Origin of the sequence: Aquisphaera insulae (assembly GCF_011064615.1) — a bacterium.
Taxonomy (GTDB): Bacteria; Planctomycetota; Planctomycetia; order Isosphaerales; family Isosphaeraceae; genus Aquisphaera; species Aquisphaera insulae.
Map to the genome: position 1 here is coordinate 1 of NZ_JAALJH010000063.1, position 55,380 is coordinate 55,380.

4 protein-coding genes are annotated in these 55,380 nt (G+C 70.6%); 1 reads left to right on the plus strand and 3 read right to left on the minus strand.

Annotation, left to right across the window (positions count from 1 at the left end):
• From G6O54_RS26135 to G6O54_RS26145, 3 genes are all read right to left on the minus strand, one after another.
• A partial coding sequence (locus tag G6O54_RS26135) for a hypothetical protein (protein ID WP_165229868.1) occupies window positions 1–14,145 on the minus strand: 14,145 nt, incomplete at its 3' end.
• Between the two features lie 1,007 nt (window positions 14,146–15,152).
• On the minus strand, window positions 15,153–19,307 hold the full coding sequence (locus G6O54_RS26140) for a protein kinase domain-containing protein (RefSeq protein WP_165229870.1): 4,155 nt from the start codon (window positions 19,305–19,307) through the stop codon (window positions 15,153–15,155).
• Window positions 19,308–19,932: 625 nt separating this feature from the next.
• Complete coding sequence (locus tag G6O54_RS26145) at window positions 19,933–20,592, minus strand: RNA polymerase sigma factor (protein WP_165229873.1); 660 nt, start codon at window positions 20,590–20,592, stop codon at window positions 19,933–19,935.
• A 1,229-nt stretch (window positions 20,593–21,821) separates the two neighbouring features.
• Between G6O54_RS26145 and G6O54_RS26150 the strand changes: the two genes are divergently transcribed.
• Window positions 21,822–55,112 carry a CARDB domain-containing protein gene (locus G6O54_RS26150; protein WP_165229876.1) on the plus strand — a complete coding sequence of 11,097 codons (33,291 nt, stop codon included), beginning with the start codon at window positions 21,822–21,824 and terminating at the stop codon, window positions 55,110–55,112.
• Window positions 55,113–55,380 lie beyond the last annotated feature (268 nt).

The window sequence follows — 55,380 nt, forward strand, 5'->3', positions numbered from 1 at the left end:
GGTGTTGACGGCCAGCGAGATCCCCACCGCCGCGGCCACGCCCGGATTGCTGGAGGTGTTGACGCCGAACGCGATGGCGCCCGAGCCCGCCGTGATCGTCGAGGTGTCCTTCGCGGTCAGCGAGACGCCCTTGCCGCTCGTCAGGGCGCCGCCGGTCGCGGGCCGGCCGGCGGTCACGGACGAGCCGCCCTCGATCAGGGCCGCCGTGTGCGAGGTGATCGTGTTGCCCGACCCCGAGCCGACGCCCGCGAGGGAGTACTTGCCCGTCATCCCGCCGGTGAGCGAGCCGGCGAGGCCGGCCGCGTAGGCGTCGATCTCCTCGTCGGAGGTCGCGGCGAGCGAGACCTTGCCGCCGGCGACGGCCGTCGCGTCGCCGATCTGCGCCTCGACGGTGCTGGTGATGCTGTTCTGGGCCGCGGCGGCCCCGACGGTGACCGCGTTGTTGTTCGTGCCGCCCGTGGCCGCCGCCAGCGACAGGCCGTTGGCATCCGCCGTGATCGACGCCGTCGACTCGGCGGAGAGCTTGAGGTCGCCGCCCGTGGCCTCGACGTCGCTGCCGCCGTCGATCGCCGCCGAGACGGTGCTGGTGATGTCGTTCTCCGACCCCGCCCCGGCCCCCGCGATCGACGTGCCGACCGAGCCCTTGCCGGACGAGTCGGAGCCCGCGCCGGCGATCGTGTACGTCGCGATCGTGCCGGAGGAGATGGCCTTCAGCTCGATCCCGCCGCCGGAGACGGCCCACGAGGCGTCGATGGACGCGGAGACGGTGTTGGTCACCTCGTTGACGGCCACGGCCACGCCGAACGACGAGGTGCTGGAGCTGGCCTTGTTGACGCTGTTGCCGCTGCTGAGGCTCAGCGAGCCCGAGACCGCGAGGATCGAGGCGCGGTCGGTCGCGTGCAGGCTCATCCCCGCGCCGCCCGCGGTGACCTGGTTCGTCTGCGCGACGACGGGGTCCGCGCCGCCGCTGTTGGTGATCGTCGCCGAGACGGTCGTATCCACCGTGTTGCCGGAGCCCGATCCGGCCCCGGCGAGGATCTTCGTCCCCTTCATGTCGGAGGTGGTCACGCCCAGCGCGGCGCTGAAGGAGTAGGCGACGATCGTCTCGCCGGCCTGGCTGGAATCGTCCTTGTCGGCCGTGGTGGCCGTCAGGCTGAGGGCGCCGCCCGAGGTCACGGAGGAGCTGTCAATGTTGGCGACGACCGAGTTCTTGATCACGTTGACGGCGGCCGCCGCGCCGATCGGCGTGCTCGAGCCGGCCGACGAGCTGAAGCCCAGGATCGCCAGCGAGAACCCGCCGGCATCGGCCGTGATCGAGGAGTTGTCGACCGCCGACAGGGACAGGGCCTGATCCGTCCCGGTCTGCACCGAGCTATCCAGGTCGATCACCGCCCGCGTGTCGCGGTAGATGTCGTTCTCCGACCCCGCGCCGGCGCCGGCGATCCCGGAGATGCCGGAGTTGGAGCCGCCGGAATTCCCCGTCGAGGACCGGGCGAAGGCGCCGGCCACGGTGACGGCGTCGATCGTCGAGAGCGAGGTCGCCTTGAGCGCGACGCCGCCGGCGGAATAGACCGCCGCGTCCCGGATCGCCGCGACCGTGGCGCCGTGGTTCGTCTCGGAGCCGATCTGATTGATCGCCACCGAGATCCCGACGGCGGGCGGGGTGGAGTTGGAGCCTCCCCCCGAGGCGAGCACCAGCGAGCCGGCGCCGGCCGTGATCGACGCGTGGTCGAGGGCGGTCAGCGTCACCCCGCCACCGGCGACGACCGAGGCGATGGCGTGGGAGGTGGCGGCCGAGTCGGCCTGGGACCCGGTGATGGTCGCCTCGACCGTCGTGAAGATGGCGTTGGAGCTGCCCGAGCCCGCCCCGGTGAACTGCGCGGGGGAGGTGGAGGACGCGGCGGAGGTCAGCGACCCCGCGACGCCGAAGGCCACGGCGTAGATCGTCTGGCCGGCCTTGCTCGAGTCGCTCCGGTCGGCCGTGCTGGCGGTCAGGCTGACCGCCCCCGCGGAGGTCACCGCGGACCGGTCGATGTTGGCCTCGACCGTGCCGGTGATCTGATTCACGGCGGCGGCGGCCCCGGCCGTGATGCTGGCGCCCTCCGGGTCCGAGACGCCCGCGATGCCCAGGGTCACCGCGCCGGCGTCGGCGGTGATCGCCGCGTTGTCGTAGGCCGAGAGGGTCACCCCACCTCCGTGGCCCGTGACGACCTGACTGTTGCCCCGAATCAGCGCCAGCGTGTCGCCGTAGATGAAGTTCCCGGAGCCGGCCCCGGCGCCGGCGATCCCCACGGTCTCGCCCGTCTGGCCGCTGCCGACCGAGCCGCTGCCCGTGTACGTGTAGCTCTTGATCGTCGCCTTCGAGGTCGCCTCCAGGTCGAGCGCCCCGTCGGAGGTCACCTTCGAGTTGTCGATCTCGGCCACCACCCGGTCGCGGTCATCCGCCGTGCCGATGTTGTTCACGGCGACGGACGCCCCGACCACGATCGTATTGCTCGATGCGCCGGTCGGGAAGGCCAGCGAGAGGACCCCGGCGCCCGCCGTGATCTTCGACGTATCCGAGGCGGTCAGCGAGATCGCGCCCTGGTGCCCGCTCGAGACCTCCAGGGCCAGGCCGCCGGAGGACGTGCCCGAGCAGTCGGTGATGGTGGCCTCGGTGGCCTGCGCGATCGAGTTGCCGGACCCCGAGCCGGCGCCGGCCCAGGAGAAGCCGCCGCTCGACCCCTTGAGCACGCCGCCGATCCCCACCGTCACGGCCGTGATCGTCTCCGAGGACGAGGCCGAGAGCGAGACGGCGCCGTCGCTCGCGACCGACGAGCCGTCGATGTTCGCCAGGACGGTCGAGTCGATGGTGTTGAGGGCCGCCGCGGCCCCGTTCGACACGGTGGCCCCGCCGTTGGCGGCGCCGCCGGTACCGGCCAGCGAGAGCGCATTGCCGACGGCCTCGATGTCCGCCGTGCTGTCGGCCGACAGGGAGACGCCCCGGCTGTTGCCCGAGCTGACCAGGCTCGCGTCGGCGATGAGCGCCTTCGTCTGGTAGTGGACCTCGTTGCCGGAGCCGGCACCCGCCCCGTTGAGGCCCACCCCCCCCTGGGTCGCGCCGCTGCCGGTGCCGGCGATCGTGATCGCCGTGATGTCCGGGTCGGAGCTGGCGGAGATGCTCACGGCCCCGCCCGAGTTGACGGCCGAGCCCCCCTCGATCGCGGCGACCGCCCGATTGGGCGATCCGGACGTGCCCATCTGGTTGACGGCGATCGAGAGGCCCACCGCGGCCCTCGTGCTCGGGTTGCCCCCGTAATTGGCCCCGACGGCCAGGGCGCCGGAGCCGGCGGAGATGGTGGCCTTGTCGGTCGCCGTGAGGGTGACGCCCTGGTCGTCGAGCGCGGAGCCGCTGGCGGGCACGCCGGAGGTGACGGAGCTGGCGTGGCGGACGCCGTCGACGTCCGGGCCGTCGCCGATGAGGGCCTCGGTGGAGGAGGAGATCGAGTTGCTGGAGGCGGAGCCCACGCCGGCGAGCGAGAAGCTCATGGCGCTGCCGCCGCTGAGGGAGCCGGCGATGCCGGCGGCGTAGGCGTCGATCTCGTCGGTGGAGGTGGCGGTGAGGGACACGGCGCCGGCGGCGGCGACCGTGGAGCCCTTGATGTCGGCGGCGACGTCGGTGGTGATGGTGTTGACCGCGGCGGCGGCGCCGACGGCGACGGCGGAGCCGCCGTTGGCGCCGCCGCTGATGGAGATCGAGAGGCCGCCGGCGTCGGCCTTGATGGTGGCCTTGTCGGTGGCGGAGAGGCTGACCGCCCCGCCGTTCTGGGTGGAGACGCGGCTGTGGCCGTCCACCACGGCCTGGGTCGACTGGGCGATCTGGTTGCCGGAGCCGGCCCCCGCGCCGTCGAGGCCCGGTGCGCCCTGGCTCGAGCCGCTGCCGACGCCGGCGATGGTGACCGCCGTGATCGTCTGCTCCGAGCTGGCGGCGATGGTGACCGGGCCGCCGGCGTCCACCACCGACCCGTCGCGGATCGCGGCGATGACGGAATCCGGCGACGACGACGTGCCGATCGTGTTGACGGCCAGCGAGATCCCCATGGCCGCGGCCACGCCCGGGGATGAGGACACGTTCACGCCCACGGCCAGGGCACCGGAACCGGCCGTGATCGTCGAGTCGTCCTTCGCCGAGAGCGTGACCGCCGCGTTCGGCCGGGGAGTCCCGCTCGCGGCGTGGCCGGAGGTGACCGTGCTCGTGTGATTCGTCCCCGAGGCATCTTCGCCGTCCCGGATCAGGGCCTCGGTCGTCGCGGTGATCGTGTTGCTCGAGCCCGAGCCGACGCCCGTCAGGGAGAGCAGCCCGGTCTGGCCGCCGGTCAGGGAGCCGCCCAGGCCGGCGGCCACGGCCGTGATCGTGGTCTTGGACTCGGCCGAGAGGGAGACGGCGCCGGTGGCGGTCACCGTCGACCCCTCGACGTCGGCCGCGACCCTGGAGGTGACGTCGTTCACCGAGGCGGCCGCCCCCAGGGAGATGGAGTTGTCGGTGTTCGCGGCGCCCGTGGCCCTCGCGAGCGTGAGGCCATTGGCGTCGGCGAGGATGGTCGACGTGTCCTTGGCCGTCAGCGTCACGTCGCCGCCGGCGACGACCGTGCTGGACTCGTCAATCAGGGCGGAGGTCGTGCCGGTGACGGAATTCTCCGAGCCGGCCCCGGCCCCCGAGAACGCGAACCCGTTCTCGCCTTTCCCTCCCGAACTCGCTCCGGAGCCGGCGACGGTCACGGACAGGATATCCCCGTTCGAACTGGCGGCGAGGCCGACGGGCCCGGTCGAGGAGATGTTCGAGGCGTCGATCGACGCCCTGGTCGTGTTCGTGAGGTCGTTGTCCGCGACCGCGAAGCCGAACGAGGAGGCGATGGCGAACCCGGTGTTGGCGTACCCGTGCTCGGCCGACACGAACATGCCGCGGGGAACATTGCCGGCCGTCGTGATGCTGACGGCCAGGCTGCCCGTGATCGCCCGGATGTAGGACTGGTCGATGGCGGTGACCGTGACCCCTCCGGCGCCCGCCGAGACGGAGAGGGGATGGCCGCTTGCGTCGGTCCCCTCGCAGCCGGTGATTGTCGCCGCCACCCGGCTCGTCAGCGTGTTCAGTCCGACCGACCCGACGCCGGAGCCCGAGAGCGAGAAGACCGTCCCCTCCTGCAGGCCCGCCCCGACGCTGATGGCGACGGCGATGATCCTCTCGCCGGGCTTGCTCGCGTCGCTCGAGTCCGCCGTCGAGGCGCTCACGTCGACGGCCCCGCCGGAATGGACGGCCGAGGAGTCGATGCTCGCGTCCGTGATGGTGTCGATCGTGTTCAGGGCCACGGCCGCCCCGATCTGGATGGAGAGGCCCGTGGTGCTCTTGTAGCCGACCAGGGTCAATGCGACCCCTACCGCATCGGCCACGATGTTCGCGTTGTTCAGCGCCGCGACGCGGACCGCTTCGCCGTCGCCCGTGCTGACCGAGCTGCCCAGGTCGATCAACGCCCGGGTCGTCTCGTAGATGGTATTCGCGGAGCCCGAGCCGGCGCCCGCGATCCCCGGAGAGAACTTACCGCCGGACCGGCCGCTGAAGCCGGCATCGATGGCCCCGGCGACGGTCACCGCGAGGATGCTGGATTCCGAGGTCGCCTCGATGGAGAGCGATCCGCGGGCGACGACGGTGGCGTCCTCGACGGCGGCGGTGACGGTGTTGCGGTCGTCGGATGTGCCCAGGCTATTGGTCGCGGCCGACACCCCGACGGCATAGTTGTGCTGCGTGCTCCCGTACTGCCCGCCGAAGGCCGCGGAGAGCACGGCCGACCCGGCGACTGCCGTGATCGACGCGTCGTCGGTGGCCGAGAGGGTGACGTCCGAGCCGGTGACGACGGTGGGGTAGGACGTCGTGGCTCCCTGGTCGGCCCGCGGGCCGGTGATCGTGGCCTCGACGTTGCTATAGATCCAGTTCCCGGCCCCGGAGCCGGCCGCCGCGAAGTTGATCGTGCGATTGTCGTCGGAGAATCCCTGGGAGGTGGACAGGGAGCCGGCGATGCCGAGCGCGGTGGCCAGGATGGTCAGCCCGGCCTTCGAGGGATCATCCTTGTCGGCGGTCGACGCCGTCAGGCTGACATCCCCCGACGCGGTCACCGTCGACTGGTCGATGTTGGCGACGACCGAGCTGGTGATCTGGTTGAGCGCGAGGGCCGCCCCGGCGGTGACCGTCGTGTTGCTGGTGTCCGCCCCGATCCCGATCGTCACGCCGCCGGCGTCGGCGGTGATGTCCGCGTTGTCGATGGCGGACAGGCTGACGTCGCCCTGGTGGCTCGTCACCACGCTGCCCCCCTCGATCAGGGCCAGCACGTCCTGGTAAATCACGTTCTCCGACCCCGCGCCGGCACCGAAGAGGCCGATGCGCCCCGAGCTGTTGTAGCTGCCGGTCCCCGCGTAGGTGTGGCTACCGATGCTCGGCTTGGCCGTCGCGCTGAGGGAGACGCCGCCGTCGGCATCCACGAGCGAGGCCTCGATCGCGGCTCGCACGACGTCACGCTTGTCCCTGCTCCCGATCATATTGCTCGCACCCGATGCACCGTCGGCGAACACCGGATGTGTCGAGTTCTCGCTGGAGTAGACGAGGTCCAGGACGCCGGCGGCGGCGACGATGTCGGCGTCGTCCACGGCGGTGAGGGCCACCGAGCCGCCGTTCGCGGTACGGACCGTGCTGCCCTTGATCAGGGCCTCGGTCGTGGCCGAGATGGTGTTGCCCGCCCCGGACCCCACATCATCGACCTGCCACAGGTATTCGCTGGGCACCGAACCGCTCACGCCCAGGGCGATCGCCAGGATCGACTCGCTCGAGTCGGCGGTGATCCGGACGGGGCCGCTCGAGTCGACCGTCGATGCGTCGACGTAGGCCGACACCGTGCTCGTGATGTCGTTGAACGCGATGGCCGCCCCGACCGACGAGCCGTGGGTGACGAGGGTCACCTGGCCGGCCCCGGTCTGGATCGTCGAGGAGTCGGTCGCCGAGATGCTGAGGCCCGTCGCATCCGAGACGGTTGAGCCCTGGGCCACGTCGGCTCGCGTGCTGCTGGTGACCTTGTTGTAGACCACGGCCCCGCCGAGGGCGAAGTCGCTCGCGCCGGTGCCGCCGGCCGCGCCCGACGTGATCGTCAGGTCCGATTCGGCCAGCACGTCCACCTCGCCCGTGATGGCCTTCGCCCTCGAATCCTCGATGTAGGCGCGGACCGTGTTCGCGAGGGTGCTCGTGATCACGGCGGCCCCGATCGCCACGCTGCCCGACGCGACGGCGAACTCCACCTGGCCGGCGCCCGCCGAAACCTCGGACGTATCCTCGCTCGACACCACGACATCGACATTGCCGGTCACCGTCGATCCGTCGCCGATGTGCGCGTCGACGCCGTTGTCGATCGTGTCCACCACGATCGACCCGCCCAGGGCGAAATTGTTCGCCTTGTCGCCCCCGGCGGCGTAGTCGTACTCCTTCGCCGTCTCCTGGCTCACGACCGAGACGCCGCCGGCGGTCGACGTGACGACCGAGCCCTCGATGTAGGCCATGATGTCGTTGGCGATGTCGCCGGTCGCGGCCGCCGCGCCCACGGAGGCCGTCTGCTTGGACACGGCCACCGCGCCGGCGAACGAGCCGATCGTCGAGGAGTCCAGCGCGGTGACCTCGACGTCCCCGCTCGCGGTCACCCGGCTGTTGCCCGACACGTAGGCGTGGATCGTCTCGCGGACGAAGCTCAACGACAGCGAGCCGCCCAGGCTGAAGTTGTTGGCGTTGGCCCCGCCCAGGGCGACGGAGACGAGCATCGTGTCGACCGAGACCGGGACGCTGATGCTCGTGGGGCCGTCGCTCTTGTCGTCGAAGCTGATCGACGTCGTACCGAGCGGAGACGCCGGCACGTACCCCGCGGAGACCTGGAGTCGCCCGCCGGAGACCATGGTGGACGACTCGATGTAGGCCGTCGTCGTGCTGCCGTTGGGCGTCGAGGTGCTGACCGTGGCGGGGTTGGCCGGGTCGAACGACTGCCCGACGTAGTTGTAGGCGACCGCGGCGCCGACGGCGCTCCCCGTCGAGCCGCCGCCGGGCGCGGCGACCCCGACGCCCCCCGCGACGGCCACCGTCGTCGCCGATTCCGTCGCCGTCACGCTCATGTCGCCGGACGACGAGGCCGACGAGCTCGCGATGTGGGCATCGACCCCGTTCGTGATCGCGTTGACGGCGACCGATCCGCCCATCGCGAACGAATCGGCGCCCGCGCCGCCCGCCGCCAGCGTGATCATCGTGGGGGTCGACTTGGCGGAGACGTCCAGGTCGCCGCCGCCGGCGCCCACCGTCGAGGAATCCACGTAGGCGGAGAGCGAATTGGCGATCAGGTTGTAGGCGACCGCCGCCCCGAGGCCCTTCGAGGAGGTACCGCTGGCGAGCGCCAGGGCGCCCGAGACGACGGCCGACGTGGACGTGTCCTCGGCGTGGACCGTGACGCCGCCCACCGCCGCGATCGAGGACCCTTGCGAGATGTGGGCGTCCAGCGTCATCTCGATCTGGTTGACGACCGCGTTCCCGGCGCCCGCGAAGCCCCCCTTGGACGGGTCGGACGTGGCCGTGCTGCTCCCCCCCGAGATCCCGACCCCGACGAGCGTCGTGGTGGCCTTCGCCTCGACGTCCAGGTTGGAGCCGATCGAAAGGGAGGTCTTCTCGAGGTAGGCCGCGACGGTGTGCGTGATCGAATTGAAGCCGACCGCGGCGCCGATGCCCGTGTTGTTGCCCCGACCGTAGGCCCCGTCGATGCTGATGAAGACGGACTCGTCCTCCGCGGTGACGCCAACCGCGCCGCCCACGGCGCCGCGGACGTCGCTGAGGTAGGCCCTGGTGTCGCCGCCGAACACGTTGTAGGAGACCGAGCCCGCGATCGCCGACGCGGAGCCGCTCGGGTTGTTCTGGTCGACGGCGGCCCCCGCGCCCCCGGCCGAGAGGGCGCCGGCGTAATTGTCGCGCCGGGCCGAGACGTCGACGTCGCCGGAGGTCACGACGGTCGCGTGCCGGATGAAGGCGGCCGTCCCGCCGTGGAGGTCGATCTCGGAGTACGAGCCCGCCAGGCCGTAATTGCCCGAGGTGGATTGCTGGGCCGCCACGGCGAACGCCCCGGTCGCGTTGACCAGCACGGTCGATTCCTCGGCCTTCACGGTCAAGGACGCCGCGGTGATGCCCCCGGCGTCGTTGATGTACGCCTTCGTGTCGTCGGTCACCAGGCTCAGCGCCGTGTCCCCGGAGACCCCGAAGCCATAGCGCGACGACGCGGCCTGCGAGGCTGCGTTCGACGCGGCGCCCGAGTCGCCGCTCTCGTTGCCGAGCTGGACCACCGACGCTTCGGCCCCGCCGCCCGCCGGCTTCGCGGGGACGGCGACCGTCGCGGCCAGGCTGAAGGCGAAGATGTTGCCGCGGTTGGTGGCCTCGACCTCGATGTCACCGCCCACGTTATACGTGGACGAGCCCGGCGAGGTCGTGCCGGCGTCGTCGCCCAGGATCGCCTCGGTCGTCCGGGTGACGTCGTTCACGGCGCCGCTGAATCCCATCCCGGTCCGGCTGGCGGACTCGAACGCCCCCGCCAGGGTGATCAGGTCGGAGGAATCCGCGGCGACGACGCGGACATCGCCCGTCGTCGCCGGGTCGCTCCGGATCACGGCGCCGCTCTGGATCGCCGCGCGCGTCGTGTTGACGTCGTTGAGGTAGGTGAACATCCCGTCGATGCCGAGCGACGCCTGCCCCTGCTTGGCGATGCTGCCGGTCGCGCCGAGCATGAGATTGAAGCCCGTCAGGTCGGCGTCGACGACGAGCCCGCCGTCCCCGAAGTTGACCTTGGCCCCGCCCTCGATGATCGCCTCGGTGTTGTTGTTCAGCACCTCGATGTTGGCCGCGGCCCCGAAGTTGTTCGCCGGGGCGTAGGTGGTGAAGTTCGCCGTCCCCGCATATCGGGCCCGCTCGATGACCCACTCGGCGAACCCCACCGGCTGGAACTTGGCGTCGCCCGCGTCGCTGACCCGTTCGAAATCCGTCGTCGCCTTCACGGCGACGCCCTGTCCCGGGCCCTGGGTCGGCACGCCCTGATTGATGAGGGCCCCGGCCCGGATCTTGGCCTCGGAGTCGTTCGTCACCTGGGTGTAGGTGACCGACCCGGTCAGCCCGATCTTGATGTCCTTGGTCAGGAATTCCTGGGAGACCGAGGACGTGTTGTCGAGGAGCAGCGCCGTGATGGCCCCTTCGGGATCGGCCAGGACCTGGTCCACGAAATTCTGCGGCTCCTCCGCCAGGGCGAGCGGATTGGCGATCTTCGTCAGCTCGACGTGCGATTCCACGTTGATCTGGCCGGCCGCGTCGACCCGGGCGCCGCCGTCCACGTACGCCTTGGCCCGGTTCGTGACGAGATCCACGGCGACGGCCATGGCCACGGCGAGGCTGTTGCTGCTCTGCTTGAGCTGCGTCACGCCGGCCTTGTCGAAGACCCGCGAATGCTCGACGACGGTGGCGTCGACGTCGATGCCGGCTCCCGAGACGAGCACGGCGTCGGGCCCCACCTCGGCGATGGCCGTATTGGTGATGGTGCTCGAGGCGAACGAGCCGCTGAGCTCGAAATTGGCGAGCTTGGCCCGGCTCTGGACCTGGGTCTGCTGCCCGGAGTTCCCGTTCCCGCCCATCTGGGAGCCGACCCCGCGGGCGATCAGGTACGAGGCGAACTGGCCCGGGTGCTGGAGCCCCCGCAGCGCCTGCAGCGCCAGCGAGTCGCTCGTCCCGAGGGCCGTCTTGCCCGTGCTGGCGTCCGAGCCCATGATCTGCGCCGTGATGCTGATCGCCTTGGTGGCGATCGGCGTCAGGGAGTGCGACGATCCGGACATGTAGGTCTGATCGAGGCTGACCAGGTCGACCGGGCCCCGGAGGTCGAGCGTCTGCCCGCCGTCGCCGGGGGCGTCCTTCAACTGGATCAGGATCGCGTCGGAGTCGCCCTGGTCCACGACGTGGGCGTAGTAGGCCCGTCCGCTCACGAGCCCCCTGGTCACGCCCGCGATCGTCCCCGAGAACACGAACGGGGTGCCCTCGGCGATCGGGCCCGCCCCGCTACCCGCCGGCGCGGAGAGCGTGAGCACGCCGCGATAGGGGTCGCTCGCGACGATCGTGTAGACCTGGCCGTTCCCCTCGAGGGTCTCGTCGGTCCCCAGCGAGACGGGACTCCCCGCGAGGTCGGTGAAGTGGACGATCTGCGGGTGGGCGGAGTCGACCACGGCGAGATACTCCTGGCCGTCCGCCAGGCCGACCACCGCGTTGCCCCCGAGGCCGGCGTGGTAGGTGACCCGCTGCCCGTTGGCGATCGACGGATTGCTGCCGAAGGCCACGGCATTGCTGAGCGGATCGACGCCGTCCGTGGAGGCGTCCGGGACCGCCAGCCCCGACGTCGGATCGATCAGTTGGATCTCGATATGCCCGGGATCGGACTGGTCGATGATGTGGACCTTGTAAGCCTGGCCGTCCTGGAGCGTGGTGCTGTCCCCGACGGCGCCGTAGTACTGCACCTCCTCGCCCTCGGTGAAGGCCGTGCCCGCGGCGCCGCCCTGGTTCGAGACGACCAGGATCTGGGTGGCCGGGTCGCTGCTGACGATCGAGAAGGAATGCGTGATCGTGGTCCCCGAGATCGACTCGCGCAGCGTGGGATCGACCTGGGTGAAGGCGGCGGAATGCGAAGTGCCGCCGCCGTCGGTCCAGGTGAACGAGGGGTAGCTCCCGGCGAGTTCCGGGGCCGCGGCCTGGGCGTCGTTGAGGCTGAGGGCGAGCTGGATCCTGGGCGGGTTGGCGGGGTCGATGTTCGAAAAGTCGGCCGGGTTGGAGATCGCGTAGTACGTCGTCCCGTCGGTCAGGCCGGCCACGCGGGCGGACAGGCCGGCCGAATAGGTGAGCGTGTCGCCGTTGTCCAGCGTGAGGCCGGCCAGGTCGGCCGGGTTGAGGGTGATCGTGCCGGCGTCGGTGTCGAACGATCGGATCCGGACGACCTTCCCGGAGCCGGTCCTGAGGGCGGGGCTGTCGTCCAGGCGGACGACGGACGTCGTGTCGCTCGGATTGGTCAGCAACTGGAAGAGGAAGCGGCTCGACGCGTTGACGACCGTACTGATCAGGTGGACGTAGTACGTCCCGGCGGGCAGGAGGCCGAGGTAGTTGCCGTCGGCGTCGTCGTACCCGATCGCGTTGCCCGCCTTCGGGGTGATGGTGACGGCGTCTCCCTCCTTGAGGCCGGGGTCGAAGTCATAGGCGATCGTCCAGCGGGCCGAGTCCCCGTCGGGACCGGCCGAGTTGAGGGTCGTGATCGGGATCGACAGCGTACCGTCGGTCTTCTGGAGCGTCGGATAGGGGTCGAAGGACACGTAGCTTCCGAGGCTGGCGTCGGCGAGCGTCCGCGCCAGCCGGATGAAGTACGACCCGTCGGAATGGCTGGGGATGGCGTAGTAGGTCGTCCCGTCGACGAGCCCCGGGATGGGCCCGCCGCCGCCGGTGCTGTAGGTCAGGGGCTCGCCGAGGGTGTAGCCGGGATCGTTGGCGAACACGAACCGGCTGCTGGGGAGGTCCACCGAGCTGGAGAAGGGGTTCAGGGACTGGCCGGGGCTCGGGTCCGCGGCGGCGTGGATGGTCCCGTCGACGTAGGCCTTCACGTCCGCGTCGGAGTCGGTATAGGAGCCGCTGAGCGAGACGAGGCCGTCGAGGTTGACGCGGCTCTCCGCCACCCCGGTGGTCGTCTCCTCGGCGACGGCGTTGACCTGGACGTGGCCGTGATTGGAGGCCAGGACGGCGCCCTTCTCGACGGTGGCATGGGAGACGGCGCGGAGGCGGGCATAGGAGGCGGCCAGCCCGACGGCGTTCCGCGAGGCGGTGGAGTTCGTGAGGTTCTTGGCGACGGCTGCGGTCGCGTAGGCGGTCGTGGTGGTCGAGGAGCCGACCTGGATCGACGAATCCGCCGAGATCGTCGCGTCGGACTCGACGCTCGTCTTGGCCGTGGCCTCGGCGTCCGAGTAGGCGAAGCTGATCCCGCCGCCGGAGATCGGCAGGAAGAAGGTCGCGGAGCCGCTGGCGTTGGCGGTGGCGTCGGTCGCCAGCGTCACGGCCCCGCTGCTGACGATGCTCGCCGAGCCCCCCAGGTCGACCGTGCTGGTCACGTCCCGGATCACGACGGAGACCGGCAGGGACAGGAGGTCGTTGCTGACCCTCGCCGCCAGGTCGAGCCCGACCTCGGAGAGCAGGCCCTCCCACATCTTCCCCGGCGTCTTGATCGACGACACGTTGCCGGCCGTCGCCGTGATGGAGACGTCGCCGCCCCGGACCTGGGAGCCCGCCCCGACGGTGATCGAGGCGTTCAGGGTCTCCTTGAAGCCGCTCGTCAGCAGGTTCGCCAGGAAGAAGAAGTAGTCATCGACCGTGTCCTTCGCCGTCAGCGAGATGGCTCCGTCCCGGGACGAGCCGCCGCCCGATCCCTGGGCGAGGAGCTGGACATGGCTCCCGACCGTGATCGAGGGGGCCTTGAGCGTCAGGGAGCCGGCGGCCCCGCCGGCCGAGGACGTCGAGACGACGACCGGCTGGGTGGAGGTGCCGTCGTCAACCGTGACGCGGCTGCCTTCGATCGCGAGGTCGCCGCCGAGCGTCGCGAGGTTCCCCGTCACCTCGACCGCGAGATGGCCCTCCAGGCCCCCGAGAGGCTGGAGCCTGCCGACGTTCCGATAGGTCCCCCCGCCCGAGTCCATCCCCGCCAGGTACATCGTGCCCGCGATCTCGGCCGTGACGACCGAGTGGGAGTCCGCCTTGAATCCGGTGCTCGTATAGCCGGCCGACGTGTCCGTGGTGTAGGACACCGTGCCCTGGTTGTCGAGCTTGAGATAGAGGTTGTCGCTGTTGTTGTCGCTGGCGAAATCGAGCGTGCCGTTCGAGCTCGAGTAGGTGATGGACAGCAGGGTCCGGTCCTCGAGCAGCTCCACGAGCGGCCTGGGACGTTTACGATCCCTCCGCCGCGGTCCCGTGTGAGGCGAGGACGACGGCTTCCCAGCCGGGCGACCGTTGCGCCTCCGGCGGAGGTAATCGCTGAACGAAAACATGATGTTTCTCCGGGTGCTGTCCGGTCTCGTGCGTCCTTACGACCGTCGCGGCTCGGCTCGGGTCGGACGGAGATGGGCTATTGGGCTGCGTCGTCGGGGCCTGGTCGAGATCGATGCGGGCAACGGGTCCGAGATCGGCGGTCCGCGCGCGGCTCGATCGCCCGCCCCCCGGCAACGGGGGGCGGCGGAACGTCAACGGGTTCAGATGGAGTCGATTCGAAGATGCGGGAGCGTGCCGACAGGGCCGCGGTGCGGGTCTCGAAGGGGGCGTGACCGTGGGGCGGGCAGGCCTTTGGCCCCGCGACCCGGCATCGGGCGCATCGAGACCCGGCGCCGCAAGCGGCGGAGCGTCCACGCGGCCCTCACCGGGCGCCCCGGATCCGGAGACGCGGCGAGGTCGCGGTCCACGCCATGCAGCGGGCCTATCGGGGAGTTCGGGAAAAGTGGCTCCGAGTCGGTGTCAAGAGCTGAGGACCGCGCCGTACGATGGCATGCGGCCCGGCATTCCTCCCTGGCGCCCGCCCGGCTGGGGCGGCCGCCACGACGTGGGAGACACGTTCTCGCGGGCACCGCCGCGGGGCCGGGACACGCCCCAGGGTGAACATGGCGGTGCGGGGAGATTCCAGCGCGCCCGACCACTGGGGGATGAGCCTCCCGGCGACCCTTCCATGAGACGCGCCTCGGCGGACCTCGCCATCGACGAGGGGGCTCTGAAGGCGGACTCTCGGGGCCGAGGCCTCAAGGCCGAGACGCGCTGTGTCTTCACAATGGTAGTACTGCCCCACCGGGGCGAACATTTCCGCAGCTCCCGCAAAAATACAGAAATGATGAAGATGACATCATGAATGCAGCGGGGCCGCCTCGAGGATATCGAGGCCCCTGGATGGTCATGGCGGCGTCCGCGATCCCCGGCCGGTCGACGAGGTCGTCCTCGCGGGCGTGGCACCCCGGGGGGCGCGCCCACCACGCCTCGCCCGACGGATTCCTTCGGAGTGCCCTCTTCGGCGTCAGTGCCGTGATCGGGCGTCCTCTCGTCCCCGGAGGACGGTCTCCGCCTCCCGGAGCAGGACGACGGCCTGCGCCCACCTCTGCCAGCCGACCGATGCGGGGATCACCGCCATGGCCCGGTCCTTCGTCGCGCCCCCGAGCTCGGCGGCCCATTCCTCCACCCGTCGATACCACCTGCGACCCTCGTCGCTGCGGCCGAGCCGCGCGTGGCACATCGCCAGGAAGGCCCATGCCGGCCGGGATTCGTCGCTGGCGGGTGCGACCGCCTCCAGCGAGCGGATCGCTTCTTCGAACCGCCCGAGCCGGTAGAGGACGGCACCCCGGTGGAGGGCCTTCTCCGGCTGGTTCGGTGTGTCCCTACCCGCCACGTCGGACAGGTGGAGCAGGCGGGAGGCGTTCTCGATCGGGTCCGGGGCGAGGACGACGTTGCGGACCAGGTCGTTCGCGATCGGCGGCTCGTCCGTCGTCCCGAAGCGGTCGATCAGGTCGCGACAGAGGCGTCGCCACTCGCCAACATCCCCCGCCTGGAGGAGCACGAGGGCGTACTCGTAGGCCCGCCCCGGGGTCCCCGCCGGCCGGCGGGCATAGGACTGGGCCACTCCCCGCGCCGCCTCCTCCCGGCGCCCCACGCAGGCGTACAGGAGCGAGCGCTCGAACGCGAGCTCCTCGCTCGGGGGCGGGAGGGCCGCGAGGGAACTGAGGTGGAACTCCGCCGCCTGCCGCAACTCGGGCTCCCAGATCGCGACCTGGGCGTGGCCGAGGTGCCAGGCGAAGGCCCGCCCTTCGGCCCCCTCCCGCCGATCCGAGACCGTCTCTCCTTCCCCGCCGAACCAGGCCGTGACGCGCTTATCGTGGTTCGATGACGCGAGCATGCGACCGTCCCGGCTCCACGCCACTCGAGGATTGAAGCCGTCGTCGCCCCGACGCGGAGACGCCCCGCGGAGCGAGAGGAGGCGATGCCCCAGGGCGACGTGCCAGACCTGCACCTCCTCGCGATCGACCGCGGCGAGGCGACGGCCATCCGGGCTGAAGGCGAGCATCCCCATGGCGACGCCGGGGCCCGCGATCGGACGTTGGTGCAACGGCCGGCCGGTCGTCAGGTCGTGGATGACCACCCGGCCGTCGAGGGTGCCCGAGGCGAGCAGGCGGCCGTCAGGGCTGAAGGCCAGGGCGTGGATCGGATCCTCGCCGGCCGGCATGGACTGCCGCCCTTGCCCGGTGGAGACGTCGCACAGCGTGATGCGGACGGCCCCATCCTCCCCGTAATCGTCCAGGGCGACCCGCCCGCCGGTCGCGTCCAGCGCGGCCACCCCGTAGAGGCCGGCGAACCGCGATCTCGCGAGCCAGCCCGGCCGGAACTCGGCCAGGGCGGAGGCCCGCTCGACGTCCCAGACCTTGACCTCCCGGAGGCGGCCGGTCTGCTTCCAGTCGAGGCCGGAGGTCGCGAGTCGCCGACCGTCCCCGCTCCAGGCGACGTGATAGATCGGCTGCGCGGCCTGGAGCTGGGCCAGCTCCTTCTCCGATTCGGTGTCCCAGACCTGGACGACGTTCGGGGCCGACCGGGACACGGCCGCGAGTCGGCGTGCATCGGGGGCGAACGCCGCGACCGTCGCCGGCACCAGCCATTTGCCCATCACCGGGAAGGCCCGGAGCGGGCCGGACCTGGGGCCGCCGAGGGCGTCTTCCTCGCGGGAAATCCCGTCGTGACGGACCTCGAGCAGGCGTCGGCTGTCGTCGCTGAAGGAGAGCGCGAGCACGACCCGGGGCACGACGAGCGACCTGGTCGAGCGCGGGACCGGCGGCAGCCCTCGAGCCGTCCGGTACTCCGGGTGCTGCGTCAGGTCCCAGAGCTTCACATGACCGCCCTGGCGGTCGCACGAGGCCACCGACCGCCCCGTCGGGTGGAAGGCGACGGATTCCACCCCGTCCCCGTGGCCCCGGAAGGTCAGCTCCTCGGAGCCCGTCCGCGCGTCCCAGATGCGGACCGTGCGGTCGGCGGACGCGGTCGCGACGTGCATCCCGTCGGGGCAGAACGCGGACTCCGCGACCTCCCCGGTGTGGCCGGTCAGCGTGGCAAGGACGTGCCCCGATTCCAGGTCGACGATCCGGGCCTCGGCCCCGCCCCATAGGACCAGGTGACGGCCGTCATGGCTGACGTCGAAGCCGGCCGCGGAGATGCGGAGGTCCCGGAGCCGCCGGCCGTCGGTCGCGTCCCAGACGGTGATCCCGGATTCCGAGGGCAATTCCGACGGCCCGCCCGAGACGACCCGCCGTCCGTCGCCGACGAACTTCACCCGCCTGCCCACGAGGCGGAACAGGGGGCGGCCGTCTCGGGTGTCCCAGACCGTGACGCGCCCGTCCCGGTCGGCGGACGCCAGCCGGCCGCCGTCGGGGCTCAGCGACAGGTCCGTGATCATCGCCCCGTGACGCCCGAGCTCCCGCGACCCCTGTTCGCCCCGCGGCCTCCACAGCCGGACCGCCCCGTCCTTCAGCCCGAAGGCCACCAGGCCGCCGTCGCGGCTCGTCGCCAGGGCGGTCACGAATTCGGGGCCTTCGCGCAGGCTCGCGACGAGCCGCGGCTGCCGCCCCGACGTCCACGATCCCAGGTCCCACACGTTCAACCGGCCCTCGGCCTTCGGCCGGGCATAGAGCAGCCCTCCCCCCGCGACGAGATACCGCCCGTCGCCGCTCATCCGGACCCGAGACGCCTGCAACTCGCCCCCCTCGCCGAGGCCCAGCGTCGCCAGCTCGGCGCGGAGGAGGCTCTTCAGGTGATGCCACTCCCAGCCGCGACGGTCCGCCCCCCCCGGCTCGGGCTCGCATCGCTCCAGCAGCGTCATGGCGGCCGTCGGGTTGTTCCGCTGCCACTCCAATTGCGCCTGGGCGACCAGGCTCACGTAGCGATTCTCCTCCGCGAGCTCCCGCAGCACCGCGGCCCGCTCGGCGTTGCCCCGGGCGAGGCGGCGATCCCCCTCGGCCTGCCTCCTGAGCTCGCTCAGCACGGCCGCCCCGGCGACGCACAGGACGGCCATCGCGGCGGCCATGGCGACGATCAACGGCCTACGGCGACACCATCGCCAGGCCCGTCCCATCCCGCCGATCCTCCGGGCCCGGGTCGGCTTGCCGTGGAGGAAGCGATCCAGATCATCGGCCAGCTCCTCCGCACTCTGGTAGCGTCGCGAAGGGCCCTTCTCCAGGCACTTCAAGCAGATCGACGTGAGGTCCCTGGGGAGCCTCGGCTGGAGGCGGGAGGGCGAGACCGGCTCCTCGTGCAGCACCTGGAGGAGGGTCTTCATCGTGCTCTCCGCCTCGAACGGCGGGCGGCCGGTCAGCATCTCGTAGAGGATCGCCCCCAGCGAGTAGACGTCGACGGTCGCGGCGGCCTCGCCCTTCGGCTTCGCCCTGTGGGAGATGAGCATCGCCTGCTCGGGTGCGATGTAGCACGGCGTCCCCATCACGTCGCCGGTCCGGGTCAATCGGCTCGTCGAGTCGAGCAGCCGGGCCAGCCCGAAGTCGGCGATCTTCGGCACGCCGTAGGTCGCCGATGCGAGCCCCGAGGAGCCCGCGGGCCTGGGGCCCGCCGGGGATTCCGGCCGAGCGGCGGCCCGGGGGGACTCGCGCGAGTCCCGCGCAACGGGGCTCGCCCTGAGCGCCGACCCGGTCGCCCCCTCGCTCGCCTTGAGCAGGATGTTGGAAGGCTTCAGGTCGCGGTGGACGATCCCGTTCTCGTGGGCGACGTGGATGGCGCGGGCGAGGACCTCGACGAGCGCGGCGGCGGCGGCGGGCCCCTGAGGTTTGTGGCCGAGCCGTTCGCTCAGGGTCCCCCCCTCGACGAGCTCCAGGGCCATGTACGAAAGCCCCTGATACTCCCCGACCGCGAAGATCTGCACGACATTGGCGTGCTGGAGGCGCCCGACGGCCTCGGCCTCGACCCGAAAGCGGGCCAGCGCGGACTCGGAGGCCGTCGGCCCCGACGAGACCAGCTTCAGCGCCACCGGTCGATTGAGGCTGACCTGGCGGGCCCGGTAGACGACGCCCATCGCGCCGCGTCCCAGCACGTCCGTGATCTCGAAGTCCGGGATCCTGGGCCAGTCCCCCGAGGGGGGCCGATCCTCTCGCCGAGAGGCGGGCGGGGACGTCTCATCGGACGACATCCCCGTCCACCTCGCCCCGGGACGACGGGCCGCGGCGGGCCCGGCCGCGGGGGCGTCCCCCTCGGGCCGCGTCGTTGCCGGAGGATCCGCCGCGACGTTCGGCCCGGCTCCCCGGGCCTCCCCGCGTGGCGCCCCGGCCGGTTCCTCGTCGACGAGGGGGATCAGGTCCCTCGTGAGATCTTCCAGCACGCCCTGGCACGTTGGGCACATGTTGACATGCAGGGCCAGCTCTCGGGTGGCGGGCAGATCGGGGTCCTCGTTCAGGAAGCGCGCGAGATCGTCGAGAGATGGGCAAGTTCGCATGGTGAAGGGTGCCAGTTGCGCGTCGCCCTCCCGGGATCACACGCCCCGAGGAGCGCCGTCGAGCGGGCTCGATACGTGCGGCCTCCTCCGGGTGGGGGAACCACGGGACGGACGCGGCCTCTTGAGGACAGACTCACGAATTGGATGAAGAGCGACCCGAATCGTCGTCGGCCGAGGCATCACCTGCCTTCGAAGCGATCGCCCGATTCGATCGTGGCTACCGGATCAGACACGGACCCGAGGCGTCGCCGACTTCAATGTCGGCACCGTCCTCCGCTTCCAGCCGCTGTTGGGATCGTCCTTCGCCGATCCCCCGAACGCATCAGGACTCGGCGTCGTCCCCCCCGAGTTTCTTGACCTCGAGGGCCAGGAGTTTTCGGACCTTGTGTTTGTGCAAGAACACGAGCGATGCGGGCATGCCCAGCCGTTCTCCCGCCTCAGCCCCCTTCAGCCCTTCGAATGCCGTCAGGCGAAACGCCTCCCAGGTCGAGGCGGCGACGCGGGATCGGACTCGGACCATCGCCTCCTCGAGGACGCGCTCTCGAAAAGCGATGTCGATCCGATTCACGAGGTCATCCCGGGCTTCGAGATTCTTGAGGAACTCGAGGCAGACGGAATCCCCCCGCCCCCGATCGGGCCGCCGCTGGTGCTTCTCGAAATCGTGCCAGGCGTGATGCGTGATCGTCTTGAGCCAGGCTCGAAAACTCTTCTCCGGCTCGTAGCGGAAGTTCGCCATGACATGCGAGATCTTCAGCAAGACGAGCTGCGCCACATCCTCCGCATCGGCCTGCTGGGCTCCCCAGCGGCGGCACCAAGCGAATACCATCGGGCTATAGAGGGCGGCGAACTGATCCCAGGCGGATCGATCATAGGGCTGACACTGCAGTCGCCCGATCAGAGTTACACGTGTGGTGGGCTCAGAGGAGACGCGCACAGGCCTATCCACCTCCGCATAACGGCGACGGAGATCCTGGGTCGACATCGACGAAGTCTTCCCCGCGATGACGGATCATCGGCACGAATCAAGGCAACGTACCTGTCCGGAGTCTAGCTATCCGAATCGGCATCGGCAATCCGGCTGATGAGCGTGTTGAAAAAAAGTCCCCTGGCCGGGCTCGGACCGGGCATTGTTAGGCGTCCGATACCGCCTGTTGCCGGTTTTTTTGCAACAGAAGCGGTGGACCTGAGCGGTGGCCCGGCCGATCGTCACGAGCAGGGATGTGCCGCCCGGACTCCACTTGCGATCGATCTGGACGTATCATGCATCCTTCGCCTTCCAGTACCACGGCTTTCTTCTAATTTTCTCGGATTCCGTCCTCTAAGCGTGACGAAAGCGTGGCCGGCGTGAAGCAATGATTCCGAAATAATTAGTAGAAGAATGACTTGGGGAAAGTGTCCGGCATTCTGGGGGGGGGGCGGGCTTTTTTGTCTGAACGGAACGTCGATTTCCATCCCCCTTCCCCGCCCCGACGAGCGACCTCCCGTCCGGCCATCAGGTCGCGAATGCCGGGGAATCCAGTTCCGATCCGAAGCCCTTGATCGGAAAGATGACGGGCAGGAGCTCTCGCCCCGGCGAGCGTGGATGATCCGCCCGTTTCGGTGGTCACGTCCATCGCGGATTCCCGGGCTTCGCGCGGCTGGCTTCGGCGCCATTCTCCCCACGCCGTGGCGGGAAGTGGTTCGGAGCGGAGTCCGCTCTGGGGTTCCGGAGTTCTGTCCGTAAGTTCACGGTTTTTCGCGAAGCCCGACAAAAGTGGATGGACAATGTGGCGTTGAAGGGAAGTATGCACTCTTGATAAGCAGGCTGAGTGTCAGTAATTTGCTTCACGGATCTGCTTTGCCGGTGGGTCCGCACGAAAACCGTTGATTAACATCTCCGGGAAGACACCGGGCGGCTCATGCACTGGGGAGTGAGCAAGCGGGCCGGGTTCAGCGCTCATGTCGCCTTCCACGCGTTGACGGGCGCCAGGCGTCTTTCACCTGATAGCCGAGGTTGATCTTTCGAGTCTGCTTCCGCACCTCGATCCATGACGATTGATCGCGGCCCCGCCGCGGCGTGCGTCGGTGGCTCGAGTCAGCGTCGCGAGCACCGGAGAGCCGACAGGACGTCGAGGAGACGCGAGCCCGCGCCGGCCCGATCCCCGCGGATCGGGCTGCGCGCCGGGTGATCCGCGAGGAGAGGCATTCGAACATCGACGAGGGGCATGGACCATGACGTATCTTCGACGCGGCCAGGACGTGAGGACCGATCGGAGGGCCCGCTCGCGGCGTCGGTTTCGAGCCCGGCATCGCCTCGAGGCGTTCCGGCCGGACCTCGAGCGCCTGGAGGCCATCATCCTCCTGTCGACCACGCCCGAGGTGGAGCCGAACAACACGCTCGGCTTCGCGACCGGCCTGGCACTCTCTCAGGATCCGGCCTCGAGCGGCTTCTTCACGGGGTTTGGCACCGGGGCATTCACCGCCAGCGACGTCGACTACTGGAGCTTCACCGCCCAGGCCGGCGATCGCGTCTCGATCGCGGGCGAGGGCGGGTCGTCGAGCTCCTCGATCTACCTGGAGCTCCGCAACGCGAGCGACCAGGGCCTGGCCTCCGCGAGCGACACCTCCGCCGGCCGGCCCCTGATCGGCAACGTCCTCATCCCGTCCACGGGGACCTACTACGTCTACTCGAGGACCTACAGCTCGGGGAGCAATACGCTCGGGGCCTACACGATCCGCGCGGACATCGCCCGCGGATTCCTCTCGGAGTCGGAGGACAACGGCTCGATCGCGTCCGCCGGCGCCGCGACCCTGGGCCCGGTGGGGACGAATCAGGCGGGCGGGACGGCCTCCGGGGCCATCCGCGCCGCGACCGACGTGGACGTCTTCAGCCTGGGCAACTTCCGGTCCGGCGACGCCGTCAGCCTCTGGGCGACCAGGCCGTCGACGAGCGCCCTGGATCCGAAAATCGAGCTGCTCCGCGGGCCCGGCGGCCAGGTCCTGGCGACGGCGACCGGCGCGGGGACGGCGACCGCGACGCTCCCGGCCGACGGGATCTACTACGCCCGGATCTCCGCCAACACGGGGTCCGCGACCGGCATCGCCGCCCAGTACCTGCTCCAGGCCCGGGTGGACGACGCCTCGGCCCCGACGGTGATCGCGGACTCGCTCCCCGACGCGACCGCGGCGGCCGCCCCGTCGCTCCAGTTCAACGGCACGAACAACTTCGTCCAGGTCCTCGACTCGCCCTCGCTGCGGCCGACCGCCGGCCTGACGCTCGAGACCTGGTTCAACTTCTCCTCGACGCAGGCCCAGGTCCTCATCGGCAAGCCGCTCGGCGCGGGGACCAACAACTCCTTCGCCCTCTGGTATGACTCCGGCGCCCTCCGCGGGCAGGTCCAGGGGACGACGAACGGGAGCCAGGTCAACTACGGCTGGACGCCCGCGACGGGCACCTGGTATCACCTCGCGTTCACCTACGACGGGGCCACGGGGCTCCAGTCGCTGCTCATCAACGGCTCGGTGGTCGCCTCGAACGTCACGAGTGCGGTCCCCACGTACGACGCCCACGCGGTCCTGCTGGGCGCCGACGTGAACAACGGAGCCTTCGGTTTCTTCGCCGCCGGCAAGCTCGACGAGGTCCGGATCTGGGGCGTCGCGCGGTCCCCGGTCGAGGTCCTCCGCGACATGGCGCGGGGGCTGACCGGCTCCGAAACCGGGCTGGCGGGGTACTGGAAGTTCGACGAGGGTTCGGGCGTCGTGGCGGCCGATCGGACGAGCAACCACAATGACGGCAGCCTCGACGGCGTCGGCGGCCAGCGTCCGGCGTGGGCCGCGGGCGACGGGGCACCGCTGCTGGTCCCCGGGGGCTCGGCGACGGTCGTCCAGGCGATCGATCGCTTCTCGCTGACCTTCAGCGAGGACCTGCTCGCCTCGGCCGCGACGAATCCGGGCAATTACAGCCTGGTCGGCGCCGGGCCGGACAACAGCTTCGGGACGGCCGACGACCAGGTCTACGCCCTGACGCCGACGTACGCCGGCGTGGGCTCGCGCTCGGTGGCCTTCACGATCGACCCGAATCCGCTCCAGCCCGGTCGGTTCCGGTTCCGGACGCTGGCCGGGCTGACCGATCGAGCCGGCCGCGGGGTGACGCCCTACACCCAGGAATTCAGCATCGCCGCGCCGGCCGCGGGGGCCATCGAGGGGGTGCTCGGGGACGACTCGATCCCCGGAGCGACCCCGTTGCCGATGGCGGAGCTGCAGGCGGGGGGGCAGGCGTTCTCTGGCCTCGGCGTCGGCACCTTCTTCGACGGCGCCGACCGGGACTACTGGCGGTTCGATGCCGAGGCCGGCGACAGGGTGACCATGCGGCTGGAGTCGGCCGCCTCCGGGCCGTTCCTCTACCTGAGGAACGCCACCGGCCAGAACCTGATCACGACGTCCGGGAGCCCGTCCCTCATCCAGGGTTTCACGATCCCCGCGCCGGGCACGTATTACGTTTACGTCGGCGCGGGCGCGGCGGGGACCTACCAGCTTCGCGTCGACCAGGCGCGGGGGCCGGCGCTCGAGATCGAGGGGAACGACAACCAGGCCGCCGCCACGATCCTGTCGGCGGTCGCCGGGGTCGGCTCGTTCCGGGCGAAGGCCGTGGGCGCGATCACCGCCGGCGACCCGGGCGACTACTACAGCCTGGGGAACCTGACGGCCGGGAGCACGATCCTCGCGAGCCTGGCCCTGCCGACGTTCGGCACCCTGGCGGCCGGGGACGTGACGCTGACGATCGAGCGCCTGGGCGCCGCCGCCCTGGCCTCGGGCGGCGGCACGTTGAGCTACACGACGGACGCCGATGGCGTGTACTACGTCCGCGTCCGTGCCACCGGATCCGGCATCCGGGCCCAGTACCTCCTGGACCTGACCGTGACCGACCTCACGGCCCCGAAGGTGGTCGGCACCAGCTTCCCCGGGGGCAGCCCGGCGACCGAGTTCAACCTCTCGTCCAATCCGGTGGGGACCTGGACCTACGGCTGGCAGCAGACGCTCGGCGCGACCTTCAATCCCTACGTCCAGCGGAGCGACGGCAACGGCCTCAACGCCTGGGTCGCCGGCGGCGTCAGCGGCTCGCTCGGCGTCTACCACAACGCCTCGACCTACCCGCTGAGCTTCAGCAGCGTGACCTACGCGCCGGGCCAGCTCTCCCTCCATCCCGGCTCGGGAGGTCAGAAGAGCGTCGTCCGCTGGACCGCCCCCGCGGCGGGGTCGATCGTCGTCGGCGCCCGGTTCATGGGCCTCGACTTCACGGGCCCCACGTCCTCCGACGTCCACGTGCTCCTCAACGGCGTCTCCCAGTTCGATGCCAACGTCAACGGCTACGGCGAGGCCGCCGCCAGGTCCTACTCCGGCACGATCGTCGTCAAGGCCGGCGATACGCTGGACTTCGTGGTCGGCTACGGCACGAACAACAATTACAACTACGACACGACCGGCCTGGACGTCTCGATCTCCGGACTCACCCAGCTCGCGACCACCGCCGAGCTCGATCGGCTGACGGTCGCGTTCTCCGAGGGCATGGATCCGGCCCGGGTCAACGATCCGTCGCTCTTCGATCTCCGCGCCGCGGGCGCGGACGGCACGTTCGATACGGCCGACGACCAGGTCTACACCCTGGTCCCCATCGGATCCAACGCCGGCCCGCTGGCGTCGTTCCGGATCACCGACGGCCCGCTCCAGCCGGGCTCGTATCGGTTCCGCGCGAAGACCGGACTCCTCGACCTGGCCGGCAACGCGCTGGTCGCCTACGAGAGCCGGTTCACGGTGGCTCCCCTCTCGCCGTTCACGATCGAGAACCGCTCGAACGACACGTTCGCGACGTCGACGCCGCTGGGCCCCGCGGTGTCGACGCCCTCCGGCACCCTCATGGCCGGACCCACCTACGCGATCGGTTCGGGCGCGTACGCGGTGGCGGCGGGGGACCTGAACGGGGACGGCAAGGCGGACCTGGTGACGTCCAACAACTCGGCCGGGACGATCAGCGTCTTGCTGTCGCAGGCGAGCGGCGGCTATGCGCGGACGGACGTGTCGGTGGGCAGCGCGGCGGTGGGGGTGGTGCTGGCGGACTTCGACCGCGACGGCAAGCTGGACGTGGCGGTGGGCCTGGACGGCCCCAACACGGTGGTGGTGCTGCAGAACACGACGGTCGCGGGGGCGACGGCGGCGACGTTCGCGGCGGCGGCGAGCTACGCGGGCGGCGACCCGCGGCTGCTGGCGGCGTCGGACCTGGACGGCGACGGGTACGCGGACCTGGCGGTGGCGAACTACGCGACCGGGACGGTGGGGATCTACCTCAACCGGGGTGCGGCGGGTGCGGGGCAGTTCGCGGCGGCGGTGACGTACGCGACGGGCGGGCGGCCGGGCGGGGTGGCGGCGGGTGACTTCGACGGGGATGGGAAGCTCGACCTGGCGGTGTCGAACTACGACGGGCTCAACGGCGGCGGCACCAACGACAACACGGTGGCGATCCTCAAGGGTCTGGGCGGCGGCGCGTTCGGTGCCGCGTCGTTGTTCGCGTCGGGGTCGAACAACCCGTACGGGGTGGTGGCGGTCGACCTCGACGGCGACGGCAAGCTGGACGTGGCGACGGCGGACTACGACTACTACAACAACCTGTCGGTGCTCTACGGGGACGGTTCCGGGGGCCTGTCGGCGGCGGCGGTGTACAACTTCGTGGGGAGCTACAACTACGGGGTCGGGATCGCGGCGGCGGACCTGGACGGTGACGGGCGTCGGGACCTGATCCTGGGTGGCGACGGTGCGGCGCGGGTGGTGGTGGCGTACAACCTGGGTGGCCGCCAGTTCGCCGCGATGACGTACGGGACGACGGCGACGGCCCGCGCCGCGGTGGTGGGGGACTTTAACGGCGACGGTGTGCCGGACGTGGCGGCGGCCCGGACCGATGGGGTGCTGCAAGTCCTGACCGGCGAGTCGACGTCGATTGCGTTGCCGGAGGACCCGGCGGGCACGGGGCTGAGGTCGGGCTACGCGCGGGGGAACCTGTGGAGTAGCTCGGACGCCGACTACTACAGCTTCACGGCCCATACGGGTGACGTGGTGACGCTGGCGATGGAGATCCCGGGGTCGCCCGGGGCCAGCGGGCTCTACGCCGAGCTGGACGACCCGACCGGGAACCGGCTCACGTCGTTCAGCTCCGAGTATTACGGCCGCAACGGGCAGGTCTCTTACGTGATGTCGGTGCCCGGGACGTACCGGGTCCGGGTCTCGTCCAACTACGATTTCCAGGCCGAGTATCGCCTTCGCGTGACCGTGACGCCGGGGACGGTCCAGGCGGAGGGCGAGGGGAACGACGCGATCAGCTCCGCCAACCGGATCGCGTTCGCGCCGTCGGGCCCGTCGCAGGTCACCGGGAGCGTGGCGGGTTACGTCAACCTGATCGACGGCGGGGACGTCTACTTCCTGGGCAATCTCGCGGCGGGGACGGTCATCGACCTGGGGACGATCGTGCCGTCGACGGTCGGCTCGTTCCTGCCCAGGGTGGAGATCGTGCACGGTTCGGGGACCGTGCTCCTGGACGAGGACGGCGACCCGAACGACGGCGACGCGCGGGCGACGATCACGACGGCCGGGGCGTACTACGCCCGCGTGACGGCGAGGGCCGGGGCCGGGCTGCTCGCCCAGTACCTGCTGACCGCGGGCCTGAGCAACTCCGCGCCGGCCAAGATCATCGGGACGAGCCTGCCCGCGTCGGGGTCGTCCTCGACGGACCTGATCGACCGCCTGACGCTGACCTTCGGCGACGAGATGCTCGCCGCGGCCGTGAACGCGACCGGGAACTATGACCTGCGGGCCGCCGGGCCCGACGGCTCGTTCGACACCGACGACGACGTCGTGTACTCGCTTGGCGCCCCCGGGTACGCGAACGGGCTGACCGCGGCGTTCCTGCTGGCGAACGGCCCGCTCCAGCCGGGCGAGTACCGCTTCACGGCGGGCACGGGCCTGCGCAACCTGCTGGGGCAGGCCCTGGCCGCCCCGTTCGTCCGGACCTTCTCGGTCGCCCCGATCGCCGGCTTCACGACCGAGAACCGGTCGAACAGCACGGCCGCCACGGCGACCCCGCTCGCCCTGGTCGAGGACCCCGTCGGCTCGACCTTCCGCTCGGCCGGCGGCCGAGGGCTCCTCTCCACCAGCTCGGATGTGGACTACTTCCGCTTCGCGGGCACGGCCGGGGATCGGATGATCCTGTCGGTCGACTCGATCCTCGGGGACAACTACTACGATCGCCTCTACTACACGATCTACGGTCCCGACGGCGCGCAACTGGCCCAGTACTCGAACGCGTACAATTCGAATCGCACCCAATTCGGGCCGCTGAGCCTGCCCGCGACGGGGAGCTACACGGTCGCGGTCTCGACCCTGGATGCCTACCTCGGCGAATACCGCCTGGTCGTGGCGACGGCGACGCCCGGCACCGTGCAGCTCGAGGCCGAGGACAACGGCGGGACGAGCGGCGCGACGGCCGTGACGCTGGCGGTGAACAACGACACGCGGTTCGGCACCGTGGGCGGCATCGTGACGCCCGGGGGGGACAACGACTACTTCAACCTGGGGACGATCCAGGCCGGCCAGACGATCTTCCTCACGGCGAGGAAGCCGGCGGGCAGCCCGCTGGATCCGGTCGTCAGCATCTACAACGCCCAGAACGGCTACGTCGTGGAGACCGGGAGCGGCCGGCCCTTCGACGGCGTCGCGCAGGTGAGCATCGCCCAGGCGGGCGTCTACTACGCGGTCATGCGGGCGGGCAACAACACGGGCTCGCTCCTGAGCTCGTACCTGATGGACATCCAGGTCCTGCCCACGGGGAGCGTGAACTTCCCGAACCTCCAGGTGACGACCGTCCTGCCGCCGTCCTCCTCGGACATCCGCAGCGGCCAGCCGGTCGGCTTCAGCTACACGGTTCAGAACGTCGGCTCGCTGGGCACCGGCGCCGCGGCGTGGTCCGATTCGGTCGTGCTCTCCGCCGACGCCATCTTCGGCAACGCCGACGACATCCCGCTCGGCGTGTTCGCCCACTCCGGCGCCCTGGCGGCGGGGGCCTCGTACACGAGCAATCCGACGGTCACGCTGCCCGAGGGCATCGCGGGGGATTACTACCTCTTCGTCTTCACGGACAGCGCCAACGCGGTCAATGAGTTCCTCCTCGAGGGGGACAACGTGACCGCCGCGGCCGGGACGATCCACGTCCAGCTCGCGCCCTATCCGGACTTGCAGGTGGAGGGGCTGGCGGTGGCGGGGCCGGACGCGACCGGCGTCTACACGGCGACCTGGACGACGGCCAACCGGGGCACGGGGGACGTCTCGAGCCCGTTCAAGGAGCGGGTCTCGGTGCGGAACCTGACGACCGGCGTCTCGCTGCCCGACATCGTCCTCGATTTCACCCAGCCGCTGTCCGCGGGGGGCACGAAGGCCCGCTCGGCCAGCTTCAGCGTCTCCACGCCGGGCTCTTACCAGGTCGTGGTGTCGACGGACAGCCTGGACCAGGTCTACGAGTTCAACGCCGGGGGGCATGCCGCCGCGGAGCAGAACGACGCGGCCCAGGCCGCCTTCGAGGTGAGCGTGGACCTGCGCGTCACCGGCTCGACCGCGACCCCCGCCGCGGTCGCGCTCAACGGCTCGCTCGACCTGGGCTGGACCGTGACCAATTTCGGGGCCGGCAACGCGGCGGCCGACTGGACCGATCGCGTCTACCTGTCGCTCGACCAGGCCTTCCAGCCGGGCACGGACGTCCTGGTGTTCTCGAGGACGATCGACACCCAGACGCCGCTGGCGCCCGCCGCCAGCTACACGGTCGCCGGCTCGGCGTCGGTGCCGACGACGCTGACGCCCGGCACGTACTACGTGCTGTTCGTGGCGGATGCGTCCGGCTCCCAGGCCGAGACCGACGAGACGAACAACGTCCGGGTCCATCCCACGCGGATCGAGGTGCGGGCGGCGGACCTGCGGGCGGTCGAGGCCCAGGTCAGCCCCTCGGCCCTGCAGACCGGCGGCCAGGCGACCCTGACCTGGAAGGACCGCAACGACGGCGCCGCGGCCACGCCCGCGGCCGCCTGGTCGGACCGGGTCACGGTCGTCAACCAGCGGACGGGCAAGACGCTGATCGACACGACCGTCGCCTACACCGGCGGGGCGCTCGCCGCCGGCGCCGTTGCGGACCGACAGCTCGTCTTCACGGTCCCCAGGGGGGACGCCGGCGCCGGCGACCTGCTGATCACGATCGTCGTCGACACGGTCAACGCCGTGCTCGAGGCGAACGCGTCCGGCACGGGCGAGACGAACAACGCCGCCAGCCTGGTCGCCACCGCGTCGGCGCCGGCGAGCGCGGACCTGGAGGCCTCGCAGGTCGCCGTGGCGGGCCCGTCGGGCCTGGCCTTCGCCGGCGACCCGGTGACGGTCACCTGGCGGGTGGACAACGTGGGCGGCTCCACGACGGGCGACGGCACGCCCGACGGCATCGTCGGCTCCTGGATCGACCGGATCGTCCTCTCCGCGGACGCGACCTTCGGGAACGCGGACGACATCCTCGTCGCCGACGTGGGCCACGCGGGCGCCCTCGACGCCGGCCAGGGATATGACGGGACCTGGACCGGGCGGATCCCGGCCGGCACCTCGGGGACCTACCGGTTCCTGGTCAAGGCGGACCACGGGGCGGGCCAGGCGGCCGTGTTCGAGGACGCCGACGCCGCCCCGAACGTGGCGGCGGCCCCCTCCTCGATGGACATCGCGGCGGCCCCGTTCCCCGACCTGACCGCGGCGATCGCCGTCTCCCCGGCGATCGGGCAGGTCGGCCGCACGATCGACCTGGCCTGGGTGGTCAGCAACGACCCGGCCCATGCGCTGGCGGCCACCGGCGCCGGCCCGTGGTACGACCGCGTGGTCCTCAGCCGCAACGCGACGTTCGGGGATGCCGACGACATCAGCCTGGCCGAGTTCGCGCACTCCGGCGCCGTGGCGCCCGGGGCCAGCTACACGGCGGCCAAGACGGTGAGCCTGCCGGCCTCGTTCATCGGCGCCGGGACGCTCTTCGTGGTCGCCGATTCCCGGTCGAACGTCTACGAGTACACCTTCGAGGGGAACAACGCCTCTGCCGGCCGGCCGATCACGATCCAGGCCCCCGACCTGAGGGTCTCCGACGTCGGGGCGACGGCCTCGACCGCCGTCTTCGGCCAGGCCGTCGGCCTCAACTACACGGTCCGGAACGCGGGGGACGGGCCGACCACCGCCGCGGTGAGCGATCGGATCTGGCTGAGCACCAACGCCACCCTCGACGCCGCCGACATCCTGGTGGCCACCGTCGACGCGGCCTCGCTGCCGCTGGCGGCCGGCGGCCAGTCCCAGCGCTCCAACCTGCTGGTGAACCTGCCGCTGAGCGCCTCGCTGGCGGCCGGCTCCTATTACCTGATCGTCCAGGCGGACGCCCTGGGCGTCCAGCCGGAGTCCGACGAGTCGAACAACGCCGCGGCGACGGCGACGCCGATCGCGATCACCTTCCCCCCCCTGCCCGACCTGAAGGTCTCCGACATCGGGGTCGACGAGGCCGCCGCCGGGACGCTGACCTCCGGCGGGACCATGACCATCCGCTGGCGGGACCGGAACGACGGCCTGGCGGCCGTGACCGCCCCCTTCCACGAGCGGATCGTGGTGACCAACGGCAACCAGACCGTGGTGAGCACGACGGCGGCGTTCGACGCCAGCGGGGCTGCGGCGATCGCGGCCGGCGGGTGGGCCGACCGGTCCTTCTCGTTCACGCTGCCGGACGGGGCGATCGGCGCCGGCAGCCTCACCGTGACGATCACCGCGGATTCCTCCGGCGAGATCGTCGAGGGCCTCGCGGGCAGCGGGCCGGAGACGAACAATGCGACCTCGGCCTCGTTCGTCTCCCGGCTCAGCCCGTACCCGGACCTCGTGGTGAGCAACCTGACGGCGACCCCGGTTGCGCTCCAATCAGGGCAGACGGTCAGCCTCGCCTGGCGGACCCGGAACGCAGGCACGGCCGCCGTGTCGGTCCCGTTCGCGGAGCGGATCCGGATCGTCAACACGACCACCGGGGGGACCCTCTTCGACCAGGCCTTCACCTATGATCCGTCGGCCTACGGGGCCATCGGCGCGGGGGGCGGGACCGACCGGACGATCTCGGTCGTCATCCCCGACGGCACGGCCAGCGTCGGGAACCTGAGCGTGTCCGTGACGACGGACAGCGCGGGGGCGGTCTTCGAGTACAACGCGTCGGGCACCGGCGAGTCGAACAACACGAGCAGCACGTCGGTGGCGGTGACGCTGGCCCCGTATCCGGACCTGGTGGCGTCGGACGTCGTCGCGACCACCGGCGAGGTGATCGGCGACCCGGCGTCGATCACGGTCTCCTGGAAGGTCGCCAACGCGGGGACGAAGGGGGCACAGTCGGCCGGCTGGGTGGACATCGTCTATGCCTCCGGCGACTCCACGTTCGGCGGCGACGTCGAGGTCGCCCGCTTCGCCAGGGCCGGCGAGCTCGCCCCGGGGGCCTCGTATGCCCGGACCGAGGAGATCCTGCTCCCCCCCTCCTTCACGGGCCGCTACAGGATCTTCGTCAAGGCCGACGGCGCCGACGCCATCTTCGAGAATGGCGCCGAGGCCAACAACGTGGCGGGCGCGGCCGGGACGGTCGACGTAATGCCGATCCCCTACGCCGACCTGACCGTGCCCTCCGTCACCGTGCCCGCCGCGGCCTCCAGCGGCCTGAACGCGACCGTGAGCTGGCGGGTGGAGAACCACGGCATCGGCCTGACCAACACCAGCTCGTGGAGCGACACGCTCTGGCTGGTGACCGACGCGGCGGGGGCGCATCGCACGGCCTACCTGGGCTCGTTCACGCACCTCGGCCAGCTCGCCGTCGGCGACGGCTACGACCGGACCGCGGCCGTCCGGCTGCCCGACGGGATCTCCGGCACCTACTACGTGGTGGTCCAGACGGGGGGGCCGTTCGAGTTCCTCTACACGGGGAACAACACCCAGGTCTCCGGCCCGATGGCCGTCCAGCTCACCCCCCCGCCCGACCTGGCCGTGACCGACATCGTCACGCCGACCCTCGCCGTGCCGGAGGGGACCCTCATCGACGTCCAGTGGACGGTCCAGAACGTGGGGCCCGGCGTGGCGGGCGGCTACTGGTCGGACACCGTCTACCTGAGGAAGGTCGGCGATCCCTCCGCCCCGACGCTCTCGGTGGGCACCTTCCGATACGACGGCCCGCTCGGAGCCGGGCTCTCGTACACCCGCCGCGAGCAGGTGCTCATCCCGGTGCACACCTACGGTCTCTACGAGGCGGTGGTCACCACCAATTACGACGGCCGCCTGTTCGAGAACGGGGCCACGTCCAACAACACGAGGGTCGACGACACCTCGATCCCGGTCACCCTCCTGCCGCGGCCCGACCTCCAGGTCACCAGCATCGTCGCCCCGGCGCAGGCCGACCCGAACCAGACGATCGCCGTCGAGTTCACCGTCACCAACGTGGGCACGGCCGACACCACGGTCCCGCGCTGGACCGACAAGGTCTGGCTCTCGCTGGATCCCACCGTCTCGTCCGACGACATCATGGTCGCCTCGGTGGGCAACCAGTCGGCCCTGGCCCAGGGCGAGTCCTACAAGACGGTCACCCCGTCGGTGCTGATCCCGCTGCGGTTCCGCGGCACCGTCTATCTCATCGTCCAGGCGGATGCCGGCGGGCAGGTGGACGAGTTCCCCAACGACGGCAACAACACCAAGTTCGTGGAGCTCTACGTCCGCCCGCAGCCGCTGCCGGACCTGGTCATGGGGGGCGTGGTGGTGCCCACCCAGGTCGTGGAGGGGGCGACCGCCGAGGTCCGCTTCACCGTCACCAACCTCGGGCCCGGGACCACCGGCGTCGACGCCTGGACGGATACCGTCTGGCTGACCCGCGACAAGAACCGGCCCAATCCCGGCCTCGGGGACATCCTCCTGAAGAGCCTCCCGCACCAGGGCGCGCTCGTCAACCGCCAGGGCTACGACGTCGTGACCACGGTCCAGATCCCCGACCACCTGGTCTCGGGGACCTACTATCTCATGCCGTGGACCGACCCTTACGACGTGGTCCCGGAAGACACCCTGGCCATCAACATCAACCCGGACGACCCCAACGAGATCGACAACAACAACTACAAGGCCGGCCGATCGGACGCGCTCGGGACCACCGTCATCCAGCAGGCGATCCCCAAGCCCGACCTGTACGTGACCTCCGTCGTCGCGCCGTCGCAGGCGCTCGCCGGGACGTCGTACACGGTCTCCTGGACCGTGGCCAACAAGGGGCATGGCGCGGCCGGCGGCTCGTGGGGCGATGAGATCTGGCTGACCGACGATCCCAACGTCGTCCCGTCCACCGGGAACGCCCTCAGGCTCGGCCGGGCGATCCACCAGAACGGGCTCGACAAGGGGGGCTCCTACGTCGGCTCGCTCACCGTGACGCTCCCCCCGTCGGCCCGCGGCAAGTTCATCGTCGTCATGGTCGACGCCGGGCCGCCGACGCTCGCGGAGGAGGACGAGACGAACAACAAGGGGATCGGGACGACCGACGTCGTGCCGGTGCCGGCCAACCTCGTCGTGACCAGCGTCGTCACCCTGCCGGACAACCGGTCGGGCGAGCTGACGACGATCCAATACACCGTGCAGAACCAGGGGAGCAGCCCGGTCTGGGCGGGAACGGGCTACTGGCAGGACGACATCTACATCTCGGGGGACAGCAGCTACATCCGGGATCGGTCCTCGTGGATCGGCAAGTCGATCCATTCCAACGCGGTCCCCCTCCAGCCCGGGGAGAGCTACACCGCGACCGTCACCGCCGTGCTCCCCAGGGGCATCGGCGGCAACCTGTTCGTGTATGTCCATCCCAACACGAACGACGACAACAGCGACTACAAGACCGTGCAGGCCGCCGCCTGGTGGCCGGCGGAGCACGGCCGCAACGAGGACCTCCTCGACCACTTCAGCCGGTGGGCCTACGAGGACCTCCGGGACAACGTCTACCGGGCGCCGATCCACGTCACGTACTACGAGCCCGACCTGGTCATCGGCAGCCTCGCGGTGCCGGCCTCGTCCACCTCCGGGCAGCAGATTGACGTCTCGTACACGGTCACCAACCAGGGCACGCGCGACACCCGCGAGAAGGCCTGGACCGATCGCGTCTTCCTGTCGAAGGATCCGTCGCTCGACGTGAACGACATGGTCCTCGGCGAATTCAAGCGGACGGCCGCCCTGGCGATCGGCCAGTCGTACGACGCGACGGTGAGCGTGCGGCTGCCGGACGGGATCGACGGGCCGTTCTACATCCTGGTCCTGGCCGACTCGCCGGCGAAGGTCGACACGGCCGTCCAGAGCGACATCGGCTTCAACAACTACGGGGTCCGGTTCGACGGCGGGCCCAGCTTCGGGTTCCCGGACGGCGTGCAGGCGGCCGCCCGGTCGCTGGCGCGGGGCACGGTGTATGAGTATGGGCAGGAGGGGAACAACACCGCGCGGCTGCCGATCTCGGTGGTCCGCGCCACGCCGCCGGACCTCCGCGTCTCGGCGGTCAACGCCCCCCTCCGGGTCCGCTCCGGGCAGACCTTCACGGTCACGTACACGGTCACCAACTACGGCGGCGACACGCCGCCGACCCAGTCGGCCTGGGACGACCTGCTCTACCTGTCGCGCGACCTCTTCCTGGACGTCCGGGCCGACCGGTTCATGGACACGGTGCGGCACGAGGGGGGGCTCGCCGCCGGCAAGAGCTACACGATCACCCGGACCCTCCGCGCCCCGGCGATCGTGAACCAGTCCGAGGAATACTACGTCTTCGCCACCACCGACCCGCCGCGGACCACCGGCTACGGCAGCGTCTTCGAGCTCGACAAGGAGACGAACAACGACCGCGCGACGGCCGTCCCGATGGTCATCGAGCTCCCCCCGCCGTCCGACCTCGCGGTCTCCTCGATCACGATCCCGTCCCACGCCGAGGTGGGCGACCCGATCTCGATCTCTTGGACCGTCAAGAACCAGAGCGGGGAGGCCGCCGTCGGGTCGTGGACCGACACCGCGTACCTCTCGACCGACGCGACCTGGGACATCTCGGACATCCCTCTGGGCCGCGTCCTCTACTCCGGCGGCTCGCTCGCCGCCGGCGCCAGCTACACCCTGTCGCTGGCCGCGAGCTTGCCGCCGATCACGCCGGGGACCTACCGCGTGATCGTCCGCGCCGACATCTTCAACGAGGTCTACGAGCGGGAGTTCGAGGCGAACAACAAGGCCGCCTCGGCGGAGACCCTCACGGTCTCGGTGCCCGAGCTTTCGCTCGGCGTGCCGTTCGCGACGACCCTCTCGAGCGGCCAGCAGCGGCTGTTCCAGGTGCGGGTCCCCCGCGGGCAGACGCTCCAGGTGGACCTGTCCACGGATGCCGAGAAGGCCAGCAACGAGCTCTTCCTCCGGTACGCCACGGCGCCGACGCTGGCCAGCTACGACGCGGCCTACGACGGAGGGCTGGCGCCGGACGTCCGGGCCGTGATCCCGACGACCGAGCCGGGCCTCTACTACGTCCTGGTCCGCGGCTATTCCGAGCCGGCGGACAAGACGCCGGTCCAGTTGCTGGCCCGGGTGGTCCCCATGGCCATCTCGAGCGTGGAGACCGACGCCGGGGGCGACGCCAAGTACGTCACCACCACGATCCGCGGCGTCCGCTTCGCCTCCAACGCCATCGTGAAGCTGGTCCGGCCCGGGATCGCCGAGTACGAGCCGGTCGTCTACCAGGTGATCGACGCGACCAAGATCATCGCCTCGTTCGACTTCACCGGCGCCCCGCACGGCCTCTACGACCTCGAGGTCATCAACCCCGACGGCGATAGCTCCATCATCCCCTACCGGTTCCTCGTCGAGCAGGCCATCGAGCCGGACGTGACCATCGGCGTGGGCGGGCCGCGGGTCATCCTGGCCGGCGACGTCGGGACGTACAGCGTGGCCCTGCAGAGCCTCAGCAACGTCGACACGCCGTACGTGTTCTTCCAGGTGGGCATCCCCGAGATGGGGACCAACAGCGTCATCTACAACCTGCCCTACGTCACGTTCAGCTCGAACGTCCGGGGCGGGCCGGATAACCCCGGCGACGTGGCCTACGCGACGATCAACTCGACCGTGAACACCGCCGGCCACAACCTGGCGCCGGGCTACCTGTTCGACGCGTCGGCCAACGGCTTCTCCGGGTTCTCGTTCAACCTCTCCACCTATCCGGGCCTGCAGGAGATGCACGACCGCGCCTGGGAATCCGTGAAGGCGCAGATCTACGCGGCCTTCCCGGACCTGGCCGCCCAGGGCGTGCTCGACAAGGGGCCGGCCGGCCTGGACTCGATCTACCCCGGCCTGACCGAGATCTACAACACCGGCGCCGCCGTCCCGGACGACAAGCGCTACATCTTCATCCCGTTCCGCTTCGACCTGGTGGCCGCGGCGACGGCGATGACCCGCGACGAGTTCATCGCCCACGTCAGCGCCGAGGCGGAGACGCTCCGGCAGGCGATCCTCGACGACAACACCGGGGCCACGCCGGGGCTGCTCACCCTGGCCGCGGATAAGGACGGATGGCACGACCTCTACCTCACCGCGCTCACCCAGGCGGGCCTGCTCCGGCCGGAGGACGCCCTCCCCGTCATCCGCGACCAGCAGAAGGTCGTCAGCCTGATGGCGACGCTCGCCTCCGGCATCCTGATCGGCCCCGCCGGCCAGCAGATCATCACCACCGGCGACCTCGGCGCCTTCTTCGAGCGGATCCGGACCTGGTACGGCCACGACCCGAGCAACCTCGCCCCGGTCGAGTTCTACGACCATCGCGAGAACGACTACTACGAGCTCGACGTGCCGGTCCCGCTGCTCCAGACGTCCGATCAGTACAACCTCGGCCTGACCTCCCCGACCCACTTCGAGACGTTCCGGATCTACGTCCCCTGGATCCCGTTCGAGGATCGGGGCGCGGGCCTGCCGACCGACTTCCAGGTCAACGGGCCGGCGCCGGTGGACAACTCGGCGTTCGTCCCGCTGGACCTCACCCGCTACCTCCAGGGCTCGGCGGCCCAGGCCCTGGCGTCTATCACCGGCCCCCAGACCGTGGACACGGGCGGCTGGCTCCCCATGAAGCAGAGCCTCCCCTACACGATCAACTTCGCGAACGCGCCGACCGCGACCCAGTACACCTCCGAGGTACGGATCGTCACCCACCTGGATGATGACCTGGACATCTTCTCGTTCCGGCTCGGCGACATCAAGGTCGGCAACATCAACATCCACATCCCGGCCGGCCGGGCCCTCTACCAGGGCGACTTCGACTTCACCCAGACGCTCGGCTTCATCCTCCGCGTCAGCGCCGGGGCCGACCAGTACAAGCACGAGGCGACCTGGCTCCTCCAGGCGATCGACCCGCTCACCGGCGAGCTGCTCCAGGATCCGTCCCGCGGCCTGCTGCCCCCCAACGACGCCCAGGGGAACGGGGCGGGCTTCGTCAGCTACACCGTCCTGCCGGACGAGACCACGGCCGCCAGCGGCCACGAGGTGGACGCCTCGGCGCGGGTCTTCTTCAACAACGCCCCGCCGGAGGACACCGCGACGCTCTCCCAGCGGGTGGACGCGGTGGCCCCGGTCACGACCCTGGACGTCGGCCGGGTCTCCCAGGGCTCGGACAGCTACGTGGTCCGCTGGAGCAGCGCCGACGACGCCGACGGCTCCGGGTTCCGCCACGTGACGCTCTACGTCGCCACCGACGGCGGCACGTTCAAGATCTGGCAGAAGCAGCTCGCCAGCCCGACCGGCACCCTGGTGTACCAGGGCGAGGCCGGGCACACGTATCAGTTCCTGGCGCTGGCGACCGACGTCGCCGGCAACCGCGAGACGCCCGGGGTCGGGGCCAAGGCGGAGGACGACGGCAGCGGCGTGAATCTCGGAGCCCCGGCGAGCGTCCCGGATACGACCCCGCCGAACTTCGGCATCCCCCCGGCGCCCACGACGACCCCCTCGACCAACCCGCTGTTTACCCAGGCCGAGGCCCAGATCCCGAACGCGAAGTCGACGACCCGCGCCTCGGAGTACACGCAGGTCCTCTCGCCGTTCACGACCAGCGCCTTCGCCCGGGGCATCGGCCAGAGCAACGCCGGCATCGGCCCGATGGCGATCGTCCAGACCCCCGAGGGGGACTTCCTGGTCAGCGGCGGCCCGACCCGGGGCTGGATCTATCGCTTCGGCGCCCAGGGGGGCGACGCCCTGACGCCCTGGGCCGAGGAGGATTTCCCGATCTTCAACATGGCCTTCGACCCCGGCGGCCGCCTCTGGGCGACCACCGGCGGCGGCCCGCTGCTGGAGCTGAACCCCGACACCGGCACCGTCCTCGGCCAGTACGGCGACGGCATCACGATGGCCATGGCGATCGACCCGGCCACCGGCCTGATCTACGTCGCCAGGGGGGCCGTCTGGTCGGGCGGCGTCAACGGCCAGTATGGCGCGGGCGGCGGCGTGGACGTCTTCGACCCGGCGACGAAGGAGTTCCAGCACTTCAGCAAGGACCTGAACCTGCGGGTGGCCTCGCTGGCCTTCGCCCCCGACGGCTCGCTCTGGGCGACGACCTGGCCCGATCGCCACCAGGTCGTCCGCTTCAACGTGCAGCGCCGCGCCGAGGTGATGCTCACCTTCGACGCCGACGTCGATTCGATCGCCTTCGGCCTGCCGGGCACGGCGCTCGAGGGGCTCCTCTTCGTCTCGCAGAACGACGGGTCCAACGATTACCCCGGAAGCGAGCTGACGATGGTGGACGTCGCGACCCTCCGCCGGGTCGCGGTCGCCGACGGCGGCTCCCGGGGCGACGTCATCATCGCCACGCGGGACGGCCGCGTCCTGGTCAGCCAGTCGAACCAGGTCGACGTGATCAACCAGGCGTCCGCCCCGGTGGTCGTCGCCACGTCCCCGCCCCCGTCCGCCGTCGTGGCCCTGCCGCTCTCCCAGGTGACGATCGCGTTCGACCAGGACATGTTCGTCGGCACGGGGGCGGAGGCATCGAGCGTCACCAACCCGGACAATTACATCCTCAGCGGCACCCGCAACGGCCGGCAGCGGCCCGCCCGCGTTTTCTACGTCCCCGAGACCCGCACCGCCTTCCTGGACCTCGGCTCGCTCCCGGCCGACGACTACACGCTGACCGTGTCCCGGACCGTCACGAGCATCCAGGGGAGCCCGATGGCGGGGGATTACACCACCCGCTTCTCCGCGGTCGCCGACTTCTCGGACATCCTCGGCATCAAGTTCACCAGCAGCCGCTCCGACCGCGCCACCGGCACCGTCTCGTGGGACGTGCAGATCACCAACACCAGCGCCTACGAGGTGTTCCTGCCCCTGGTCCTGATCCTCGACCCCGCCCAGGGTTATCCGGGCATCCCCCAGGGCACGTCCGGCCGCGCGGCCGACGGCCGCTACTTCATCGACCTGACGGCCCAGCTCCCCGACGGCCAGAAGCTGCGCCCCGGCCAGTCCACGATCGGCCGGACCCTGATCATCGACAACGTCAACGATCGCCGCGTCATCTACACCCCCGGCGCCGGCGCCACGCCGGGAGCCAACCACGCGCCGGCCTTCGACGGCGTCCCGCCGACGGTCGCCGCCGCGGGCGTGGCCTTTGCCTTCGACGCGCACGCGACCGACGCCGACGGCGACGCCATCTACTACTTCCTGGCCGGGGGCCCCGTCGGGATGACCGTCGATCCGGTTTCCGGGCACGTCGCCTGGACGCCCGACCTCCGATCGGCCCCGCTGACTCCCGTGGTCCTGTATGCCTACGACATCCGCGGCGGCCGCGGCGAGCTGTCGTTCGTCGTCCAGGTCGCCGGCACCAATCGGGCCCCGGTCGTCGGCGCCCTGCCCGAGCTCGTCCAGGGCAAGGAGGGCTCGCCCCTGACGCTCACCCTGCCGGTCGTCGACGCCGACGGCGATCCGCTGGCGGTCTGGGCCGACGCCATGCCCCCGGGCGCCACGCTCGATCCCGTGGCTCGCCTCTTCACCTGGGTGCCCGACTTCGACTCGGCGGGGACGTACCAGGACGTCACGTTCCACTTCAGCGACGGCATCAGCGAGGTGACCTCCAAGGTCACCTTCCAGATCGCCCCGACCGACCAGCCGCCGGTGCTGGTCGTCCCGGACCAGCGCACCCTCCGCGAGGGGGACCACCTGCGGTTCTACCTTCACGGCCACGATCCCGACGGCCAGGCCGTGAAGTTCGAGAGCTACCTCCTGCCGCCGGGCGCGACCCTCGACCCGAACACCGGCCTGTTCGACTGGACCCCGAACTACGACTCGGCCGGGAGCTATCAGGTCCCGTTCACCGTGACCAACGGCGCCCAGAAGGTCACCAGGACCACGACCTTCACCGTGCTCAACGCCAACGGGGCGCCGGTCTTCGACATCGGCGACGGGTTCCGCCTCTACGAGGGCCAGCCGTTCGTCGTCTCGGCCTTCGCGTTCGATCCGGACAACCCCGCCTACGAGCACCCCTACCGGGATTCGACCGGGAAGATCATCCAGCGCGACGTCGTCCCGGCGTCGGTCACCCTCACCGCGTCGAACCTCCCGGCCGGCGCGACGTTCGATCCCGAGACGACCTTCATCAACTGGACGCCCGGCTACACCCAGGCCGGCACCTACCACATCACCTTCACCGCGACCGATGACGGCGACGGCACCGGCGTGCCGCTGACGACCAGCACCACGATCGAGGTGGTCGTCCTGAACCAGAACCGCGCCCCCGAGATCCAGGCGGTCCCCAACCAGTCGGTCCATCGCGGCAACGTCCTGGACATCCCGGTCCGGGTCACCGATGCCGACGGCGATCCCATCACCCTGGCGGCCGAGAACGGCAGCCCCGGCTTGCCCTTGCCGCGATTCGTGACGTTTACCGACAACGGCGACGGCACCGGCGTCTTCCACGTCGCGCCGGGGGCCGGCGATCGGGGCGATTACATCCTTCAGCTCGACGCCACCGATGATGGAGACGGCGGCGGCCGGTGGGCCCGGTTGACGACCAACTACACCTTCATCCTCACCGTCGTCTCGGAGAACGACCCCCCCGTGCTGGGCCGGGTCGGGGACAAGATCGCGGTCGTGGGGCAGCCCTTCCAGCTCGCGCTGCGTGCCTCCGACAAGGACCAGGAGCCGCTCAGCTTCTCGGTCGCCGGGCTGCCCGGCACGGCGGTCCTCTCGGCCGGGTCGTCCTACGGCACGGCGACCCTGACCTGGACCCCCGGCGCCGCCGATCGCGGGGCCTACACGGCCGTCATCACCGTCCGCGACGAAGGCAACGGCACCGGCACGCCGGCCTCCGCCAGCGAGACGATCCGGCTGGTCGTCCGCGACGCGAACGCGGCGCCCATCCTGCCGGCCGTCCCCGACAAGATCCTCCACGAGGGGGAGCGATTCACGTTCGCCCTGGGCGCGACCGATCCCGACGGCGATCCGCTGACCTACTCGGCGGAGAACCTGCCGGAGGGGGCGAAGTTCGACCCGGCGACCGGCGTCTTCGACTGGACCCCGACCTTCAGCCAGGCCGCCGACTACCACGACATCAAGCTGATCGCCTCCGACGGCCAGCGGAGCGCATTCGCCACCTTCACCATCTTCCTCGAGAACACGAACCGGGCCCCGCAGATCGTCCCCCTGGCGCCGCAGTACACGCTCGAGGCGAACCGGATGGAGTTCAGCGTGACGGCGGGCGACCCCGACGGTGACGCGCTCGCCTACACGGCCACCGGGCTCCCCGCCGGCGCGACGTTCAACGCGTCCTCGGCCACCTTCGGCTGGACCCCGACCTTCGAGCAGGCCGGCACCTACACCGTCACCTTCACGGCCACCGACCCGTCCGGCCTGGCCGATTCGATGCAGGTCACGCTCCGGGTCGACAACGTCAATCGCCCCCCGGTCGTGAAGACCTCCGACCATTCCGTGCGGCTGGGGAGCGAGCTGCGGTTCCTCGTCGGGGCGACCGACCCGGACGCCGGCACGACGCTGATCTACAGCGGCATCAACCTCCCCGCGGGCGCGAGCCTCAACCCCTCGACCGGCGAGTTCGTCTGGCGGCCCGGCCCCGGCCAGGACGGCGAGTACCTCGTCGGCCTGACCGCCTCCGACGGCCAGGCGAAGACGTCCCGGATGATCGTCCTCCGCGCCGGGGTCGACGTCCCGACGCCCAGCGTCGTCATCGAGCTGACGCCGAGCTTCCCCGTCAAGCCGGGCTCCCAGGTCCTGGTCCACGTCATCGCCGACAGCCTGGCCGACGTGACCGGCCTGACCGTGACGGTCGACGGCCGGCCGCTGACCCTCGACGCCCAGGGCCGCGGCTACGTCACGCCGACGGCCCCCGGAAAGATGCTCGTCGCGGCCACGGCCACCGACGCCGACGGCCTGGTCGGCACGGCGACGGCCACGCTCCGGGTCCGCGACCCCAACGACGCGACGGCGCCCGTCGTGGTCCTCGAGGCGTCCCTCGGCGACCCGCTGCTCGGGGATGGCGTCGTCAAGGGGACCGTCGCGGACACGAACCTGGACTCGTGGACCCTGGAGATCCAGCGCCAGGGCGACGAGGCGTTCCGGACCGTCGCGACCGGCGACCGGCCGGTCGCGGGCGGCACGCTCGCCACGCTCGACGCGGCCGGCCTGCCGAACGGCTTCTATGTCCTGCGGCTCACGGCCCGCGACATGAGCCAGCGGCTATCGAGGACCGAGGCCGTCGTCGAGATCCGCACCGCCACCAAGCGCGCCTACACCGAGACCGACACGGACCTGACGGTGACCCTGGGCGGCACCACGGTGGCCATCGCGCGGGCCTACGACTCCACCCGTCGCGACGAGGCGGGGAAGCTCGGCAACGGCTGGCGGCTCCTGAATCGCGAGCTCGACATCCGCACGAGCACGCCGCTGACCGGGCACGAGGACCAGGGCCTCTATCAGCCCTACCGCCAGGGGGCGAGGCTCTACCTGTCCGCGCCCAACGGGGCCGAGCTGGCGTTCCAGTTCGATCCGGTGCGGCACGACATCCCGGGCGCCACTTACTACACGCCCGCCTGGGACGTCCTGCCCGGCGGCGCGACCGGCTGGACGCTCGAGTCCGCCGGCGTGAAGCTCATGAAGGCCGGCAGCCTCTTCTTCGAGCTGACCACGGGCCGCCCCTACAACCCGGCCAGCCCCTACTTCGGCGGAGAGGACTTCGCCCTCACCGGGCCCGACGGCACCCGCTACGGCGTGGATACCACGCTCGGCGTGATCTCGATGAAGGCCCTCGGCGGCGCCACGATCTACGTCGGCGACAGCGGCCTGGTGACCGCCGGCGGCGAGGCCGTCCAGTTCGTCTACGACACGAGCGGCCGGATCGAGCGGCTGATCGCGCCGGACGGCCGCGTGATCGTGTACACCTACAGCACCGACGGCGACCTGGTCGCCGCGCGATCGCTGGCGACCGGAGGATCGAGCCGCTACGGCTACGACCCCGCGACCCCGCACCAGCTCGTCACCGCGCTGCGGCCCGACGGGACCGGGACGGCCATCGTCTATTCGGCCGTCGCCCCGCCGTCGACGTCCCCGGTCGTCGACAACCTGGGCACCGCCACGAACTTCGATGGCCGCAGCATCGCCGGCCAGCTCGCGGCCGGGGCCAGCGTCCGCCACGCCTTCAGCGTCCGGTCCAGCGAGCTCGGCTCGACGGCCACCGGAGAGGTACTGGTGCGGGTGTCGGTCCGGGCGACTTCCGGCTCGCTGCGGCCGCAGGTGCCGCAGATTCCGGGCATCACCCCGCGGTCCACGTTCCAGGACGCGAGCCGCGCCGACGCCCTCTTCCTGGTCACCCGCGAGGGCCTCTATCACCTCGTCCTCGGCGCCGCGGCCGGCACCTCGGGCGGCTACGCGCTGGAGGTCTCCGTCGCGGGCGACGTCAACGCCGACGGGCTGATCGACGGCCTGGACAGCGCGATCGTGGCCGGCGCCCAGGGCCGGGCGGAGGGCCAGCCGGGCTACGTCTTCGCCGCCGACCTCGACGGCAGCGGCGTCATCGACGCGACCGACACCCAGGTCCTCGCCCGCAACTACGGCTTCCGGGCGAACCTCGCCCCGACGGCCAATCCGGCCTTCCCGCCCGTGATGACCCACGTCGACCTCGCCGTCCAGGTGGCGCTCGGAGATGCCCTCATCGACCCCGACGGCGACGAGGTCATCTATCAGCTCGTCGGCGCCGTCGGCGGTACCGCCGCCCTCAGCCCGGACGGCCTCAGCGTGCTGTTCGTCCCGACCCCCGGCTCCTCCGGCTTCACCGTCAAGGCCGACGACGGCTTCGGCACGTCCGCCTCGACCTTCATCCCCGTCCAGATCTCGACCGCCGCGCTGCTGAGCATCGACATCATCAACCGGACGCCGCACCTGGCCGTCGGCGAGAACCGGCTGCTGGCGGTGGTGGGCGACTTCGCCGACCAGCAGGACGTGCCGCTGCTCGGCAGCTACGTGACCTACGCGTCGACCAACGGCGGCGCCGTGACGGCCGATCCGTCGGGCGTCCTGCGGGGGCTGGCCGACGGCTACGCGGCCGTCACCGCGCGGCGCGGCAGGCTGACGGCGGCCACGGCCGTCACGGTGGGGAGCCCGCTCGATTCGCTCCACCTGGGGTATCTCGGGCTCTCCGTCTACCCCGGCTCGGTCACGCTGCCCGAGGCCGGCGGCCAGCGTCAGTATGTCGTCACCGTCGGGGCGACCAATCTCGCCGCCGCGGCGGCCGGGACCCTCTACTTCGTCTCCGACACCTCGGTGGCCGCCATCACCGCCGACGGGCTGGCGACCTCGGCCGGCGTCGGCGACGCGACCGTCACCATCATCAACGGGCCGGCCGAGACGGTCGTCCCCATCAAGGTCATCCGGCCGGCCATCGGCTCGGCCACGATCGGCGCCGAGGGGGGCATCGTCCAGACGACCGACGGCACCACCCTGCAGATCGCCCCCGGCTCGCTGCCGGAGGGCGTGACGGTCTCGTTGAAGACCGTGCCGACGGTCGTCGAGGCCAAGTTCGACTCGGTCTTCGAGGTCGGCACCACCTTCGAGTTGGACCTGGGCGGCTACGAGCTGAGCCAGCCGGCGCAGGTGATGGTCCCGGCCGGCCCGGGGTTCTCGCCCGGCGACACGGTCTACTTCTTCAAGCGGGAGACGATCACTCACCTCGACGGATCGACCGAGGTGACCTGGCTGCTGATCGAGACCGGCAAGGTCGGCTCGGACGGCTTCGCCCGGACGACCTCGCCCCCCTACCCGGGCTTCAGCGCCGGCGGCCAGTACCGGATGGCGCGGGCCGACACGCCGGACAAGCTGGCCAGCATCGGCCCGGATGCCCCGCCGCACGTCGGCTACTCGATCGGGGTCACGCCCTACGGCTACGGCATCCCGTACGTCGGGGCGCTCATCCCAGTCCCGTACACCCTCGAGCTGAGCGTGACGTTCCTCGTGTACGCACGCAACCCGAACGAGATCCCGTACGCCGAGCAGCAGACGACGGTCCAGTTGCCGGCGCCCGGCTCGGTCGTCCACGTCAGCGTGAACCTGCCCGCGGTCGATCCCGCCCAGATCCGGCCCGTCATCCAGGACCTGTCGCTCGAAACGATCGGCGACAACGCCACGGTGAAGCTCACCGGCGCCCGCTTCGAGGGCGCGACGGTGGTCTTCCGTCAGGGGGGCAAGGAATACCCCGTAGGGGCGGCCCTGACCAATGACACCAGCGTCACCGTCGCGGTGCCCCGCGGCGTCATCCTGGGCCTGATGGACGTCGTCCTGAAGCATCCGAAGTACGGCACGTCCAACGCCGCGCGGCTCGAGCCGAGGGGCGGCCTGGGCGCGGGGTCGCGGGGCGGAGCGGGCCTGTCGATCTGGGATACGCAGACCAACACCGACCAGCTCCTGGCTCAGCTCTCGTTCGCCGGCGGCGCCGATCCGGTCTTCACGCCCGACCTGAGCCGCATCTACGTCGGCGGCGTGGGCTCGGTGTACGTCGTCGACACGACCGCCCTTCGGATCGCCGACGCCGACCCGTCGACCCGGTCGGTGGTCGACTCGATCCCGATTCCCGGCGCGGCCTTCGTCCGCCAGATGACGACCGACCCCAACGGCCACTTCATCTTCGCCGTGGGCACGGCCGCCTCGGTCTGGGTCATCGACGCGCGGCCGAGCTCGCCCACCTTCAACACGGTGATCCGGTCCCTGCCGCTGCCGCGCGAGCGGGAGCCGCTCTCGGGCATCGCCGTGACCGCCGACGGCAAGCGGCTCCTGGTCGGCACCGGCACCGACGAGGACGACGGCCACCTGACGGTCTTCCAGCTCGACCCGGACAACGAACCGACGAAGGACAACCGATTCCCGGGGACCTGGGGCAAGCAGGAATTCGACCTGGCGTTGGGGGCCATCCCGGAGGCGATCACGGTCGCGGCCGGCGCGGACGACAGCCAGTACGCGGCCCTCACCTACCGCTATCGCGTCACCTCGCTGTCCCCCTGGCAGACGAGCACCGACTTCCCGCCCAAGCTCAACACCTTCAGCACGGTGACGTTCACCGCCGCCGGGCCGGTGATCAAGGACGTGCGGACGCAGGTCAAGGGCGGGAACCTGAGCCCGTACTACAACGACTACTACAACGGCTACTACACGGGAATCCTCACGCCGCGCGACATCGTGCTGGCGCCCGACCTGTCGTATGCGTATATCGGCGACTGGGAGCTGTTCCTGGTCTACGGCTACGGCGGCCAGCACGGCGACAAGGTCGGGCTGGTGCGCGACCCGTTCGGCCTCCATGGCACGCCGACCTACCTGGGCGCCACGACCCCCATCGAGGACGGCCTGGTCACCAGCGTGGCCGTCAGCGGCGACGGCCAGCGGCTGTTCGCCTCCTACTGGGGGGCCGGCGAGGTCCTGGTCATCGACACGGCCGCCCTGATCAAGGCGGGCGAGGACCGCATCGCCAACCCGAGAGAGGCCGAGCGCGTCCCGCTCGACCTGGTGCGGTCCGGCACCGGTTTCGACGTCAACGGCGCCATCCACATCACCCCGCTGACCGGCGGCGGGACGTGGGACCTGGCGACGCAACCGTATTCCTCCGTGACGCTGCTCGGCCCGCTCAGCTCGATCTCGGCGGCCGACGGGGCGAAATCCGACGTCACGTTCCGGTGGTCCGTGGACCGCTCCTCGATCGGCAACCGGCCGGTCAAGAGCACGCTCTACGTCAGCGTCCTCGACAAGGGCCTGGGCCTCTTCCCCGACGATCTCCCGCCCATCCCCGGCGTTCCCGACGCGAACCTGCACCGCATCCTGACGATGGAGCTGCCGGACAACGTCTTCGAATTCAAGCTGCCCACGAGCATCAGGCTCACCGCCGGCCAGGTCTATTACTGGGGCGTGATCGCCGAATCCGGAAGTTGGCAAGGCCGCGCCGCGGGCGCGTTCCGCACCGATCCCGTCCCGGCTAGCGGGACCCCCTTCTCCGGCGTGACGGTCATCACGCACGGCTTCCAGCTCAATCCGTTGCCGGGCAATTCTCCGTTCCAGCAGCCGGAGTCGTTCCTCGCGATGGCGCACATGATCGCCGACCCGGCCGGCGGCCACGTGCTGAAGTACAATCGCACCGACGGCCGTTTCGTCGAGGATATCGTGGACGCCGCTGGCGACCACACCAACGGCGGCGACGCGCTCGGCGTGCTCCGGAGCGGCGGCGCCGGCAAGCCCGTCGTGCTCGTCCTGGACTGGAACAAGGAGTCGGACATCAACGACTCCGGCTTCGCCGAGGCCGCGGCCGACGCGTTCTTCGCCGCGATCGCCAACCTGGACAAGGAGCTGGGCGGGGACATCCTGAAGTCGCCCCTGCACTTCATCGCCCACAGCCGCGGGACGGTCGTCAACAGCGAGATCATCCAGCGCCTCGGGACGTACTATCCCGACGTGAAGAACATCCACATGACGACGCTGGACCCGCACGACTTCAATCAGCCTTCCCTGAACGTGCAGCTCGTGAATTACTCGGACTTCCGCGACCCGAACGTCTTCCGATGGTCCAACATCGGGTTCTTTGACAATTACTATCAGACGGTCGGCAACAGCGTCCTGACGGCCACGCCCAACGGCCGCTACATCTCCGGCGCGGACGTGAGCATCGACCTCACGGGCCGGTCCGGCTTCACCTTCGACAATCTCCTCGGCGGTCCCCACAGCCGCGTCTGGCAGTGGTACGCCGGGACCATCAACCTGGCCCTCCGGGAGTTCAACGACCAGTTGGTCTACCGCACGGCCGCGGACCGGAAGTACTACTCGTTCCCGACCCTCTCCTACAACGAGATCCCCTGGTACGTCGGCTACGAGCGGACCGCGACGGCACCTCCCGACGCGAGCGTCTACGACGACGCCGACGCGATCTGGGAGGGCGTCGGCGAGGGCTGGTTCTGGTCCCAGCTCGGCGGCGGCTTCCAGCCCAGCAGCAACCCCGGCGTCGACGTCTCCTTCGACAACACCGAGGCCGACAACAGTCCCTTCCACGACGTCCCCTCCAACCCGCTCTCCGGTGAGGCCGTGCCGGACGTCTACAACGGTAACTTCGAGTCCGGCACCATGAAAATCGGCAGCGTGGGCACGCGCTTCCCGCTCGCCGAGAACGAGGTCCCGGGCTGGATCTACCACGGCGGCTCGATCGCGACGGGCCTGACCACGATCCACGGTCCGCAATCCCAGATCGTCACGGAGGCGGACGGCAACCACGCGCTGAAGCTCAGCAGCGACCTCACCAAGCTCGTCCACAACCGCATGTACATCCCGAAGGGAGAGCTGGGCTTCCAGTTCGACATCAAGGTCATCGGCGCGAGCTCGAACGACGTCCTGACCGCCTCGATGGACACGATGGACGGCCGGCACGTCGACCTTGGGACGATCGGCCTGAAATCGGCGATGACCTCCTTCGCCCACATCGTGCTGCCGTTCACGTCGGCGGTCGCCGAGGGCTTCTCCGCCACGTTCACCCTGGAGCTAACAGCCCCCGGCCTCTTCAACGTCATCGACACCACGGCCCTGCTGGACAACTTCCGCTTCATGCTGGTCGACACCGATGCCGACGCCAACAGCGACGGCGTGATCGACGGCAAGGACGAGAAGTCGGAGGACTCGGCGCCGGGCGTGCTCGTCCAGGTCAATGCCGACGACGGCGACAGCGACGGGATCCCGGACTTCGCCGACGGCTACAACCGAGACGGCGCCGCGAACGCCGACGACGCCGCGCCCACCCAGGCGCAGGGCGAGGTCTTCGTCCCCTACGTCATCACCGTCGCGCCCGGCGTGGATTTCTCGAAGGCCGGCTTCCGGATCGTCTACGAGGGCTCCGACCCGATGGCGGTGACGACGTCCGGCAGCGGGGCGAGCCTCACGTACTCGCCGGCCCCGGGCTTCCTCCGCCTCTGGACGAAGCAGGGCTACGAGACGCGCAACGGCAAGGATCTCTTCACCGGATCCGGCAACTACGTGACGCCGAGCGCGGCCGGGACGCAGTACGGCCCCGGCGACTGGGCGAAGCTCGGCTTCTCCGCCGCGTCGCGCACGGTCACGCTCTACGTGGAGGCGGTCCGGACCAGCTCCAAGGCGGCCGACCACCTGATCACGTTCGAGATCGACCCCGACGGCTCCGGGCCGCGGGGGTTCACCGGCGGTGACAGCATCTCCACGACCAATGTCGGGCTCGACCTCGTGAGCGCGGGGGTCTATGGCTCCCAGGTCTACGGGAACGACGTCGTCACCTCCGCGAACAACCCCCTCGGGTTCGTGAACATCGGCCACTGGGGCGCCGATTCCGGCAACGGCCTCGATGGCTATAACGGGGCCAACGTGCGGAACGCCCTGGGCGATACCTTCGTCGATCGCGATCCCGAACGCTTCTACGTCCGCGTGATCGATCCGTCCCGGAACCTGGATCCGACGGCGGTCGACGACTTCACGATCACGATCGGGACGCTCCTCGCCAATGGCTCTGCCGACGACGATCAGACCGACATCCGCCTGGTCGAGACCGGCCCGGACACCGGCGTGTTCGTCTCGAAGTCGATGTTGCTGACCGCGCACGACATCCCCGGCGTGCCGACCGATGCCCCCGCCGGCAATACCCGCGTGACCGATGACGGCTTCCGCGTCCACGACGGCTTCACCGGCCCCGTGAAGGACGACACGGCCGGCGATCGGACCCACCGGGCCGACATTGACGGGGCGGTCCGCATCGTCTTCACCACGAACACCGTCCGCCAGGTGAGCTCGATCCCGGTGGATCAGCGATCGACGGATTACCGTCGTGAGCTCCACATCCGCAACTTCGTCTTCAACGAGCCGTATGATGACGTCGGATACGACGACGACGGGAACCCGGCCACGCCCAACGTCGGCACCGGCAACGGCCGGTTCGACTACCGGGACCTCAACGGCAACGGCCAGCAGGATCCGGGCGAGCTCTCGGAGCCCTTCTACGAGATGGCGGGGGTGGACGTCCCCGTCCTCGACCGGGTCCGGAACACGGTCCTGGGGTCGGTCGCCGCGGCCCAGGCCTATCTCGACGCCCAGCTCCTGCGGGCCAATCTCTCCTGGGCCCAGGCCGGGATCCGGGTCATCTACGACAGCACCGTCTACGCCGACGCGCCGAAGGATGCCGCCGGCACGGACATCCTCCGGGATGGGAGTTTCACCTTCGGCGCCGGGATGGATGACGCGACGGTCATCAACAGCTACGTCGGCGGCTCGAGGATCGACATCCTCGACGTCTTCTGGGTCGCCCCGCTCGCCGGGGCTCGCGCCCTCACCCGCTCCCCGTCCGACTTCATCGCCGCCCTCGGCGAGAAGACGTACCTCTTCATGTCGCCGGGCCTCGACCTGGCGACCCGAACTCTCGCCCACGAGATCGGCCACGCCCTGACCAATGGGTTCGACTCCAATACGCCCGCTTACAACTTCTATCCGTCGCTGAACACAACGACCGACGAGGTCGTGAATCAGCGCCGCCGGATCACCCACAAGACCGAGACCGAAGCCAGGACGATCCGGGCGGTCGGGAATCTGGGTGGCACCGGGAGCCAGTTGCTGAAGGCATGGCCGGCGGCCTCGCCGCTCATGGTGGGCCTTCCGCTGCCGGGCGCCGGAGGCGTGATGCCCGGGTCATCGACGGCGGGCGAATCCGTGGCGGCCCCGACCTCCCCGACGTCCGTTCCTCTCGACGACATCATCCGGGCGGCCGAATCGCGCTGGTCGCTGGTCGTCGGGCCGGATCGTTGGCGAGACCTGCTCGACCAGACGCACTTCGAGATCCGCGACCTGCCGGGCACCTACCTGGGCCTCACGTCGAAGCAGGCCGACGGGACCTGGCAGGTCCTGATCGACTCGGACGCCGCCGGCTACGGCTGGTTCGTCGACGCCAGCCCCGCATCGGATGAGGAATACGTCGCGTCGATCCCGGGCCTGCATCTCCGGGCCTCGCTCGACGGCCCCGCTGCGGGCCGGGTCGATCTGCTCACCGCCGTGATGCACGAGATGGGCCACGTCCTCGGGCTGCCGGACCTCGACGACGCGCGAGTCCCCGAGAGCCTGATGACGGACAGCCTGGCTCCGGGCGTCCGCCGCCTTCCTTCGGCGAGCGACCCGGTCTGGGCCATCGCCGCGTCGACACCCGCGGGCGGCGGGGACGATGACCCCGACCGACCGCATGGCCTGCAAGTCACGAGCGGTCCCATCGTCAACGGCACCTTCGACGTCAGCGACCCGGCCGACCCCGGGTTCGGCTGGCAGACGATCGGCGCAGCGACGGTCGCCAACGGAGTCGGACTGCTCGCGGAGGACTCGACCTTCAACAGCCGCTTCTCGCAGACCTTCACGGTCCCCGTCGGCGCGCAATCGCTGCGATTCACCTTCCGGCTCGACGGACTCGAGGCCGGCCCGAACAGCCCGCCCGATGCCTTCGAGGCGGCGCTCCTGGACGCCGCCACGTTCCAGTCGGTGGTCGACACCTTGCAGGGCCTCTCCGGGTCGGACGCCCTGCTCAACGTCCAGGCCGACGGCACGACGTACTTCGGCTCCGGCGTCACGGTGGCCGGCATCACGACGTCCGGCTCGCATGGTGACTTCTCCCGCACCACGACGGTCGTGGTGGACCTGACCGGAGTCACGCCGGGCACGTCGGTGACGCTCTTCTTCGACCTCCTCGGCTTCGGCGAGAAGCACGGCCGCGTCTTCCTCGACGACGTGACGCTCGTCGGCGCCGGCAACAGCACGCCCACCGACCTGACCCTCGACAACACCTCGGTGCCCGAGAACGCCGCCGGGGCCGCGGTAGGCGGCCTGACGGTGACGGACCCCGACGCGGGCGACAGCCACACCTTCACCGTCTCCGACAGCCGCTTCGATGTGATCGGGAATGTCCTGCGCCTCAAGGCCGGCGTGAGCCTCGACCACGAGGCCGAGCCGACCGTCGTCCTGACGATCACGGCCACCGACGCCGGCGGACTCGCGATCACACGCACCTTCACGATCGCCGTCACCGACGTGAACGAGACGCCGACCTCGATCAAGCTCGCCGGCGGCTCGGTCTCCGAGAAGGTGGCCGGCGCGACCGTCGGGACGCTCACCGGGACCGATCCAGATGCGGGCGACTCGCTCACGTTCGACGTCGTGAACGACGCCCGCTTCGAGGTGGTCGCCGGCGTCCTCAAGCTCCGGGCCGGCGTGTCGCTCCGCTACGCCGACGCGTCGTCCGTGGTCGTGGACGTCCGGGCCACGGACTCGGGCGGCCTGACGCTCACCCGCAGCTTCGTCATCCGCGTGGATGCCGTCGCCGAGCAGACCGACGTCACCGGCCTGGTCAGCGTGACCTACTACGGCGCCCAGTACAACCGGGTGACCAAGACGACGTCCTTCTACGTCAAGGTCACCAACGCGTCCGACCGCGCGATCTCGGGCCCGCTCTGGGTTGACCTGGTCGGCCTCTCGCCGACGACCATCAAGGCGGTCGGGATGGACGGCCTGATGCCCGACGGGAGCCCCTATTTCGACCTGACCACCATGGCCGGCACCGACAAGATCCTCAGCCCGGGGGAGACGACGACGCCCCGCGTCCTGACCCTCTCCAACCCGACGGCCGCAGCCTACAAGTTCCAGACCGTGGTCCTGGGCTCGCCGGCGCCGGCCGCGGCGACGAGATACACCCGCGTCTTCCTCGACTTCGACGGGGGCGAGCTCGACGCCCTGCCCAAGGTCGTGGCGGTGCCCGGCTCGACCGGCCTGGTCCACGCCGGCTTCGTCCCGTTCGACGGGGCCGACCGCGAGGCGGAGATCGGCCGCGTGGTGCAGGCCGTCCGCGAGGACTTCGCCGCGTACCCGGTGCAGGTCCTCCGCGACGACGCATGGTCGCTCAACCCGCTCTTCGGCGCGGGGGATACGGTGATCATGGTCGGCGGTGATGGCGACTGGCTCGTGGGCACCAACCCCGACCACTCCGGCGGGGACGTGACCTGGACGGCGGGCTTCGCGCCGTGGGATCCCGGGAACACCGCCGCCAACGTCGGCTTCGCCTTCTCGGCGGCGACGGCGGATGCCCTCGGATCCCTGGGGCATAGCGAACCCGAGTTCGTCCGATCGCTGGCCGATACGATCAGCCACGAGATCGGCCACACGTTCGGCCTCGACCATGCGATCGCACCGGGAGCCGAGACCGACCTGATGGAGCTCGACGCATCGACGGGCACGCAGGATCTGGCCTTCTCGACCGTCGTCCTGCCGCACGAGCACGGGGCGGTCTACAGCTCGGATGATTACCTCCGCAGCCTCTTCGGCCAGTCCGGAACCGCTCTCCCGGCCCAGGGGAGCGGCGGCTTCCTGCCGCGGACGTTCCGCAGCGGCCCGTCCGAATTGCCAGCGCAGTCGCTGGAATCCTCCTTGATGACCGTCCTGGAGGCCGCTCCGCTCCGCGGCCAGGGGGCAACTCCGGGCGTCCTCGTGGCCCTCGCCGGTCGCCGGCCGGCCCGCGTGGACATGCCGGACGACCGCGATCCGCGGCGGGGCGGGACCGTCGGCCAGGATGGAACGGCCCAGGGTGCCCCCGTCCATCCGACCGGCCTCCTGGGCCTTGGTCGGATCGGGAAGGGACGATCCTTCCTGCGGAAGCGGGCCGCCGACGGCCTGCTCGCCGACGGCGGCGAGAGCTCGCCGCCGGCCATCCCGAACCGGCGCCCGGGGCCGGTGGCCCGGCCCCGGGCGCCCAAGGTCGTCCGCGAGGCCGAAACCGTGCCCCCGATCGCGGCTCCGTCACGACCGCTCGCCGATCAAGTGGACCTCGTCATCGAGGGCCTGGTGTCCGTCGATCCGATCAGCCGCAAGAAGGGGCCCGTGGTGCGGTGAAAAGGCGGTCCTGACCGCCCGCGATTGAGATCGGACCGCGACGATTCCCGGTGCGCCTGCCGGTTCCGCCATGCGGCCGGGAACCATGCCTGGGCGCAGTCGCCAGCCTGCCCCGGGCTCGGCCGGAGCCTCGCCCTCCCGGGCCTGGGACGCGTCTCTTCGGGAGGGCGAGGCTCCTGCCGAGGCTCGGGCGAGCCGTCGTCATGCAACGAAGGCTCTCGATCGCGCAGCAGATCCTGGAACAGCCGGCCAGGACCTCAAAGGCTAG

Bases quoted from the DNA above. Each gene is read 5' to 3' on its own strand.
- G6O54_RS26140 (WP_165229870.1), bottom strand. From the start codon at position 19,307: ATGTCGTCCGATGAGACGTCCCCGCCCGCCTCTCGGCGAGAGGATCGG.
- G6O54_RS26145 (WP_165229873.1), bottom strand. From the start codon at position 20,592: ATGTCGACCCAGGATCTCCGTCGCCGTTATGCGGAGGTGGATAGGCCT.
- G6O54_RS26150 (WP_165229876.1), top strand. From the start codon at position 21,822: ATGACGTATCTTCGACGCGGCCAGGACGTGAGGACCGATCGGAGGGCC.